Here is a 55,990-nt window from a genome sequence, read left to right as displayed (position 1 = left end):
CCGCTTTCCACCGTCGTGGCGGAGAGCCTGTCCGAGAAGATCCGTTCCGGACAGCTGCTGCCCGGCGCGCAATTGCCGACTGAGGCGGAGCTTTGCGCCGAGTACGATGTCAGCCGCACCGTGGTGCGGGAAGCTGTGGCGCGACTGCGTTCCGAAGGCCTGGTGGTGCCGCAGCAGGGGCGCGGCATGTTCGTCAGCGAGACGCCGGCGCCGCGCAACTTCTCGATACCGGACGAAGCGCTCAGGACCTTGCCGGAAACCATTGCGCTGCTCGAGCTGAGGTTGAGCGTCGAGGTGGAGTCGGCGGGATTGTGCGCGGAACGGCGCACCGATGCGGAAGCCAGCGCGATCCGCACCTTGATGGAACAGGTCGACGCCCAGCAGGCCGATCCCGCCGTCGTCCAGATCCACTACGACTATGATTTCCACCTGGCGATCGCCAAGGCGGCACGAAATGAATTCATCCACGGTTTCCTAAGCTATCTCGGGCCGATGATCGTGCCGCGCTTCCAGCTCGGCTATCTGGTCACGCCCGAACTCAAGGACAGCTACTACGCGCGCATACACAGCGAACATAAGACAATCGTCGACGCCATCGAAAGGCAGGATGGCCGCGCCGCCCGCCAGGCCATGCGCAAACACCTGCACAACAGTCTCGGGCGGGTGCGCGCCCTGGCCCGAGCCTCTGGCGTGGAGGCAATCGAAGCCGAGCAGAAGGCGGCGGCGGCCTCACTTTTCACCGACATGAAAAGGCCTGTCTCGACGGGCGGATGAGGCCTCGCGAATTCGATCGCATCGGCGCGCCTGGGCCGAAAATTAGACATCCATTGCGAAAGCCGTGTTTTTTGTTCCGTCACCGGCTGCGCGGGTTTCCCAAGGGCTGAAGGCGCCAGCTTGCCAGCGTTTCCCTGGGTTTTCGGCTGCTGCGGTTATCCGAACACCCCAAGGGATTTTGGGGGCATCCGAAATTTTCGAAAGTTTATCTTTCCTTTTTGCTGGTTTTCTTGGTTTCGCGGCATCGGCCCGGGCCGCAAACTGAAAACGGACAATCAGGAAAGCCCACGTGACGACAGCCTTCATCACCGGTGCGACGAGCGGCATAGGGCGGGCCATAGCGATCGCGCTGAGCGACGCCGGCTACGACGTCTATGCGGTCGGGCGCAGCCAGGCCGCGCTCAAGGAGCTGCAGGCACAGCGGCCCGGCATCGTGCCGATTGCCGTCGACGTCACCGATCGCGAGGCCCTGGAAGCGGCCCTGGCGGATCTCACCATCGACGTGCTGATCAACAATGCCGGGGTCATGCCGCCGCTCGGCAACTTCGCCGATATGAAGATCGCTGACATCGACACCACGCTCGAGGTGAACCTCAGCGCGGCAATCCTGCTCACGCGCCTCGTCGTCCCGCAAATGCGCGAGCGGCAGTCCGGGCATGTATTGTTCACCGGCTCCACAGCGGGCCACGCGGCATACTCCAACATTGCCGTCTATTCAGCGACCAAGGCGGCGATATCAGGCTTTGCAGCAGCGCTGCGCGCCGACCTCTCCCCATCGGGCGTACGCGTCACCGAGATCGTTGCCGGCCGTGTCGAGACGCAGCTCTACCAGGACATCCTCGACGCCAACGCGCGCGCAGCCATGTACGCCAGCAAAGTGGTGCAGCCGGATGACGTGGCCAGGATGGTCGTCGCTGTGCTTGGGCTCCCCGCGTGGGCCGACGTTACCCGTTTCGACATCATGCCGACTTGGCCAACCTCGCCAAGCGGTACCAAGTAAGGAAAACTGGGATGAAAGATCTTTCCGTTCTGATCGTTGGCGGTGGTGCCGGCCTCGGTGCCCTCTTAGCCGAGATGGCTGTCGAGGCCGGAGCGGCAAAGATCGGCATCATCGACATCAACCAGGAAGCCGCCGAGTCCGCGCTGGCGACCGCGAAGGCCAGCGGACTGCCTACCGCGACCGCCCTTTGCGACATCCAGGTAGGCCCGCAGTGCCACGCCTCATTCGAGGCGATCGTTTCGAAACTCGGGCGCGTCGACACGCTGATCAATTGTGCCGCGATCTACCCTCGCCGCCCGCTCCTCGAAATCACCGACGCCGACTGGGATGCCTCCAACGGCATCAACATCAAGGGCACCTACCACATGATGGTGGCGGCGGTTCGCCACATGCAATCGCAGGAGCCGAAGAGCCACGTCCGCGGGCGGATCGTGAACCTGACCTCGGTCGACGCCTTCAAGGCGCATCCGCAGAACGCTCACTATGCGGCGACCAAGGCCGCCGTCGTCAGCCTTACCCGATCCTTTGCCCATCACGTGGCGAAGGACGGCATTCTGGTGAATTCGGTGGCGCCGGCCGGCATGGCGACGGAGAAGGCGAAAGCGCTCGGCTTCCTGGAGGAACTGGCCAAGGCGAGCCCGCTCGGCCGCGGTGCCGAGCCAAAGGAGATTGCCGAATGGGTGCTGATGACGGGCAGCCCCAAGAACACTTACATGACCGGTGAAAACGTAATTGTTTCAGGTGGTTACATATACGCCTAAGCCTCTTTCGCCGCGGGCGACTGAACTCTGGCAGTGCATGACCGAGGCAGTGCATGACCGACCGGAACACAAGCAGGGAAAGGAACGGAATTTTCGATGACCGGCAAGCTGCGCCTCCCCTCGCTGAATGCTCTGCGCGTGTTCCACGCGGTCGCGCAGCACAAGAGCTTTCGGCAGGCGGCGGATGAATTGCTGGTCACGCCGCAGGCCGTCGGACAGCAGATCAAGCTTCTGGAGGATACGCTCCAGGTAACGCTGTTCGAGCGTAAGGGCCGGTCGATCGAACTGACCGAGTCGGCCATTCTTCTGTCGCACTATGTCAAAGCCGGCTTCAACGAGTTTGCCGAAGGCGTTCGCCGCGTCACCAAGTCGAACTATCGGGACCGCATCAACCTGAATGCGAGCCCATACTTCGCCACGCACTATCTTCTGCCGCGGCTTTCGTTGTTCCGGGAAATCTTGCCGGGCGCGGACCTGCGCCTGACGACCATGGTCGACCTGCCCGATTTCGGGCGCGACGATATCGATATGACGGTCCAGTGGGGCTACGGCAACTGGTCCGACTATGAAACCACGTTGCTGGTGCCGGATCCGAAGATCATCTGCTGCACGCCGGCGATCGGCGAAAGGATCAAGTCGGCACATGATCTGACACAGTTCACGTTGCTCGACACCGTCAAGTCGAAGCGTCTGTGGCCGGACATATTGCGCCACCTTGGCGTGGAACTGACGGATGGCGACCGCAGCATCAGCTTCGACGACGCCGCGACCATGCGCCGGGCGACCTTGCAAGGCATAGGTGTGGGCTTGGTTTCCGTCATCGATGCCGAGGAAGATTTCCGGGCGGGCACGCTGGTCGCGCCGATCGGCCGCGACGCCATTGCCGATATGAAGCCGGAGGAAGTCCCGGGCTTCTATCTTGTCGTCCCGCGCGGACATCTGCGCGTGAAGGCGGTCGCGGCACTTCACCGATGGCTGGCTCAGCAGGATTGGCGCGGCGACCTCACGATTTCCTCGTTACCGAAACCGGCCCCGCTTTCCGACTAGAAGCGGCTTCGAGACCGAGGCCTGAAAGACGCCTTTCGGGCCTCCAACAACAAGAAACCAAACAACCTCAACAGTGGAGACGGAACATGAAAATGATGAAATGGGGGGCTTCGGCCCTGGCGCTTGGCCTCGTGCATTTTGCGGCGCCGGCGGAAGCCGCCGGCGGCAAGACGCTCGAAACCGTCAAGGCACGCGGCATGCTGAACTGCACCGGCCATGACGGCTCCTATCTCGGCTTCGCCGAGGTGGACGACAAGGGCAACTGGAAGGGCATGGACATCGACCTCTGCAAGGCGGTGGCCGCGGCCGTGTTCGGCGACCCTGCGAAGCTGAAAGTAGTTCCTATCAGCTGGGCCCAGCGCTGGCCGGCCCTGCAGTCCGGCGATGTCGACATCATCGTCAAGGCCTCGGGCGGCACGCTCAGCCGCGACACCGAACTTGGGCTGCAGTTCTCCATGTCCTACTATCTCGGGACCACCAAGGTGATGGCGCACAAGGAGCTGAACCTCAAGTCGCTCAAGGATGCCGCCGGCGGCACGATCTGCATTCCCGCCGGCACCTCGCAGGAACAGCAGGTCGCTGCCTATACTGCCAAGCTAGGCATCAAGCTCGAACCGGTGCTCATCGAGAAGACCGAGGAGCTCGAGCAGGCCTATTTCTCGGGACGCTGCGATCTTTATGCGCAGTGGGGTCCGACACTGGCCATTGCGCGCATCGCCAAGAGCAAGGTCGACGACCATGTCATCCTGCCCGACGTGCTCGCCGTCGAGCCTGAAGTCATGATCATGCGGCAAGGCGACGACAACTGGGTCGACATCGCCAACTGGACGCTGAGCACGCTGATCTTTGCCGAGCAGGAAGGCATCACCTCGAAGAACATCGACGAGATAAAGGCCAAGCCGACTTCACCGCAGGTCGCCAAATTCCTCGGCGTCACGCCAGGCATGGGCAAGGGTCTCGGGCTCTCCGACGACTGGGCCTACAAGGTGATCAAGAACGTCGGCAACTACGGCGAAATCTTCGATCGCGATCTCGGCAAGGACTCGCCCTACAAGATGGATCGCGAACTGACCAATTTGTGGAACAATGGCGGTGTCCTGTTCCCGCTGGTTGTTGATTGATCCGTTCTGAACGCATCCCGCTCCAGGTCCCGCCCGGCTCCCGCCGGGCGGGACCGCGCGGCAATTCGGGAAGGATTTCTGAATGGTCAGCCTGCTGAGAAATCAAAAAGTCCGCAACGCACTGTTGCAGATCCTGTATGTCGGCTCGATCGCCGCGATGGTGCTTGCCGGCATTGTGATCGCCAGACAGAACCTGGCGGCGCAGGGGATCACCTCCGGATTCGACTTCCTGTTCAAGTCGACGGGCTGGGACCTGAACTTCTCGCTGCTGCCCGCCACGGCGAACGACCCTTATTGGTGGTACTTCCTCATCGGGATCATCAATACGCTGTTTCTGGGAACCGTCGGCCTGACGCTGGCGACGATCGTCGGAACGATCGTCGGCCTGGCGCGGACATCCTCGAACGAATTGGCCCGGCTGCTCGGCCGCACCTATGTGGACATCTTCCGAAACATCCCGCTGATCCTCCAGGTTTTTTTCTGGTATGCCGTCACCACCCATCTGCCGACGCCGCGCGCCGCGCATGAGGGATGGGGCTTTCTCCTCACCAGCCGGGGGCTTTACATCCCGTTCCCCAATGTCAGCAGCGCCGCGCTCGCTGCGGCGACATTGGCTGTGATTGCCGCCATCGCGCTGCCGATCTGGCTGGGCAGGACATCGCGCCTCAGCCTGCCGGTCGGCCAGCGTGGCGGCATTCAGCTTGCCGGCACGGCGGCGGCACTTGCCTGCGCGGCCATCGTTCTGGTGGCCGGCCGCCTGGCCGACTCGCCGCTACTCGATTTTCCGGCGCTGCAAGGTCTCAATCTGCGAGGCGGCCTGCGCATTCCGCCGGAGTTTGCGACACTGGCCATCGCGATCGCCATCTATGGCGGCTCCTACATCGCCGAGATCGTGCGCGGCGGGTTCAAGGCTGTCGGCAAGGGCCAGGTCGAGGCGGCTCTTTCCCTGGGCCTCGGCCCGTGGCGGGTCTTCATGCTGGTGCGGCTGCCGCTGGCACTACGCGCCATGCTGCCAATCCTCGCCAACCAGTATGTCTGGCTGATGAAGGCGACCACAATGGGCATCGCGGTGGGCTTCACCGATTTCTTCATGATCGTGGCGCTGACGATCAACCATTCCGGCCAGACAATCGAAGCGATCGGCATCCTGATGGCTGGCTTCCTCGTCATCAACCTCAGCCTCGCCGCCATCTTCAACCGCATCAACAAAGCGATCGCCCTCAAGGGCAACCAGTTGAGGGGGTGAGGGATGGAAATGGTCGTTGTCGCCCCTCCTGCCATTGGCAAGATCGAGGATCTGAGGCGGCGCTTCTTTGCGACGCCCCTGCAGGCATTGCTGTCGCTGGCTTCCCTGGCGGTCATGGTCTTCCTGGCCTGGAAGCTCCTGAATTGGGCGGTTTTCTCGGCTGTCTTCACGACGAGCGGCGGACCCGAAGCCTGCCAGGCGGCGGCGGGAGCCTGCTGGTCGGTCATTGCCGCGCGATGGCGCATCATCCTGTTCGGCCTCTATCCCTATGACGAGCAGTGGCGGTCGGCCCTGGCTTGCCTGATCGTCGTGGTCATGACGGTGCTAAGTTGCGTTCCAGCCTTCTGGACGGGTCGCCGCATCGCACTCGTATGGGGAGCCGGAACGGCGCTTTTCTACGTGCTGATGAAGGGCGGCGTGCTTGGTCTGCCCTATGTCGGCGAGGAGGCCTGGGGCGGACTGGCGCTGACCCTGTTCATCTTCGTGACCACCTGCCTGATCGGCTTCCCGCTGGCGATCTGCCTGGCGCTGCTGCGCCGCTCCGGCCTGCCATGGATTTCCCGCACCACCGGCCTCATCATCGACGGGGTGCGTTCATTGCCTCTGATCTCGATCCTGTTCACCTTCGCCATCGTGCTGCCGTTCGCACTGCCGCAATGGCTGGTGGGCGACAAGCTGTACCGGGTGATCCTGGGCTCGGCCCTGTTTTTTTCCGCCTATCAGGCGGAGATCGTCAGGGGTGGGATGCAGGGCGTTCCCAGTGGGCAAGAAGAGGCAGCCATGGCGCTTGGCATGCGCTATTGGCAGCGCGTCGGCCGCATTCTTCTACCGCAGGCCATGCGCAATGCGCTGCCGGCGACGATCAACCAGTTCGTGATCTCGTTCAAGGAAACCTCGCTGGTGATCATCGTCGGCTTCTTCGAGATCCTGGCCTCCGGCAATGCCGCCTACGGCACCGGCGAGTGGCGCTTCGCCTATGTCGAGGTCTATGCCTTCATCGCCTTCATCTACTTCATCTTCGTGTTCAGCCTGTCCCGCTATGGCGCTTTTCTCGAGCGCCGTATGTCGGTCGGCGAACGATAGGGGGCGTTTACGTGATTTCAGGAAACTCGCCCCGATCCAGCGGCCCCGCGGTGCTGATCGAAAATCTCGACAAATATTACGGGACATTCCAGGCGCTGCGAAAGGTGAGCTTGTCCGTGGATCGCGGCGAGAGGATCGTCGTCTGCGGCCCCTCCGGCTCCGGCAAGTCCACCATGATCCGCTGCATCAACCGTCTGGAGCAGCACAATGGCGGCCGGATCACCGTGCTCGGCACCGAGCTCAACGACGATGTCGGCAACATCGACGGGATCAGGCGGGAAGTCGGCATGGTGTTCCAGCACTTCAACCTGTTTCCACACATGACGGTGCTGGAGAACTGCATGCTCGCGCCCATGATCGTACGCAAGGTGCCGCGCGCGGATGCCGAGGCGACCGCCCGGCGCTATCTGGAGAAGGTACGCATTCCCGAACAGGCGATGAAGTATCCCGGTCAGTTGTCCGGCGGCCAGCAACAGCGGGTCGCGATAGCGCGTGCCCTTTGCATGCAGCCCGAGATCATGCTGTTCGATGAGCCGACCTCTGCGCTCGACCCGGAAATGATCGCGGAAGTGCTCGACGTCATAGTCACGCTCGCCTCTGAAGGCATGACAATGATCTGCGTCACGCATGAGATGGGTTTTGCGCGCCGGGTTGCCGACCGGGTGATTTTCATGGATGGAGGCGAGATCGTCGAACAGGCGCCTCCCGATGAATTCTTCACCTCCTCCCGCAACGAGCGCACGCGGCAGTTCCTGTCGCAGGTGCTTGGTCACTGATCGATGCAACGATCCCGCGTCAGGCCGCAGCCATGTCCGTGACTGATCCCGTCACCGCCTTGCGCGAGATGCTCGGACCGAAAGGATGGCTTTCGGGCAGCGATGCCAGGCCCTATCAGCGCGATTGGCTCGATCGCCACGGCGTCGCGGCTCTGGGCGTGGCCAGGCCTGCGGACACCTCCGAAGTGGCCAGTGTCGTAAAGACATGCCACGCGGCCGGTCTGGCGGTCGTGCCGCAAGCCGGCAACACCGGGCTTTGCGGCGGCGCCGTCGCCGATCGGCCGGATGCGGTGATCGTTTCGCTTTCGCGCATGACGGCGATCGGCAAACCGGACTTGGACAGCGGCTCGATCCTCGTCGAGGGGGGAGCCGTGCTTGCCGCGCTGCACGAGGCGCTGGAACCGCACGGCCTGATGTTTCCGATGCATCTCGGCGCGGAAGGCAGCGCCAGGATCGGCGGCCTGGTCGGCACCAATGCCGGCGGCAGCCAGGCATTCCGGTATGGCATGATGCAAGACCTCGTGCTTGGCCTGGAGGTCGTGACCCCTGACGGGGCGATATGGAACGGGCTGCGCGCGGTGCAGAAGGACAATGCCGGCTATCAGTTGCGCAAGCTCTATTGCGGCGCGGAAGGAACGCTTGGCATCGTGACGCGCGCGATCCTGCGGCTCTACCCGATGCCGCGGCGGCAGGCGAGCGCGCTTGTCGTCATGCCCGATTTCGCCGCGGCGGTTTCGTTTGGCACCTTTCTGCGGGGCGAGGTGGGGGAATTCCTGACCGGGCTCGAGTTCTTCTCCGACATCGGGCTGGGACTGGCCCTCAAACACCTGCCCGACCTCGCCTACCAGTTGGAGGCACGCGGCGAGGTCTATGTGCTGGTCGAACTGGCATCGGGCGCCCCCCGCGTTCCGCTCGACGAGATACTGGCTTCGGCGCTGGAGTGGGGCATGGAGCAAGGCCTGGTGCTGGACGGAGCATTGGCGGCGACGGGCGCGCATCGCGCACAATTCTGGCGGCTGCGAGAGGAGCAGCCGGAAGGACAGAGGCTGGAAGGAGAGCAGCTGAAGCACGACATCTCGGTGCCTCCGGGCGCTATCGCCCGTTTCGTCGAGGCCGGCGCAGAGATCTGCGACGACATTCTTCCCGGCGTGCGGATAAACCCGTTCGGGCATCTCGGCGACGGCAACATCCACTACAATCTGTCGCCGCCGGAAGGCCGCGCCGATTTTGACGGCAAGGCCGAGCGGTTCGCCGAGGCGCTATCGTCGCTCGCCACGCAAATGGGCGGCAGTTTCGCGGCCGAGCATGGACTTGGCCGCGCAAAGGTCGCCATGGCCGACCGAAACCGCAGTCCATTGGAACGCGAACTCATGGCGCGGCTCAAGGATGCATTCGATCCACGGGACACGATGAATCCGGGCGTGCTGGTGCGCGCTGCTCGGCAAAGAAAAACTTTCGAATAGACGGCATTTCTTGATTTCGCCCCGAACCGCCTGCGTGCACCTATGAACCGAAGGCAGGCTCGATCGACCTGCCGCCAAAGTGAGGATGTCGAAGCATGATCCGCAATGGCGGCCGCCTTCTCGTCGAGTGCCTGATCGGGCTTGGCGCGACCAGGAGCTTCGGCGTGCCCGGAGAAAGTTATCTGGCCGTCCTGGACGCGCTGCACGACACGCAGGGAAAGCTGGACTACACGCTTTGCCGCAATGAAGGCGGCGCGGCGTTCATGGCCTCGGCCTACGGCAAGTTGACCGGCTCGCCAGGCATCTGTTTCGTGACGCGCGGCCCAGGCGCCACCAACGCCAGCATCGGCGTTCACACGGCCATGCAGGACAGTTCGCCGATGATCCTGTTCGTCGGCCAGGTCGGCACCGACATGAAGGGCCGCGAAGCGTTTCAGGAAATCGACTACCGGTCGGTGTTCGGCACGGTCGCCAAATGGGCGGTCGAGATCGACGATGTCGCGCGCCTGCCCGAGATTGTGGCGCGGGCATGGACGACCGCATTGACCGGACGACCTGGTCCCGTTGTGGTCGCGCTGCCCGAGGACATGCTGACCACCATGACCGAAGCGGCTCCGCTCAGCGCACCGGCGGCCATTTTCGAGCCGGCGCCGGCGCCGGAAGCGATCGCTTCGGCCTTCAAGCTGCTGGCCACAGCCGAGAGGCCGGTCCTGCTCATGGGCGGCGCCAACTGGACCGTGGGCGGACGCGCGGCGCTACAGGCTTTCGCAGAGGCTTCCGACATCCCTGTCGTGGCGGCCTTTCGCTATCAGGACCAGTTCGACAACCATTCGCCGGTCTTTGTCGGCGAGGCCGGCGTCGGCATGGTGGCGCATGTCAAAGCCCTGCTCCGCGAGGCCGACGTGATCCTGGCCGTCAATGTGCGTTTTGGCGAGATGACCACGGATGGCTATACGCTGCTGTCCGTGCCGGTGCCGCGCCAGAAACTGATCCATGTCCATGGCTCCGATCGCGAGATCGGCAAGATCTATGTGCCGGCCATCGGTATCCATGCCGGGCCGAACGCTTTTGCCCGGGCGTTGACGCCCGTCAAAGGCGGCTGGGCGGACTGGCGCGCCGCGGCCCGCAAAGCCTATGAAGGGACATTCGGCGCGCCCGTCCAGCCCGGCCCGGTGGACATGGTGGAGGTCAGCGCCTGGCTGCGCGCAAACCTGCCTGCCGACGTCATTCTCACCAACGGCGCCGGCAATTTCACCGTCTGGCCGAACAAGTTCTTCAAGTTCGGGCCGGACGCACGGCTGCTCGCCCCGCAGTCTGGCGCCATGGGCTACGGCCTGCCGGCGGCAATTGCCGCCAAGGTTGCGTTTCCAGAACGCACGGTCGTCTGCTTTGCCGGCGACGGCGACTTCCAGATGAATTGCCAGGAACTCGGAACCGCCATGCAGGCTCGCGCGCAGCCGATCGTGCTGATCCTCAACAACGGCATCTACGGCACGATCCGCGCCCATCAGGAGCGCCACTATCCGGCGCGCGTTTCGGGCACGTCGCTCGAAAACCCTGATTTCGTGACACTGGCAAAGGCCTATGGCTTCCATGCCGAGCGGGTCGAGGCGACGCGCGATTTCGCGGCGGCGTTCGATCGGGCGCTCGGATCCGTGACGGGAGCGGTCCTCGACATCGCCATATCTCCCGAAGCGCTGACGCCCCGACAGACCCTTTCCCAGATGCGTGACGCCGCGCTCGCTTCCCAGAAGGCCAAGGCATGACCTCCAAAGACGACATCCGTCTCGGCGCGGACATCGGCGGCACGTTCACCGACGTCGCGCTCGACCTCAGGGGAACGATCTTCTCCACCAAGGTGTTGACCAATTATGCGGCGCCCGAGCAGGCGATCCTGGACGGCATTGCCGTCGTCACGCGCGATGCCGGTATCGCGCTTGCCGAGATCGGCATCATCATCCACGGCACGACGCTGGCGACGAATGCGCTCATCGAACGCCGTGGCGCCAAGACCGCACTGGTCACCACCGAAGGGTTCCGCGATGTCATCGAGATGCGGACCGAAAACCGTTTCGAGCAGTATGACCTCGACCTGCAGCTGCCGGCGCCGCTAATCCCGCGCGAGCACCGTTTCACGGTAAAGGGCCGGATCGGTGCGGAAGGCCAGGAGCTTCAACCGCTCGACGAAGCCGCCCTGGAAGGCATTGCCGACCGGATCGCGGCCGGCGGTTTCGGCTCCGTGGCGATCGGCTTCATCCATGCCTACACCAACCCTGATCATGAGCGCCGGGCACGCGCTATCCTGTCCCGCAAGCTTACCATCCCGATTTCGATCAGCGCCGAAGTCTCGCCGCAGATGCGCGAGTTCGAACGCTTCAACACGGTCTGCGCCAACGCCTATGTGCGGCCGCAGATGGCGGACTATCTCGCGCGTTTCCAGACTCGCTTGAAGGAGATGGGCGCCGAGTGCCCGGTCTTCATGATCCATTCGGGGGGCGGTCTGATCTCGGTGGAGACGGCCTCGGAATTTCCCGTGCGCCTCGTTGAGTCCGGCCCGGCCGGCGGCGCCATCTTCGCCGCCGACATCGCCAGGCGATTCGGCCTGGAAAAGGTCGTCTCCTATGACATGGGCGGCACCACTGCAAAGATCTGCCTGATCGAGGATTATGCGCCGCGCACCGCCAGAACCTTCGAAGTGGCGCGTACCTATCGCTTCTGCAAAGGTTCCGGCATGCCGATCTCCATTCCCGTGATCGAGATGATCGAGATCGGCGCCGGCGGCGGCTCGATCGCCTGGGTCGACGCCATGGGCCGCATCCAGACCGGTCCCGAAAGTGCCGGATCGGAACCTGGCCCGGCCTGCTACGGCCGCGGCGGCAGGCGCCCGGCCATCACAGATGCCGACCTCGTGCTCGGCAAGCTCGATCCCGACAATTTCGCTGGCGGCGCCATCAGGCTGGACACGTCCGCATCCGAACAGGCGATCCTGCGCGATGTCGGCGAACGCCTGTCGCTCGATGCCATGGCGACGGCCTTCGGCATCTGCGAGGTGGTGGACGAGAACATGGCCAATGCCGCCCGCGTCCATGCTGTCGAAAACGGCAAAAACATTTCCGACAACGTGATGATCGCCTTCGGTGGCGCGGCCCCGCTTCACGCCGCAAGGCTTTGCGAGAAACTCGGCATCGACCAGTGCATCGTCCCCAAGGGCGCGGGCGTCGGATCGGCGATCGGCTTCCTCAAGGCTCCGTTCGGCTACGAAGCCCTGGCATCCCGGCTGACGCGGCTGTCGCAGTTCAAGCCGGCCGAGGCCAATGCTTTGCTCGACGACCTCAAAGTATCAGCCGAAAGCTTCGTGCGGGCAGGGGCCAACGGTACGATCACATGCGAAATCACCGCCTTCATGCGCTACGCCGGCCAGGGCTGGGAAATCCCCGTGCCGCTGCCGGACAAGCCGTTCGGCAATGATGCCGCAACCACGCTTGAGGATTTGTTCCAGGCGAATTACCAACGCTTCTTCGGCCGCGCCATCGAAGGACTTGGCGGCCTGGAAATCGAGATCGTCACCTGGTCCGTGAAGGCGACGGATGTCCGGCCTGCTGTCGCCAGGCACGAGCTGATCACCGGCAAGCGGACCACTCAGCCGGCAACAAGCCGCGCGGTGTTCGATCCGGCCAGCGGTGCGCCACGGACCTATGGCATCGTCGAACGGGAGGGGCTGTGCACCGGCGATCGGGTGGCGGGCCCGGTCATCATCGTCGAACGCGAGACATCCACCGTCGTCACCACGAGCTTCGACGCCGTCATCCAGAGCGACGGAGCGATCCTTCTGATCCGCAAAGGCAGCCAGGCATGAGCGACATCAGTGAAATCCGCATGCAGGTTATGTGGAACCGGTTGATCTCGGTGGTCGAGGAGCAGGCCCTCACCTTGCTGCGCACGGCTTTCTCGACATCGGTGCGCGAATCCGGCGACCTGTCGGCGGGCGTGTTCGATCCCCGCGGCCAGATGCTGGCACAGGCGGTGACGGGAACGCCCGGCCATGTCAACACCATGGCCGAGGCGGTGCTGCATTTCATGAACGAAATCCCGCGCGAAACCATGTTCGAGGGCGACACCTACGTCACCAATGACCCCTGGTTGGGCACGGGCCACCTGCACGACATAACCATGGTGTCGCCGTCGTTCCTGAACGGCGAATTGGTTGCGTTCTTCGCCTGCACGGCGCATGTGGTCGATGTCGGTGGGCGCGGCTTCGGCGCTGACGGCAAGTCGGTCTACGAGGAAGGCATCCAGATCCCGATCATGAAGTTCGCGGAGAAGGGCAAGGTCAATCTCGATCTCGTCAGGATCCTGCGCGCCAACGTCCGCGAGCCGAACCAGGTCGTCGGCGATTTCTATTCGCTCGCCGCCTGCAACGAAGTCGGCCACCGACGCCTCGTCGACATGATGAAGGAGATCGGCCTGGCATCGCTGGACGGGCTTGGCGAGTTCATCTTCTCGCGCACCCGCGACGCCATGGTCGAACGCATCAAGGCGATGCCCAAAGGCAGCTGGTCGAACGCGCTGGTGACCGACGGCTACGACGAGCCGGTGAAACTCGCGGCGACCGTCACGGTTCGGGACGCCGGCGTCGAGGTCGATTTCACCGGTACCGACCCGATGAGCCGATGGGGCATCAACTGCCCGATCATCTACAGCAAGGCCTATGCCTGCTACGCGTTGAAATGCGTGGTGGCGCCCGATATTCCTAACAATGCCGCGTCGCTCGCCTTCTTCACCGTGTCGTCTCCGGTCAACATCCTGAACGCCGTGCGGCCGGCGCCGGTGGCGCTCAGGCACATCTTCGGCCATATGGTTCCCGATCTGGTGCTCGGCGCGATCGCCAAGGCGATGCCCGGCAAGATCCTTGCCGAGGGCGCCGGCGCACTGTGGAACATCCATATCTCGGTTCGGCCGGTCTCCGGCGGTTCGGGCCGCCGCGCCGAGGTGTTGATGTTCAATTCCGGCGGCATGGGCGCGCGCCCCGGCCTCGACGGATTGTCGGCGACGGCCTTCCCCTCCGGCGTCCATACGATGCCGATCGAGGCAACGGAGCACACCGGCCCGATCGTCATCTGGCGCAAGGAGCTGCGGCCCGATTCCGGCGGCGACGGCGAGTTCCGCGGCGGGCTCGGGCAGGTTATCGAAATCGAGGCGATCGAGGGCCATGAATTCGATTTCTCGGCCATGTTCGACCGCGTCAATCATCCCGCCCACGGGCGCAACGGCGGCGGACCTGGAGTGGCCGGCGTGGTCAGGCTGGACGATGGCACGCAGATGCGACCCAAAGGCTGGCAGCATGTTCCGGCTGGCCGTCGGCTGATCCTCCAATTGCCGGGCGGCGGCGGCTATGGCGATCCGTCCAAGCGCAGCACCGAGGCGCGGGCGAACGACCGCTCCAAGGAATACATTTCGGAGAACGGCAAATGAGCTACATTGCCTCGCGCCTGTCTGCGGTGAAGCCTTCGGCGTCCATGGCTGCTTCGCAGGCAGCCAAGGCCCTGCGCGCCAAGGGCGTCGACGTGATCGATCTTGGCCTGGGCGAGCCGGATTTCCCGACACCGAGCCATATCATCGAAGCGGCGCATTTCGCCGCGAAGGCCGGCCAGACGCTATACACGGGTGCCGCCGGCACGGCCGAGGTGCGCGAAGCCGTGGCCGGCAAGTTCCGCCGCGAAAACGGACTGGACTACACGGCGGACGACGTCGTCGTGGCCAATGGCGCCAAGCAGATCATCTTCAACGCGCTGATGGCGACGCTGGAGTCTGGTGACGAAGCGATCCTGCCGGCGCCCTACTTCGTCTCCTATCCCGAAATGGTGAAGCTGCTCGGCGGCACGCCTGTCCTCATCGAGTGCCCGGAAACTTCGGGCTTCCGGCTGACGCCGGAGTTACTGGAAAAAGCCATCACGCCAAGGACGAAATGGCTGTTCCTCAACATGCCAGGCAATCCCTCCGGCGCCATATATTCGCAATCGGACCTGCGGGCACTCGGAGCGGTTTTGGCAAGGCATCCGCAGGTGCTGGTGCTTTCCGACGAGATTTACGAGCACATCCTGTTCGACGGACGCGACTTCGTCTCCTTCGGCAAGGCTTGCCCGGAACTCAGGGACCGTACCCTGATCGTCAACGGCGTCTCCAAATCCTATGCGATGACCGGGTGGCGTGTCGGCTATGCCGCCGGGCCGGCGCCGCTCACCAGGGCGATGGCGACCATCCAGAGCCAATCCTGCACGTCCGTCTGCTCGATCGCGCAAGCGGCGACGGTGGCCGCGCTCAACGGCCCCCAGGACGAGGTGGCACGCTTTCGGCAGGCGTTCGAGGCGCGCCGCGACCTTGTCGTCGACGGCATCAGGCGGATCAACGGTCTTACGCTTTCGCCACCGGAAGGCGCCTTCTATGCCTATATCGGCTGCGCCAGCCTGATCGGCCGCAGGACCCCAAAAGGCGTCGTGCTCGAGGACGACACGGCAGTGGCGAATTATCTCCTGAACGAAGGGCGCGTGGCCTCGGTGCCGGGCGCCGCCTATGGACTTTCCCCCTATTTCCGCATCTCGACCGCGACCGGCGAAGAGGTGCTGACCGAAGCGATCGCGCGCATCAACGCCGCCGTCGCGCAAGTGGAGTAAATCATGCCGCATTACGAACGCATCCTGATCACCGGCGCGGCCGGCCGCCTCGGTTCGGAACTGCGAAAGGGGCTGGTGCCGCTGGCAAAAACGATCCGCCTGGCCGGCCGCGAACCGTTCGGCGATCTTGCTCCACACGAGGAAGAAGCGGTCTTCGACCTCGCCGATATGGAGGCGACGTTTGCCGCCACCAAGGATTGCGATGCGATCGTGCATTTCGGCGGCGCACCACTCGAATGCGAATGGCAAACCATCCTGGATTCCAGCATCCGCGGCTCCTATCACATCTACGAGGGCGCCCGGAAACACGGGGTGAAACGAGTCATCTATGCCTCCTCCGTGCATGCCGTCGGCTATCACGAGGTCGAGGCGCATATCGGCGTCGACGCGCCGGTGCGTCCCGACAGCCTCTATGGCGTGTCGAAGAACTTCGTCGAGAGCCTGAGCCGGCTTTACTGGGACAAGTTCGGCATCGAGACGGCGTGCCTGCGCATCTTTTCGTCCTTCCCCGAACCGGCGGACCGTCGCATGCTGTGGTCATACCTCTCCTTCGCCGATTGTGTGCGTCTGGTCGAGGCAGCTCTCACCGCGCCGCGCGTCGGCCATACGATCTCCTTCGGCCTTTCCGACAACAAGGTGAAAACGGTCGACAACAGCGGCGCCAACCATCTGGGGTTTTCTCCGCAGGATAGTGCCGAGCCGTTCCGCGCAGCGGTCGAGGCGAAGACGCAGATTCCGGATCCCAAGGCGCCATCGGTGAAGTATCTGGGCGGGTGGTTCTGCGAGCTTGGCCATCCGGACGACAAACAGGCGTAGCTGCCAATCCGCTCGATGGCACAGAGCGGAAGCCGAGATGCGGCAGGCGACGGATTCACGCGTGGTGGCGGAGATCGAGGAGGTTGTCGGCGGCGCCGGCTTCGATGTGCCACGCCGACCACGGTCATGGATCAGATCTGGCAGCGGTACCTGCAGACGATGCCGGACTTCCCCCAAGCGTTCATCCACCTTGGGCGTCGAAGACTTAGGCATTTACGTGCTGAGCGTCTTCTCGTCGCACATGTTTCACGCCGCCCACCAGATGGGCCCCCTGAAATATTGACGGTTGCCGGTCGTCATCGGTTTTGGGATTCTCATCTGATCTGGTAGTGGGATCCAAATCACAGGAGATGGCATGCCGAACGATGTAATCGTGCGCGACAGCAATGGCGCTCAATTGAATGACGGTGATTCCGTAACGCTGATCAAAGACCTCAAAGTCAAAGGCACTTCGGAGACGATCAAGCGCGGCACGTTGGTGAAGGCCATCCGCCTGAACGGCAATCCCGGCGAGATCGAATGCAACACCAAGCAAGTGAAAGGCCTGGTGCTCAAGACCGAGTTCGTGAAGAAGGCGTGAGCCTCAAGGCGGCAAGCGATCTCGATGGCTCCTTCGGGATTTTGGAGAGCCTGCCGTCGCCAAGCGGGCTGCGGAGCCGTTGAGCGTCCGGCACGCGATCGTTGCGCTGCGAATTGATAACTTCGCCGACCAGGCACAATCAAAGTCCCAAGCTGGAACCTCCGGCCTCATTGCGCGTTTCACGGCGTCCCGTTCGCGGACCCGCCCGGATATCTCTCCAACCGCGCGAAAAACCAGGAGCCCGCTTCATGCACGACAAGCTGTTTCATTCACCGGTCGCACTGTCGGTCGGCCTCGGCTTCAAGCGCGAGATTGCCTCGCTGGCCGAAATGCACGATTTCCTCACCAATTGGACGACCTCCCGCCGCGGCCCGCTTTACCGAAACGCGGTGGAGACATGTGATCTGGCCGTTCCAGGTTATGTGAGCGTCGAGCAGGCGCGCCGGGCGTTGCTCGAATTCGCGCAAGCCGCCGGCATCCTGTGGCCGGACCTCGAGCCGGTGGCGGGCGTGCACGCCGTTGCGCGTGGCTATGGCGGCTACGCCGCCTGAAGATTGATGTTCTCCGTGGCGGCTAAAGCCACACCACCATAGAAAGCCCGGCTGGCCCTCAGCCGGGCTTTCGCGTTCCGGCAGCTCGCAAGGAAATCGCAATCCTGTAGCCGTGTGTCTTGGGCGACAATCCCTGCGTGGAGTGTCGGGAAGAGCCCGAGCAAAAATCTTTATGAAATTCCTATTTCTTTCCACTGCGCCCCGTCTCGAACCTTTATGGCGATCGGGTCCATATTCCTTTTAGAAAATACAACCGGCTCCGTCGCCAAAGGTGCGACGGGACACTTTCGAGATATTGCGAACTCTCTTGTCAAATTCGCAAAGTACAAAAGAACAAAAGGAATAAACACAATGGATATGGCCGTTATCGGAATCGGAATTTTGTTCTTTGCCCTTTGTTTCGCCTACATAAAAGCTTGTGACGCGCTCTAGAGCGAGGCTGAAAAAATGATCGTCGACTATATTCTCGGTGGCGGCGTTACGCTGTTCCTGCTCGCCTACCTGACATACGCCCTCGTTCGTCCAGAACGCTTCTGAAGGCACGGAAAGCCACACCCATGACACTGAACGGTTGGATACAGATCCTGGTCTATTGCGGGATCGTCGTTTTGCTGGTGAAGCCGCTCGGCAGCTACATGCACCGCGTCTTCAACGGCGACCGCACGCTGCTTTCGCCGGTCCTTCGCCCGCTTGAGCGTGGGCTTTATCGTATTTGCGGAACCAGCGAACGCGAGGAACAGCACTGGACCACCTACGCGGTCGCCCTGCTGCTCTTCAATCTCGCCGGCTTCCTGGTGCTTTATGCGCTGCAGCGTCTGCAGGGCGGCCTGCCTTACAACCCTGCCGGCATGACAGCGGTTGAACCAGGGTTGGCCTTCAACACCGCCGCCAGCTTCATGACCAACACCAACTGGCAGAACTATGGTGGCGAGAGCACGATGTCCTATCTCGTGCAGATGGCCGGGCTGACGGTGCAGAACTTCGTTTCGGCGGCCACCGGCATTGCCATCGCCATTGCGCTGATCCGCGGCTTTGCCCGGGCGTCCGGCAAGTCGATCGGCAATTTCTGGGTCGATATGACCCGCTCCACACTCTATCTGCTGCTGCCGTTCTGCATCGTGCTGACGCTGGTCTATGTCTGGCTCGGCATGCCGCAGACGCTCGGCGCCTACGTCAACGCCACGACGCTGGAAGGCGCGCAGCAGACCATCGCCGTCGGCCCGGTCGCTTCGCAGGTGGCCATCAAGATGCTCGGCACCAATGGCGGCGGTTTCTTCAACGCCAATGCCGCGCACCCGTTCGAGAACCCCGACGCGATCTCCAACCTGATCCAGATGGTGTCGATCTTCGCCATCGGCGCCGCCTTGACCAATGTCTTCGGCCGCATGATCGGCAACCAACGCCAGGGCTGGGCGATCCTCTCGGCCATGGGCGTCATGTTCATCGCCGGTGTCGCCATCTGCTACTGGGCGGAAGCCGCCGGCAACCCGCTGGTGCATGCGCTGGGCATCGACGGCGGCAACATGGAGGGCAAGGAGAGCCGCTTCGGCATCGCCCTGTCGGCGCTGTTTGCCGTCATCACCACGGCCGCTTCCTGCGGCGCCGTCAACGCCATGCACGGCTCGTTCACCGCGCTCGGCGGCATGATCCCGATCATCAACATGCAGCTTGGCGAAGTTATCGTCGGCGGTGTCGGCGCCGGTCTCTACGGCATCCTGATGTACATCGTCGTCGCCGTCTTCGTCGCCGGCCTGATGGTCGGCCGCACGCCCGAATATCTGGGCAAGAAGATCGAGGCCAAGGAGGTCAAGATGGCTATGCTGGCCATACTGTGCCTGCCGCTGGCGATGCTGATCTTCACGGCCATCGCCGTCGTGCTGCCGACCGGCGTGGCGTCGATGGGCAATGCCGGCCCGCACGGCTTCTCCGAGGTTCTGTATGCCTACACTTCGGCGGCGGCCAACAACGGTTCGGCCTTTGGCGGCCTCAGCGGCAACACGCCCTGGTACAACATCACGATCGGCATCGGCATGCTGATGGGCCGCTTCCTGGTCATCATCCCGGCGCTGGCCATTGCCGGCTCGCTGGTGGCGAAGAAAACGGTTCCGGCTTCCGCCGGCACCTTCCCGACCGATGGCCCTCTGTTCGTCGGGCTGCTGGTCGGCGTCATCCTGATCGTCGGTGGCCTCACCTTCTTCCCGGCGCTCGCCGTCGGGCCGATCATCGAGCACCTGGCGATGGTTCACGGGCAGACCTTCTGAGACCGTCATGTCCTGGTTCAATGCCATGCGCCGCAAGGTCGGCCACAGGGACGATCACCGAAAGGAGGAGAGACCTCCTCCTTTCCCGACCCTGTCGACGTTTCTCGGCCTTGCGGCAGTCATGCTCGTCCTCTGGCTGCTGGCCTACGGGCCGCCGCATTTCCTTTCGGCATCCAATCATCGGGTGCCGTCCAACAACACCGAAGCCGGAGCTTCAAAATGAGCAACTCGAAATCAGCAAGCATCATGGATGCACGCATCCTGGTTCCCGCCCTTGGCGGCGCCTTCCGCAAGCTCGATCCGCGCACGCTGGCCAGGAACCCGGTGATGTTCGTCGTTGCCGTCGTCTCGGCGCTCACCACGGTGCTGTTCGTGAAGGACCTGGTCACCGGAGGCGGCAATCTCGGCTTTACGCTGCAGATCATCATCTGGCTTTGGTTCACCGTGCTGTTCGCCAACTTCGCCGAAGCGGTCGCAGAAGGCCGCGGAAAGGCGCAGGCGGATTCGCTGCGCAAGGCACGCACCGAGACCCAGGCCAAGCTCTTGACCGGTGAGGACCGCACCAAATACAAACTCGTGCCCGGCACCAGCCTCAAGGTCGGCGATGCCGTCCTGGTCGAGGCCGGCGACATCATCCCGTCGGACGGCGAAGTGGTCGAGGGCGTCGCGTCGGTCAATGAGGCGGCGATAACAGGCGAATCGGCGCCGGTCATCCGCGAATCCGGTGGCGACCGTTCGGCGGTCACCGGTGGCACCCAGGTGCTGTCAGACTGGGTCCGCGTCCGCATCACCGCCGCCTCCGGCCATACCTTCCTCGACCGCATGATCTCGCTGGTCGAAGGTGCCGAGCGCCAGAAGACGCCGAACGAGATCGCGCTCAACATCCTGCTCGTCGGCATGACGCTGATCTTCGTGCTGGCCACCGCGACGATCCCGAGTTTTGCCTCCTACTCGGGCGGCTATATCTCGGTGACCGTTCTGGTGGCGCTGTTCGTCACCTTGATCCCGACCACGATCGGCGCGCTGCTTTCGGCCATCGGCATCGCCGGTATGGACCGTCTGGTGCGATTCAACGTGCTGGCCATGTCGGGCCGCGCCGTGGAAGCCGCAGGCGACGTCGACACGCTGCTGCTCGACAAGACCGGCACGATCACACTCGGCAACCGCCAGGCGACGCAGTTTCGCCCGGTCAAGGGCGTCACCGAACAGGAACTGGCCGACGCGGCTCAGCTAGCCTCGCTCGCCGACGAGACGCCGGAAGGCCGCTCCATCGTCGTGCTGGCCAAGGAGAAATACGCCATCCGCGCCCGCGACATGGCAACGCTGCACGCCACTTTCGTGCCCTTCACAGCGCAGACCCGTATGAGCGGCGTCGACATCGATGGTTCGTCGGTGCGCAAGGGCGCCGTCGATTCCGTGCTTGCCCATGTCAACCAGTCGGCAGCTGCCGCCCATGGCACGCGCCCAAGCAGCGAATCCATCCGCGATCTCCAGTCCATCGCCGACGAGATCGCCAAGTCCGGCGGCACGCCGCTGGCGGTCGAACGCGACGGGCGCCTGCTCGGCGTCGTCCACCTCAAGGACATCGTCAAGGGCGGCATCAGCGAGCGTTTCACCGAACTGCGCCGCATGGGCATCCGCACGGTGATGATCACCGGTGACAACCCGATGACGGCGGCGGCGATCGCCGCGGAAGCCGGCGTCGACGACTTCCTCGCGCAGGCCACACCGGAGGACAAGCTGAAGCTGATCCGCGACGAACAGGCCAAGGGCAAGCTGGTGGCCATGTGCGGCGACGGCACCAACGATGCACCCGCCCTTGCACAAGCCGATGTCGGCGTCGCCATGAACACCGGCACGGTTGCCGCCCGCGAGGCCGGCAACATGATCGATCTCGACAGCGATCCGACCAAGCTCATCGAGATCGTCGAGATCGGCAAGGCGCTCTTGATGACGCGGGGTTCGCTGACGACCTTCTCGATCGCCAACGACGTGGCCAAGTATTTCGCCATCATTCCGGCGATGTTCGCCGTCTTCTACGTCGCACCGGGACAGACGACCGGCCCGCTGCAGGCACTCAACGTCATGCATCTGGCGACGCCGCAAAGCGCCATCCTGTCGGCCATCATCTTCAACGCACTGATCATCATCGCGCTGATCCCGCTGTCGCTGAAGGGCGTCAAATATCGCGCCATCGGCGCCGGCGCGCTGCTCAGCCGCAATCTTCTCGTCTACGGCCTCGGCGGCCTCATCGTGCCTTTCGTAGGCATCAAGGCGATCGACATGATCGTCACCGCGCTTGGCCTTGCTTAAGGAATTACGCTCATGTTCAAACAGATAAGACCCGCGATCATCATGATCGTCTTCTTCACGGTCCTGACCGGCCTGATCTATCCCTTGGGCATGACCGGCATCGCCCAGGCGATCTTCCCGCGCCAGGCCAATGGCAGCCTGATCGAGAAGGATGGCAAGGTTATCGGCTCCGAGCTGATCGGCCAGGGCTTTGCCAGCGACAAGTATTTCCATGGCCGCCCCTCGGCCGCCGGCGACGGCTACAACGCCGCCGCCTCGAGCGGCAGCAATCTCGGCCCGACCAATCCCAAGCTGATCGACCGCATCAAGGGCGACGCGGAAAGACTGAAGGCGGAGAATCCGAACCAGCCCGTCCCGATGGACCTGGTGACGACGTCCGGCAGTGGCCTCGATCCCGATATCAGTCCCGAAGCAGCCTACTTCCAGGCCGCCAGGGTGGCCAAGGCCAGGGGGATCGATGAAGCCAAGGTCAAGGCGCTTGTCGATGCCCAAGTCGAGGGCAGGGAGCTTGGCTTCATGGGCGAACCGGTGGTCAATGTGCTCGGTCTCAACCTTGCGCTGGACGCCGCGAAACAGTGAATGGTGCGGGCCGGGGATCGACAGTATCCCCGGCGCCATCCATGATCGATCCCGATGCCGGACGACAGAAGCAACGACGCCAGACCTTCTCCCGACGCACTGCTTGACCATGCCGAGCGGGAAGGTCGCGGCCGGCTGCGGATATTCCTGGGTGCCGCTCCCGGCGTAGGCAAGACCTACGAGATGCTGATGTCGGGCCGCGCCAGGCTGACCGACGGCGTGGATGTGGTGATCGGTGTCGTCGAGACGCATGGGCGCAAGGAGACACTGGCCCTGGTCGAGGGTTATGAGGTCATTCCCCGCCGCAAGGTCGACTACAAGGGGCGCATCCTCGACGAGATGGATATCGACGCCATCCTCGCCCGGCGCCCGGCGCTGGTTCTCGTCGACGAACTCGCCCACACAAATGCGCCTGGCAGCCGGCACCCCAAGCGCTATCTCGATGTCCAGGAAATCCTGACGCACGGTATCGACGTCTACACGACGCTCAACATCCAGCATGTCGAAAGCCTGAACGACGTCGTCGCCCAGATCACCAAGGTCAGGGTTCGCGAGACAGTCCCCGATTCCATCATCGACCAGGCCGACGATGTCGAGATCATCGATCTCACCCCCGACGACCTGATCAAGCGGCTTGAGGAAGGCAAGGTCTATTTCCCCAACACCGCGCAGCGCGCGATCGAGAACTATTTCTCGCCGGGCAATCTGACGGCGCTCAGGGAACTGGCGCTGCGGCGCACCGCGCAGCGCGTCGACGACCAGTTGCTGATCCATATGCAGGCCCACGCCATTCCCGGACCGTGGGCCGCGGGGGAAAGGGTTCTCGTCTGCGTTGACGCGCGTCCGGGCGGGGCGGCGCGTATTCGCTATGCGCGCAGGCTGGCAGACCGGCTCCGTGCCCCGTGGACGGCGCTGCATGTCGACAGCCCTCGCTCGGCCAGCATGCCCGAAGCGGACAAGGATCGGCTGGCTACGAACCTGCGGCTTGCCGAACAGCTCGGCGCCGAGGTGACCACCATTCCCGGTCAGAACATCGCGCAGGACATTGTTCGCCATGCGACGGCGAACAATTTCACCCATATCGTGGTCGGCAGGCCGACCCGGTCGCGCTGGCGGGAATTGATCGAAGGCTCGCTCACCTACGATCTCATCCGCAATGCCGGCGACATCAGCGTCCATGTCATTTCAGGAACCGAACGCAATGCCGAGGTGACGTCGAGGAGCGTCAAGGCGGCGGACGAGCAGTGGCAGTTCGAGATCTGGCCCTATCTCAGGGCCACGGCCTTTGTCATCGGTTCGCTCGCCTTCGCCGTCGTTCTCGACCAGTTTCTCGACGTTCGCAACCTGGCGATCATTCTTCTCATCGGCGTACTGGCATCGGCGGTAACCGGCGGTCTGTGGCCGGCTCTGTACGCTTGTTTCGCCAGCGCCCTTGCTTTCAATTATTTCTTCCTGGAGCCTCGCTATACGCTGACGATCCGGGATCCGGAGAGCATCGTCGCGCTCGGAGTCTTTCTCGTCGTTGCGGTCATCGCCAGCAATCTGACGGCGCGCGTGCAGCGCCAGGCCGTCGCCGCCCGCTCGCGGGCGCGGGCCACGGAAGACATCTACCTCTTTTCAAAGAAGCTCGCCGGCGCCGGCACGCTCGACGACGTCCTTTGGGCCACGGCCTTCCAGATCGCCTCGATGCTGAAGCTGCGGGTGGTGCTGCTTTTGCCGGAAGACGGGACCATCACCGTCAAGGCCGGCTATCCGCCCGACGACACGCTGGCCGAGGCCGACATCGCCGCCGCCCGCTGGGCCTGGGAGCACAATCGTGCCGCGGGTCGCGGCGCCGACACGCTTCCGGGCGCCAAGCGCCTCTATTTGCCCTTGCGGACGGGGCGCACGGCCATCGGGGTCGTCGGCCTGGACAACGACAAGCAGGGTCCGCTGCTGACGCCCGAGCAGCAGCGGCTGCTTGACGCACTGGCCGACCAGGCGGCGGTCGCCATCGAGCGTATTCAGTTGGTTGCCGACGTCGACCGCGCCAAGCTCGCGGCCGAGGCGGACAGGCTGCGCTCGGCGCTGCTCACCTCCATTTCCCATGACCTGAAAACGCCGCTCGCCGCCATCATGGGCGCGGCCGGCACGCTGCGGGATTTTTCAGCAGCGCTTCCCGAACCGGACCGGGCCGAACTGCTGTCGACGGTGCTCGACGAATCCGAGCGGTTGAACCGCTTCATCGCCAATCTGCTCGACATGACCAAGATCGAGTCCGGCGCGATGGAGCCGAACTACGCCTTTCACTATGTCGGCGACATCGTCGGCTCCGCCTTGCAAAGGGCCAGGAAAATCATTGGCGAGCACAAGATCGAGACCGACATCCCCAGGGATTTGCCGATGTTGAAGGTCGACCCGGTGCTGTTCGAGCAAGCGTTGTTCAATCTTCTCGACAATGCGGCGAAATATGCCCCGGCAAGCTCGACGATTCGCATGCAGGGTTGGACCGACAATGGCTCCGTCCTGCTGCAAATCATGGATGAAGGGCCAGGCATTCCTCCCGGCGATCTGGAACGGATTTTCGACACGTTCTATCGAGTGCGCAAGGGCGACCAGATCCGCGCCGGTACGGGGCTCGGCCTGTCGATCTGCCGCGGCTTCGTCGAAGCGATGGGTGGCACCATCATGGCGGCAAACCGGACCGACGGTTCGGGCGCGGTGTTCACCATCAAAATGCCCAGGCCGGCAAATCCGCCCAATTTCGACACTTCGAATACCGACGACCACGACGTGGGTGACCTGGCATGACAAACTCGAACGTCAGGATATTGGTTGTCGATGACGAGCCGCCGATCCGCAAGCTGCTGCGCGTCGGGCTCGGCAGCCAAGGTTATGCGGTCAGCGAGGCGCCGAACGCGAAGGTGGCGATCGAGCTGATGGAGGCGGAGAAGCCGGACCTCGTCCTGCTCGACCTTGGGCTGCCCCGCATGAGCGGTCATGAGTTGCTGCGCAAATGGCGCGACGATGGTCTCGACATTCCAGTGGTCATCCTGTCCAGCCGAACCGACGAGGCCGGCATCGTCCAGGCCCTGGAACTCGGCGCCGACGACTATGTCACCAAACCTTTCGGCATGAACGAGCTGGTGGCGCGCATTCGCGTGGCGCTCCGCCACAAGTTCCAGCAACAGGGCGAGAAGCCGATTTTCCAGACCGGCGATCTCAGCGTCGACCTGGTCAAGCGCATCGTCAAGGTCGAGGGCAAGGAGGTAAAGCTGTCGCCGAAGGAATACGACATCCTGCGCATGCTGGTGCAGCACGCCGGCAAGGTGCTGACCCATCATTTCCTTTTGAAGCAGGTCTGGGGCGATTCGACCGATGTGCAGTATCTCAGGGTCTATGTCCGGCAGCTCAGGCAAAAGATCGAGAAGAGCCCCGACCAGCCGCGCTACATCACCACCGAGACCGGCGTCGGCTACCGCCTGCGCGAGGCCGAATGAGCAGGCCAGGTTTTAGCCGATAGCTTCCCGTGGCTGGCCAAGCGGTCTGGAAATCCGCAAAGCCGCGAGGCAGCCGACAATGCCGAGCGGCACGAAGGCAAGAAACAGCCACGACGCTACGTTCGCCGCCGCGTCGTGGTTCAGACCCTGCGAAAAGCCGCTGGCGTTGGCGACGATGCCGGCAAGGGCGGCGCCCACGGCATAGCCGATGCGCTGCATGGTCGGTACCGCCGCCGAGGCGATGGTCTGCTCGCCCTCCGGGGCGGAGGCGACGATGACGCGCGTCAGGAACGGCCAGGCGATGCCGAAGCCGCCGCCCTGCAACAGGGCACATATCAGGATCAGCGGGATGGAGCCCAGGGGTATCGCATACGCAAAGCCGGCGATGCCGGCCGCGATCATCACCGCGCCGCCGACGATGATCAGCCGCTCGCGCTGCGGCGGCGCGTTGGCGACCAGGATCGACAGGATCGACCAGGCTATCGATTCGGCGGCGATGATGTAGCCGGTCGTCAATAGCGGAATGTCGTGAAGGCTGGTCAGCAACAGCGGTCCGTAGACGCCGAAGGAACAGGTCGCCACCGAAAAGGCGGCAACCATGGTCATGCCGGCGCCGACCGGCGTGCGCCATGAGAACAGCCGCGCCGGGAACAGCCGCGAACGCGGCTTCAGCGCGTCGATGGTGAAGAACAGCACCAGGCCGATGAGTCCGAGGGCCATCAGCAGCGAAGAGCGCAGCAAGGCGATGTCGACGCCGGCCGAGGCGATCAGCACCACGGCGACGGCAAGGCAGCCAAGGGCCGCGAACGGGAAGGGCGGCGCCTTGCCCGTGCTCGTCTTGGGTTTCGTCGCCTGCGGCGTGTCGAGCACGAGGAAGCTTGCCAGCGCCATGGCGGCGCCGCCGAGTGTGAAGATGCCGAAGGCCCAGCGCCATGACAACAGCTCGGTCATGATCGCGCCGAGCAATGGTCCGCTGAAGGCGGCGACGCCCCAGATCGCCGACATGATGCCGAAAAGCTGCGGCCAGATGGCGCGCGAGAACAGTCGTTCGACCGAGACGAAGGCCAGCGACACCAGCGCACCGCCGCCAAGTCCTTCGATCAGGCGGCCGGCGAGGAACAGTTGCATGGAAGGCGAGGTGGCGCATATTAGCGCGCCTGTTGCGTAGAGCAGCGCGGCGACCACCATGTTGGTGCGCAAGGGGACATAACTCACCAGTCGTCCGGCGGCCGCGCCGGCAACGATGGCGCCGAGTTCGTAGATCGCCAGCGACCAGCCGACGAGCTGTACGCCCGCCAGTTCGCCGACCATGGCCGGCATCACTGTTGCCACCATCGTTTCGTTGGTGGCGTGCAGCAGGATGCCGAGGCTGATGAAGCAGAAGCGCGCCAGGTCGCCGCTTGCCCACAGTACGCGCCAGTCGACCCTGTTTGTGCTGATCCCGGTCATTTCCCCCCCGTCTTGCATATCTCGACGCCAGCGCAGGACGCCAGAAGCCAGTACGGGTTTCCGGCAGGACCATGCGAATCGACAGCGCTGGATCGAGGCGTTGTTGCGCTCGGGGCAGGCTTGTAAAACCTCAACCGGGGTTGAGCTCAAGCGGTTTTTTGAGGGCCGTTCGCGCGGATGCCCCTTCCGTTGGCGGGCTTCGTTGCGCGATCAATTCTCGGTGCTGCGCAGCTGGAATTGGCTGACGCCGATCGCGAGGTTCATGCCGGTCTGCGTCTGCAAGCTGAGCGGCTGCAAGGTGAAGGCCTGAGAGGAGCCGCCGACCAGCAGATTGGCGCCGGCGCCGACGGCGGCCGTCACCTCCGCGCTGGCGCCGATATAGTCGCCGGCCAGCGCACCCGGCGCATAGATGTTCTTCAGCGGCGTCAGCACGATCCACTGCATGACCGTCTGCTTCGTCGTGCCGATGTCGAGGCCGTATTTGTTGACGGCGCCGAAATAGGCTTCCGGCGCGAAGCTTTTGTCGGCGGGGTTGAAGGTGCAGCTCAGATGCTTGCTCGAGCCGAAGATGAAGCCGGTGCCGCCGCCTATGGCGCAGTCAAGCGTACCGACTTCCATGCCTCGGTCCTGCGCCTGCACCGCTCCGGATAGCGTGGTGAACATGGCGGCAGCTATGGCTGTCTTCAGCATGATGGTTCCTCCCCCAAATCAAACGGCGCGAAACCATCCTATCTGGTTCCGCGCCGCGGGGTGAGGGGTCATGGAGCGCACGGCTCCATGCAATCACTTGAATGAGTGGATCAGCTGGAGCGAGGTCACGGCCACGGCAAGGTTGACGCCGGTCTGCGCCTGGACGCTGAGCGGCTCCAGCATGACGGCGCTGTCCAGGCCGCCAACCAGCAGATTGGCGCCGCCGCCGGTCACCACGCTCGCCTCGGCGTTGACACCGTAGTAGCTGCCGGCGAGATCGCCTCCGTCACGATCCCGGGTCGCGGCCAGCACGGCCCAGACGAGCTGGCCCTGATGCGTCTGGCCGACATCGAGGCCGATCTTGGAGATGACGCCTGTGTAAATCTCGGACGGCCCGTGATGATGAGGCCGGAAGACACAGGACACGCCCTTGTTGGAAGCGACGATATAAGCGGTGCCGCCGTCGATGGTGCAATCGAGCGTGCCGAGTTGCAGCTTGCCGGCGCTGGCCGGAGCCACCGCGAACATCGTCGTGGCGAGGGCAGCGGCGCAGGCGAGTTTCTTGATCATGGGAGGGTCCTTTCGCAAAATACTTTCAACAACGGCTTGGGTGGGTAGACCGTTCCGCTGAAAACTTGGCGCGATCAAGGCAGGGGCCGAAAGCCTCCTGCCTGAGTTAATGCCAGGTTGCGAAGTGCGTCCTTTAGGACACGCAAAGGATCCCGCGGCACTTGGATGTCACGCGGATTTGTATGGGAAGCCGAAACCGAGATCAGCTGACGCGGGCGAGGCCATCCTTGGCCGGCTGGTAGGTAGGGTCGAGGCGAACGGCTTCCTTATAGGATTTCGCGGCCTTCGCCTTGTCGCCCCGCCGCTCATAGATCAGCGCCTGGTTGGACCAGGCCTCGGCATTCCTGCCGTCGAGCTTGATCGCCATGTTGAAATCGGAAAAGGCGTTGTCCTCGTCGTTGGTCGCCAGATAGGAGAGGCCGCGGCCGTTGTAGGGCTCGGCGGCGTCCGGCGCCAGCGAGATGGCGGTCGAGAAGTCCTCGATGGCGAATCTGTGCTGGCCCTGGCTCTGATAGATCAGGCCTCGATTGTGGTAGGCGCGCGCGTCGGTCGTATCGAGCTGGATTGCCTTCTGGAAGTCGTTGAAGGCGTCCTGGGTGCGACCCGCCTTGCGGTAGAGATTGCCGCGGCCGATATAGGCGGCGTCGTAGTTGCCGTTGATCTGGATCGAACGGTTGTAGTCCGCGAGCGCGGCTTCCTGATTGCCGAGGAAGCGCTGGATGAGCGCGCGGTTCGAATAGGCCTGGAAGAAATTCGGGTTGAGCTGGATGGCTTGATTGAAATCCTTGAGCGCCGCCTGGTACTGACCGCCACGGCCATAGGCCGAGCCGCGCACATTGTAGCCTTCGGGATCCTGGGGATTGCGCTGGATGACCGCCGACAGCGAGGAAATGTTCTCGCTCGACCCTTGCGCCTTGTCGATGTTGTTGAATTCACCGGTCGGGCCCGCCGTTTGGCAGCCGGCAAGCGCCAGTCCGGAGAGCAGGGCCGCTGTCAGGGCGAAACCACGCAATGCGGTCCCGCGCTCCACGCTTGTTGCGTTCATGTCTGCCCTGTCCTCACTTCAAGCCGCGTCGCTCAGGTCCGGCTCCCCTTCCGGACCGGTCACATCAAAACAAAAAGGTGGCGGCGATTCTACATCGCGCCACCTCTGATATCCTTCGAAAAGGACGAAAAATTGGCGTTAGAACCGCGGCGGACGCGGAGCGCCACCTGCACCGCCGGCGGCGCCAGCAGCGACCGGGCGCGGCGTCATCGGCAGCAGGCCTTCGCGCTGGGCGCGCTTGCGGGCCAGCTTGCGGGCGCGGCGGACGGCTTCAGCCTTTTCACGGGCGCGCTTCTCGGACGGCTTTTCGTAGTGACCGCGCATCTTCATTTCGCGGAAAATGCCTTCGCGCTGCATCTTCTTCTTGAGAGCGCGAAGCGCCTGATCAACGTTATTGTCGCGGACGAGTACCTGCACGGGCAATCCTGTCTTTCGGGTTTGATATCAACAGGCAAGCGGCCATAGCCACTAGCCTCCGCGGCAGTTTACACCACGAATTGGGGCGGCTGATAGCAGAATCATGCCGCGCTGTCCACAGCGGAAATGATTTTGCGGGGCCAGCCGCCGTCTGTTTGCCCTGGGACAAGTGTGCCACTTGCCCATGAGATAAGGAGCCGACTAGGCCGTCGCGAGGTGCAGCAGCTCGAAATCCTCGAAGAACTCGCCGTAGTCGCAGGTGATCTCCTCGCCCACGGCGATGTCGCGGGTCGCGGTGGCTCCGCCATATTGCGAAAAATCCGTATTCGGATTGCTGGAATGGTTCATGAAGCGGCCATTGTCGACTTCATAGACCATGAAACCCGGCCGGTCCGGGCTCGGATAGGCATAGCGGTCGAGCAGTTCCCTGAGATGCGGGGGTGCCGTCTGGTATTTGTCCATGGGGATCAGCCGGTCGAAATCCGGATCGAGCCGCCAGATCGAAGCGCCTTTCCCGATCGGCTCCGCGGCGAACACGCCGACGCCTTCGATCGCGCTCGCAGTCACATAGGTTCTGATCAGCATCATGGTTCCAGACCCGCTTTTAGACAGGAACGGAATCGCCAAATCGCGGCGAAAAATCAAGAGCGGCCGTTTGCCTGGCGGCTATGAACATGCATCCCGCCGCTGGAATCTTCACGTCCGGTTGATCGACACGCCGCCATCGGCAAACAGAGCCGCTCCGGTGGTGAAGCCCGAGGCGTCGGAGGCGAGATAGAGTGCCGAGCGGGCGATCTCCTCCGGCATCGCGATACGCTTCAAAGCATGCAGGCCTTCGACGAAGGCTCGTGATTCCGGGGTCTTGAAAGTTGCCGCCGGCGTGTCTGTGCCGCCGGGCAGCAGCGCGTTGACCCGCACGCCTTTCGGGCCGTATTCGGCGGCAAGCACCTGTGTCAGTCCGATCAGGCCGGCCTTGCTTGCGGCATAGCTGGTCATGCCTGGCATGCCCACGGTGTGGCCGACGAAGCTGGAGGTGAAGATCAGCGAACCACCGCCACGCTCGATCATTGCCGGCACCTGGTATTTGGCGCCGAGAAACGCGCTGGTGAGATTGGTGTCGAGCGTCTCGCGCCAGCCTTCCAGCGGCAGGTCCGAAATCGGTCCCATCCGGCCGACGGCGCCGGCATTGTTGAAGGCGATGTCGAGCCCACCGAACTTTTCGACCGCCAGATCGACAAGGGCCTTTGCATAGGCTTCGTCCCTGACATCGCCGGCAAGCGCGATGGCCGCGCCATCATTGTCTTCTATCTCGGCGACAAGCGCATCGAGCTCGGCCTGGCGGCGGGCGGCGACGATGACCTTGGCGCCTTCCTCGGCAAAGAGTTTTGCCGAAGCCCGGCCGATGCCGGAACTGGCGCCGGTGACGATGGCGATCTTGTTGGCGAGTGCGAACATTTTTGCATCCTTTCTTCGCGCCGGCCTGACCGGCAGTTGGGATGCTTGGTCGCAGATCGAGGCAAGGCGAGCCACCCGATACGTGCCAAGATGCTGGAAAGCGCCGACGCACCGGATGCGTCTTTTCCGCCACGGCGCAAAACGGCAAGCGCCGTCGCAAACAGCGCAAGGGTGGAAGCGCTGTTTCGCTAGTGATACACCTCGCGCGCCGGGACCGAATGAACGCCGGCCGCCATTCGCGAAGCCTTTTTGGGGCGAGGTTGGGACGTTGAAGAAATATTCGGTATTCGCCATCGCCCGTGAAGCCATGCGCGGTCACAAGGGCTGGGAGGAACAGTGGTCCTCGCCTGAGCCCAGGAAAGAATACGACGTCATCATCGTCGGCGCCGGCGGCCATGGGCTGGCCACCGCCTATTACCTCGCCACCGTGCACGGCATCACCAATGTCGCGGTGCTGGAAAAGGGCTGGCTCGGCGGCGGCAACACCGGCCGCAACACCACCATCATCCGTTCCAACTATCTCTATGACGAGAGCGCCGGCATCTACGACCACGCGCTGAAGCTGTGGGATGGCTTGAGCCAGGAACTCAACTACAACGTCATGTATTCGGCGCGCGGCGTCATGATGCTCGCCCACAATGTGCACGACGTCCAGGTGCTGAAGCGCCACGTGCACGCCAACCGGCTGAACGGCATCGACAATGAATGGCTGACGCCGGAGCAGGCGAAGGAATTCTGCCCACCGCTCAACACCTCCAAGGATGCGCGCTATCCGGTGGTCGGTGCGTCGCTGCAGCGGCGCGGCGGCACGGCCCGTCATGATGCCGTTGCCTGGGGCTATGCGCGCGGCGCCTCGGCGCGCGGCGTCCACATCATCCAGAATTGCGAGGTCACCGGGGTCAAGCGGGCGGCCAATGGCGCGGTGATGGGCGTTGACACGACGCGCGGCTTCATCGGCGCCAAGAAGGTCGGCGTCGTTGCCGCCGGCCATTCCTCCGTCATCATGAACATGGCAGGCGTGCGCATGCCGCTGGAAAGTTATCCGCTGCAGGCGCTGGTGTCGGAACCGGTCAAGCCGGTGGTGCCCTGCGTGGTGATGTCGAACACGGTGCACGCCTATATCTCGCAGTCCGACAAGGGCGAGCTGGTGATCGGCGCCGGCACCGACCAGTATGTCTCCTATTCGCAGACCGGCGGCTTGCACATATTGCAGCATACGCTCGACGCCATCTGCGAGATGTTCCCGATCTTCACGCGCATGAAGATGCTGCGCTCGTGGGGCGGCATTGTCGACGTCACGCCCGACCGCTCGCCGATCCTGGCCAAGACGCCGGTGCCGGGCCTCTATGTCAATTGCGGTTGGGGCACGGGCGGCTTCAAGGCGACGCCGGGTTCGGGCCATGTCTTTGCCCACACCATCGCCAAAGACGATCCGCATCCGATCAACGCGCCCTTCACCATCGAACGCTTCCGCACCGGACGGCTCATCGACGAGGCGGCGGCGGCGGCGGTGGCGCACTGATGATGGCTGAGATGGCTGTCGCGATGCCGCTGATGCTGGCGGGGGAGCAAGTGCTGGCGGGAGAACGGGGCATGTTCCATTTTCCCTCGCCGGATGACGTGCGCACGCAGCCGATCAGCCGTGCCGGCAACGAAGCCGGCTGGCCGTTTTCGGTCGATGACGGCACGTTGGCCTGCGTCTGGAGCGGCGGCCAGAGGGTGGTGATGTTCTTCGAGGGACGACCCGAAGGGCTCGAAGAAGACGAGACATTCCAGCCGCGTCAAGTCATCGTCACAACCGATCCGATGCAGCTCACCCTCGGCAACATGGCGTCCCGCGATCTGTTTCGTCCCGCTGCAAGCGTGGAAGAGCGCATCCGGCTCGTCGCACCGTTCGCGACCCTGGGACAGAAGCTTTGCGATCAACCGGCGGGCGCCCGCGTCGGCCACGGCGAATTGTAGGAACGAACCAAATGCTTCTCATCCGCTGCCCCTATTGCGAGGAAGAGCGTCCGGAACTCGAGTTCCGCAACGCCGGCGAGGCCCACATCGCGCGCTCGGCCAATATGGCCGGCGAGAGCGACGACGATTTTGAAAAGTTCTTCTTCATCCGCTCCAACCCCAAGGGCATCATTTATGAGCGCTGGCGGCACATGCATGGCTGTGCGCGCTTCTTCAATGCCGTACGCGACACCGTCACCGACAAATTCGTCATGACCTACAAGGCCGGCGAGCCGAAGCCGTCGAAGCTGCCGGGAGTTGCCAAATGAGCGGCGCGTTCCGCATTCCCGGCGCTGGCCGCTTCAGCCAAGCCAAGACCGCGCGGTTCAGCTTCGATGGCCGGTCCTATGCCGGCATCGAGGGCGACACGCTGGCCTCGGCGCTGCTCGCCAATGGCGTCCATCTCGTCGGCCGTTCGTTCAAGTACCACCGTCCGCGCGGCATCCTGTCGGCGGGCGCCGAGGAGCCGAACGCCCTGGTCGAAATCAAGCGCGACGCGGCACGCAAGACGCCGAACGTGCGGGCGACCGTGCAGGAGCTCTATGACGGGCTTGATGGGCAGTCGCAGAACCGCTGGCCGTCACTGTCCTTCGACCTCGGTGCGGTCAGCGATATCGCCTCGCCGCTGCTTTCGGCCGGCTTCTACTACAAGACCTTCATGTGGCCGAAAGCGGCGTGGAAGAGGCTCTACGAGCCAAAGATCCGCGCCGCAGCCGGTCTTGGCGTTTCCCCGGACCAGCCGGATCCCGACCATTATTCATCGCGCTATGCGCATTGCGACGTGCTGGTGCTGGGCGGCGGTGCGGCAGGCATCGCGGCAGCGCTTGCGGCGGCTGAGACCGGCGTGCGCGTCATCCTCGCCGACGAGCAGGCCGAGTTCGGCGGCAGCCTGCGTTTCGAGAGCGGCGCGAAAATCGACGGCCAGGACGGTTTTGCCTGGGCGCAAGCTGCCGTGGCGAAGCTCGCCGCAATGGACAATGTCCGCGTGCTGTCGCGAACGACGGCGTTCGGCTACTATGCGCAGAATTTTGTGGGGCTGGTCGAGCGTGTCAGCGAGCATCTGAGGACCCCCGGCCACGATCTGGCGCGCGAGCGGCTGTGGCAGGTCCGGGCCAAGCGCGTGGTGCTGGCCTCGGGCGCGATCGAGCGTCACATGGTGTTTGCCGACAATGACCGGCCGGGCATCATGCTGGCGGGTGCCGCGCGCACCTATCTCAACCACTATGGCGTCGCGGTCGGCAGGAATGTCGGCGTCTACACCGCCAATGATTCTGCTTACGCGGCGGCGATCGACCTGAAGAAGGCCGGCGTCAACGTGGCGGCGATCGTCGATCTGCGCGAAAATCCGACCGGACCGGTGATCGACGAGGCGAGGGCGCTCGGCATCGAGATCAATTTCGGCCGCGCGGTGCTCCGCGCTGGCGGTAAGCTCAGGGTGTCGTCGATGACCGTGCAGCCGAAGAATGGCGGCGGCGAACGCACCATCGCGGTCGATGCGATCCTGATGTCGGCCGGCTGGACGCCGTCGGTGCATCTGTTCTCGCAGTCGCGCGGCAAGGTCGCCTTCAACGACGAGACCAAGCGCTTCGTGCCGGGCACCTATGCGCAGGACTGCGTCTCGGTGGGCGCCTGCAACGGCACCGACGGGCTGTCGGCGACGGTGGACGAGGCCTATGCGGCGGGTGCCAAGGCGGCCAAGGATGCTGGTGCCAAAACTGCCAAGGGCAACAAGCCGAAAGTCGATGCGTCGGAGAGCTGGTCGCGCGGTATGTTGGGCGCGGCGCCCGGCGCCGGGCCGGACACGACGGTGAAGGCGTTTGTCGATTTCCAGAACGACGTCACCGCCAAGGATATCCGCCAGGCGGTGCACGAAGGCATGCGCTCGATCGAGCACGTCAAGCGCTTCACCACCAACGGCATGGCGACCGACCAGGGCAAGACCTCCAACATGCACGGCCTGGCGATTGCCGCCGAGACGCTGGGAAAGCCGATCCCGGAGGTCGGCCTGACCACGTTCCGTGCGCCCTATACGCCGGTCACCTTCGGCGCGATCGTCAGCCATGCGCGCGGTCCGCTGTTCGACCCGACGCGCAGAACCGCGATCCATCCCTGGGCCGAGGCGCAAGGTGCCGTGTTCGAGGATGTCGGCCAGTGGAAGCGCGCCTGGTATTTCCCCAAGGCGGGCGAGGACATGCATGCCGCGGTCGACCGCGAATGCGTCGCGGTGCGCAAGACGGCGGGCCTATTCGATGCCTCTACGCTGGGCAAGATCGAGGTGGTTGGGCCGGATGCGGCCAAGTTCATGGAACTGCTCTACACCAACCCATGGGAGAAGCTGGAACCCGGCCGCTGCCGCTACGGCATCATGCTGCGCGAGGACGGCTTCATCTATGACGACGGCGTCGTCGGCAGGCTGGCCCCCGACCGTTTCCACGTGACGACGACGACCGGCGGCGCGCCGCGCGTCATGAACCACATGGAGGATTATCTCCAGACCGAGTTCCCGCATCTCAATGTCTGGCTGACCTCGATCACCGAGCAGTGGGCTGTTATCGCCGTGCAGGGGCCCAAGTCGCGCGACATCATCGCGCCACTGGTCGAAGGCATCGACATGTCCGACGAGGCGCTGCCGCATATGTCGGTGCGTGAAGGCAAGATCTGCGGCGTGCCGACGCGGTTGTTTCGCATGTCGTTCACCGGCGAGCGCGGCTTCGAGGTCAATGTGCCGGCCGACTATGGCCAGGCGGTCTGGGAAGCCCTGTGGGCCGAGGGCCAGAAGCATGGTGCGGCCGCCTACGGCACCGAGGCGATGCACGTGCTGCGCGCCGAAAAAGGCTACATCATCGTCGGCCAGGACACGGATGGCACGGTAACGCCGAACGACGCCGGGCTCGACTGGGCGGTCGGCAAGAAGAAGACCGACTTCGTCGGTATCCGCGGCCTGACGCGGCCGGATCTGGTCGCCAAGGGCCGCAAGCAGCTGGTCGGCCTCAAGACCAGGGATCCCAAAGTGGTGCTGGAAGAAGGCGCGCAGATCGTCGAGGATCCGAAGCAGGCGATCCCGATGAAGATGATCGGTCATGTCAGCTCGAGCTATTGGTCGGAAAATTGCGGCCGCTCGATCGCATTGGCGCTGGTCGCCGGCGGCCGCGACCGGATGGGCGAGACCCTCTATGTGCCGATGCCGAATGGGGTGATCGAAGTGGAGGTTACCGGCATGGTATTCTTCGACGAGACGGGAGGGCGCCTCAATGGCTAAGGCCGCTGCAAGGAAGACGGCTCCGGCCGCATCGCCTTCGGTCGAACGCCGTCCGGCGCTGGCTGGGCGCAGCACCACTGCCGCCGCCGTCAAGGTCGAGGTGCTGCCGTCGGCCGAGCGCGTTTCACTGCGTGCGCCGGAGGCTTCGGCCGCAGCGCTTTCGAAGGCGCTCGGCGTGACCTTGCCGAACAAGCCGAAAACCTCTGCCGCGAAGGGCGGGCGCACCGTCTTGTGGCTCGGTCCCGACGAATGGCTTGTGATCGATGAGGCCGGCAACGATCCGCTCGCCGATTGCGCCAAAGTATCCGCGCTGCATTCGGCGGTCGGCGTCTCGCATCGCAACATCGCGATATCGGTGACGGGCACTGGGGCAGCGGCGACGATCAATGCTGGCTGCCCGCAGGACCTGTCGCTCGACGCCTTCCCGGTGGGCGCAGCGTCGCGCACCATCTTGGGCAAGACCGAGATCGTGCTGCTGCGCACAGCCGCCGATGCCTTCCGGGTCGAATGCTGGCGTTCCTTCTCGGACTATGTCTTTACTTTCCTGTCCGAGGGATCGCGCGACGCGGCGGTCTGAACTCGGAACGTTTTGCAGGGCACGCTCGTTCTGCATCCGCACGCCGAGGGAGAATGCCGATGCCGTCGAATTCCCCACCGAAGTCGCCGGTCATAAAGACATCGGCCGTCCGCTCGCTCGAACATGAGCGGCATGAAGCCCCGAGCGCCGAAGAGGAACTCGAGGAAGGCCTCGAAGACACGTTCCCGGCCAGTGATCCGATATCCATTACCGGAACCGCTATCCCCGGCGCACCGGCGAAACCGGGCAAGGCCAAGACCGTGCCGGGACGCAAGAAGCGCAAGACGTAGTATTCCATCGGGCCAGGCGGCATCGGCACCTTCTCAATCCCTTTTGACATGCTATTTAAAGCGCTTTGGGAGATGAAAATGCCGACAAAAGCGATCGTTTGGGGCGAGAATGTCCACGAGCAGACCAATGAAGCCGTGCGCGACCTCTATCCCTTGGGCATGCATGGCACCATTGCCGCCGCCCTCAACCAGGACAAGGGCATCGAGGCGACCACCGCCACCTTGCAGGAGCCCGAGCACGGCCTGAGCGAAAAGCGCCTGGCGGCCACCGACGTGCTTTTGTGGTGGGGCCACGCGGCGCATGGCGAGGTCAAGGACGAGATCGTCGAGCGGGTGCAGAAGCGGGTGTGGGAAGGGATGGGCTTGATCGTGCTTCATTCCGGCCACTACTCGAAGATATTCAAGCGGCTGATGGGCACGCCCTGTTCGCTGAAATGGCGCGAGGCGGGCGAGCGCGAGCGCGTCTGGGCGATCAACCGCGGCCACCCGATCGCGCAAGGCATCGGCGAGTGCCTGGAGATCGGCGAGACCGAAATGTATGGCGAGCCCTTCGCCGTGCCGGAGCCGCTGGAGACGGTGTTCGTCTCCTGGTACGAGGGTGGCGAGGTGTTCCGGTCCGGGCTGACCTACCAGCGCGGCGCGGGACGGATCTTCTACTTCTCGCCCGGCCACGAGACCTATCCGATCTATCACAATGAGGGCGTGCAGCAGGTGCTGCGCAACGCCGTGCACTGGGCGCACAACCCGGCGCCGGCATGGTCCGGCATCACCAATGCGCCGAACGTGCCGACGGATGCGGCCAAGGAGAAGATCGTGCAGAAGGGGCTGCGCCTGCATGCCGACGGCGACAAGGGCCTGAGTTGATTCGGGCCTGAGCTGATTGGGGTGTGAGGTGGCTGGGGGCCTGAACTGATGCATCGAATTCTTCTGCTCGGCACCGGCGGTATCGCCGGGCATCATGTCGAGGAGTTTGCCGGGATCCCGGGCTGCAGCATCGTCGCTTGCGTCGACCAGGTGCCTGGCCGCGCGGCGGCGTTTGCCGCCGTCAGCAAGATCGGCGAATCTTTCGAGAGCCTGGAGGCGGCGATCGCCTGGGGTCAGTTCGATGCCGCCATCAACGCGACGCCGGATGGTGCGCATATGGCAACGACGCTGGCGCTGCTTGCCCAGGGAAAGCATGTGTTTTGCGAAAAGCCGCTGGCGCCGAACCACGCCGACGCGCTTGATATGACCGAAGCGGCCGAGGCTGCAGGGGTGGTCAACATGGTCAACCTGACCTATCGCAACTCACCGGCGATCCATGAAGCGCGGCGCATGGTGCTGGCCGGCGAGATCGGCGTGTTGCGCCATGTCGAGGCAAGCTACCGGCAAAGCTGGCTGGTCAGCCAGTCGTGGGGCGACTGGCGGGTCGAGGACAAATGGCTCTGGCGCTTGTCGAGCCGGCACGGTTCGACCGGTGTGCTGGGCGATGTCGGCATCCATATCCTGGACTTCGCTACCTATGGCGCCGGCCAGGATATCGTCAGCCTGCATGCCGATCTGGTGACGTTTCCGAAGGCCGAGGGCGAGCGCATCGGCGACTATGTGCTGGACGCCAATGACAGCGTGGCAATGACGGCGCGGCTCAGTTCCGGTGCGCTCGCTACGATCGTGGCGAGCCGCTACATGACCGGCCACGCCAACGATCTGTCGCTGGCCCTGCACGGCACCAAGGGCGCCATCAGGGTCGAAACCGACGGCAAGGCATCGAACCTGTCGGCCTGTCTCGGCGGCGATGTCGATCTTCAGCGCTGGCAGATCTTGGCGCTGCCCAGTGTCAAGCGCAATGCGCGACGCTTTGCCGATGCGCTGGATACAGGCCGGAATGGCGATCCGTCGTTCCGGCGTGCCGCGGACATGCAAAAGCTGATCGACGCGGCCTTCGAGAGTTCAGCGGCGAAGCTGCCGGTTTCGGTCGGCTGAAGCTGGCCGGCTTGTGCCGGCCAGACGCGATCTTTGCTGATGTCAAAATGCGCTTGGTACAATCCACGGATTGATGCTGATGCCGAGCCGCGGGCCCTTGCCTTCAGCGGTATTTTGCGTGGCACCCTTCTTCTCGACCGAACCGGTCGAAGCGCAATCGAGCTTCACGTTGGTCCTGGTGTCAACGCAGGCCGCCACCGGCGCATGCTTGACGGGATGGGTGGTGTTGGCGGCGAAGGCCGAGCCCGAAAGTGCCAGCACGGCGGCGAGGGTGAGGAGTGTCTTTTTCATTGTCAGTCTCCGGTTTCCGGGTCGAATTCAATTCGTACCGACGGGTGAATTTCTCTCGTACATGTACGATGCGCTGTACATATACGCCCGTCGATCGCGAAGTTCAAGGAAAACCGTACGCGTACAATAAATTTTTTGTTAACCAAGACCCCCCAGGTCTGGAGGAGAATACACAAACCAAAGGAAACGACGCTCAGCAGTTGACCGGTGTCTCGGTCAGCGGCGGGACGTTTTGCGTGCTGAGCGTGGCGAGCGTGAAATCGCACATCCGCTTCACGAAGGCCTGCGGATCGCCGAAGGGGTAGAACGGAAAGGTGATGAGCAGCGAGATCGTGCCGTGGCCGACCGCCCACAGCATGGTGGCGATGGCGCGCGGATCGCCCTGCAATTTGCCGGCGGCGACGCAGGCCTCGACCCTGCTGATCAGCACCTTCATAGCAGGGTTGCTCTCCTCCATTTCATTGTAGCCTTCCGGCAGCTTGGTCTTTTCGGTCATGAACACGGTGCGGTATTCGTTGGGATTGCCGAGTCCGAAAGCGGCATATTCGGTCATCACCGCCTGCAAGGCCTCGATTGGATCATCGGATGGATGCTCCTCGATGCGGCGGGCCAGCGTCTCGAACGCATCCTCGGCCAGAGCGAACAGGATGTCCTGCTTGTCGGCGAAGTAGGAATAGACAGACATCGGGGCGTAGCCGACCCGCTTGGCCAATTTGCGGATGGTCAGGCCTTCATAGCCTTCTTCCTGGACGAGCTTGTGCGCGGCCTCGACCAGTTCGGAGCGCAGTTCGGCCTTTTGTTTCTCGCGGCGTGTCTGGACGCTCTGCGGCAAGATCTGGTGCCTTTGGTTGGTTGGTGGCTGGCTAAATTATATACGCTGTACGGAAACGGACAAGGGCACGGGAAGTTCCCAGGCGGTATGCTTCGGATCGTGCCGACGCTTGTCGAGGTTGGCGGCACCCGTGATCAGCACCTTTGCTCCGTCAAAGCGGCCCATCACGCTTCCTTGTCGATCAGCTTCGCGGCAAGACGCGAAAGCAGCTTTACCGCCTCGCCATAGGTCCGGGCCTTTTCCGGATTGGAGGCGTTGCCGTCCAGCGCCCGCTTGTAGACGCCCTGGCAAATCGCGGCCAGCCGGAAGAAGGAAAAGGCGAGATAGAACGTCCAGTTGCCGATACCGGTGAGCCCGCGCCGCCGGCAGTAGGCGGCGACGTAGTCCTCCTCGGAGGGCAGGCCGAGTGCGGAACGGTCGACACCGCCCAGGCCGCGAAAGCCGGAAGCGTGCGGCAGCCGCCATTGCATGCATTGATAGGCGATATCGGCGAAGGGGTGGCCTGATGTCGACAATTCCCAGTCGAGCACCGCCAGCACCTTCGGCCGGTCCGGCGCGAAGATCAGATTGTCCAGCCGGTAGTCGCCATGCACCAACGAGATCCGGCCATCATCGGCGGGCATATGCGTTTCCAACCAGGCAATCAGCCCGTCCATGTCGGCGACTGCGTCAGTCTCCGAGGCGCGGTACTGGCTGGTCCAGCGCGCCAGCTGCCGCTCGAAATAATTTCCCGGCCGCCCGAAATCGCCGAGCCCCACTGTCCCGACATCGATCTCGTGCAGCGCCGCGAGGGTTTCGTTCATGGCATCGTATATAGCGGCGCGTTCTTCGTTGTCGCGAGCCTCCGGCAGCGCCGGATCCCAGAAAATGCGGCCGTCCAGGAAATCCATCACGTAAAACATGCGGCCGATGGGCGAGTCTTCCGCCGACAGATGCAGCATGGCAGGCACGGGCACGGCGGTGCCGGCAAGCGCGCTCATCACCCTGAATTCGCGGTCGACCTGATGCGCCGATTTCAGCAATTGCCCCGGCGGCTTGGCGCGCAGCACGTAACGGCCGCTTGCCGCCGTCAAAAGGTAAGTCGGGTTCGATTGGCCGGATTTGAACTTCTCGACTGCTGCAAGCTCGGAAAAGCCCGGTATGTTCGCCTCGAGGTAAGGCGCAAGCGCTGCCTGGTCGAGTACGGGATCACTCATGCCGTCTCGGGCTGGCGTTCGATCAAGGTCAGCGTCAACCAGCGCGCGGTCAGTGCCGGCTTCTTCGAACCTTCGATTTCGATCGTCACGTCATGCGCGGTCTGCACCCAGCCCGACGGCCGAACCTTGACGTCGGCCAGCACGAAACGCGTGCGGATGCGCGCGCCCGTTTTCACCGGCGCCAGGAAGCGCAGCGAATCGAAGCCGTGGTTGACGCCCATCTTGCCGTTTTCCAGCGGCGGCATGGTCTCGAAGGTCATCGCCGACAACAGCGACAGCGATAGGAAGCCGTGCGCGATGGTGCCGCCGAACGGCGTTTCGCGCATGGCCCGCTCCGGATCGCAGTGGATGAACTGGTGGTCGTCGGTGGCGTCGGCGAACTGGTCGATCATGCGTTGCGTGACCGCCCGCCATGGCGACACGCCAACCTCCTTGCCGACACTGGCCAGAAGCACATCGAGACTGATCGGTTCCACGCTCATGTCCTCCAGTTCACCCCCGGCTTCTGTGGCCGGAAAATGTCATTCCTTGAACAGGGTCAGCCCATGCTGCACCGACTGTCCGCCGTCGATCGGCAGGATGGCGCCGGTGACATAGCTGCCTGCACGGCTGCACAAATAGAGCGTTGCGCCGGCAATGTCATCCGGTGCGCCGATACGGCCGATCGGAACATGGCTGCCGACGTGCCTGGCCTGCTCATCCGTACTGGTGGCGAATGCCGTCATCCGGCTCTGGAAGGGGCCGGGAGCGAAGGCATTGACGGTGATGCGGCGGCCGGCGAACTCGAGCGCAAGGGTGCGGGTCAGATGATGCACGGCTGCCTTGGACGCCGTGTAGGAATAGGCGTCGTCGGCCAGCGGCTGCGTGCCCATCACCGAACCGAGATTGATCACCCTGGCCGGATCGGCGTCGCTGGCGGCGGCATCAAGCAGCGGCAGCAATTCGCGGGTCAGATGGAAGACCGCGGTGACGTTGACGCCAAACACCTTGGCCCATGCCGAATAGGGGAAGCTTTCCAGCGGCGCGCCCCAGGAGACGCCGGCGTTGTTGACCAGAATATGCAGTTTCCCGGTCCGCGCTTTGACCTCGGCGACGAGTGCGGCAATGCCGGTTTCGCTGGAGACATCGCCGGCGAAGCCTTCGGCCCGGCCGGATGCGCCAAGCTCGTTCAACTCTTCGGCGACCTTGACGCAGTCATCGCCCTTGCGCGACGCGATCATCACGTTGGCGCCGGCCTGCACCAGCGCGGTCGCCGCCATGCGCCCTATGCCGGTCGCGGCACCCGTCACCAGCGCGGTCTTGCCGGCCACCGAAAACAGCTCGTCCAGATAGCTCATCACAATCCTCTGCGCTCGGCATGCGGGCAAACAGTTCGCGTTGACAAGGCTATCCGAAGTACGGTCATCCTTGCCACTGACAAAATGCCTGGCATGCATGAAGGGTTAGCGACTGATGACGGAGATGAATCTCGGCATGACCGAGCGGTTGAAGCCGATCCACGCGCGCGTCGCGGCCATGGTGCGCGACGAGATCATGCCGCTCGACCATGAATTCCTCAGCGAAGTGGGCAAGGCAGGCAACCGCTGGGTCTACAGTGCGCGCCAGAGCGAGATCCTCGAAGGGCTGAAGAAAACCGCAAGGGAGCGCGGCCTGTGGAACTTCTGGCTGACCGGCTCGGAACGCGGCTACGGCCTTTCCACCGTCGAATACGCCTATCTGGCCGAAGAGATGGGCAAGGCGCATCTCGGCGCCGAGACCTTCAACTGCTCGGCGCCCGACACCGGCAATATGGAGGTGCTGGAACGGTACGGCTCGGCCGACCACAAGAAAGAATGGCTGGAACCGCTGCTCGAGGGAAAGATCCGCTCGGCCTATCTGATGACCGAGCCGGATGTCGCCTCGTCCGATGCCACCAACATTGCCATGCGCTGCGAGCGTCAGGGCGACGACTATGTGCTCAACGGCGAGAAATGGTGGGCTTCGGGCGCAGGCGATCCGCGCTGCGCCATCTACATCGTCATGGTCAGGACCGGCGGCGATGACGAGCCGCAGCACCGCCGTCATTCGATGGTCCTGGTGCCATCGGACACAAAAGGCGTGACCAAGGTGCGGGCCATGCAGGTTTATGGCGATGACGACGCGCCGCACGGCCACATGCATCTTCGCTTCGACAATGTGCGGGTACCGGCATCGAACCTGATCCTCGGCGAGGGCAGGGGGTTCGAGATCGCGCAAGGGCGGCTCGGCCCCGGCCGCATCCATCACTGCATGCGCGCCATCGGACAGGCCGAGATGGCGCTCGAGATGCTGTGCCAGCGTTCCTTGCGCCGCGAAGCCTTCGGCCAGAAGCTGGCAAAGCTCGGCGCCAATTTCGACATCATCGCCGAATGCCGCATGGAGATCGAAATGGCCCGGCTGCTCTGCCTCAAGGCGGCGTGGATGATCGATCAGGGCGACGCCCGCGCCGCGGCCCCCTGGATCAGCCAGATCAAGGTGGTGGCACCCCGCGTCGCGCTCAAGGTCACCGACGAAGCGGTGCAGATGTTCGGCGCGCAAGGCATCAGCCAGGACACGCCGCTGGCGCGGTCGTGGACGCATCTGCGGACCTTGCGCCTTGCCGACGGGCCGGACGCCGTGCATCGCCGTCAGGTGGCGCGCACCGAGCTGAAGAAATACACGCAGGAAAAGGTCTGAGCGCCGGCATCGTCATCCGGCGATGCCGACAGCCCAAGCACGGAGTGTTCCAATGGCCGTCCCCTCCGAAATGAAGGCGCTGCTGCTGGTCGGCGACGGCTACACCAGGACGCCGAGCGGCAGTGTGCTGGAGTCGACGGAGCCGTATCTCGAGCCGGGCAACATCGCGGTGCCGACACCCGGACCGACGCAGGTGCTGATCAAGGTCAACCTCGCCTCGATCAACCCCTCCGACATCGCCTTCATCAAGGGCCAGTACGGCCAGCCGCGCGCCAAGGGCCAGCCGGCCGGCTTCGAGGGCGTCGGGATTGTCGTCGCCAGCGGGGACGAGCCCTATCCCAAAAGCCTGATCGGCAAGCGCGTCGCCTTTGCCACCGGTGTCAGCAACTGGGGCTCATGGGCCGATTATGCCGCTGCCGAGGCAGTGGCGTGTATCCCACTTCTCGACACGGTCCGCGACGAGGATGGCGCGGCGATGATCGTCAACCCGCTCACCGCGCTTGCCATGTTCGACATCGTCAAGCAGGAAGGCGAAAAGGCCTTCGTCATGACCGCCGGCGCCAGCCAGCTCTGCAAGCTGATCATCGGCCTGGCCAGGGAGGCAGGTTTCCGACCGATCGTCACCGTGCGGCGTGACGATCAGATCGCTTTGCTGAAAGCGCTTGGCGCGGCGCACGTGCTCAATGAAAAGGCGCCGGATTTCAAGGCGGCTCTGCGCGAGGTGATGAAGGCCGAACAGCCGCGCATTTTCCTGGACGCGGTGACCGGGCCGCTTGCCTCCGCCATCTTCGACGTCATGCCGAAGCGGTCGCGCTGGATCATCTATGGGCGGCTCGATCCCGAAGCCACCGTTATCCGCGAGCCCGGTCAACTGATCTTCCAGCATAAGCATATCGAAGGTTTTTGGCTGAGCGAGTGGATGCGCCAGTTCCGCGACCGCCGCGGCCCGGCGATCCTGGAAGCGCAGAAGCGTTTTTCCGATGGGCGCTGGTCGACCGACGTGACGGCGGTGGTGCCGCTTGCCGAGGCGATGGCGCGGGTGCCAGCGGAACTGGCTAAGCCGAACGGCAAGGTGTTCATCCGGCCTTAGCCTCGGAGTGCTTTGCGTCAGAGATCGCCGGTTATCCGCCGCCTCGGGACCGTCAGGCCGATACCCGCGTCCATCAAGCCCCCTATGCCATGCCGCTGCGTCCGTGATATGCCGCCGCCATCGAATGCCGGGACAGGCTGGACTGAGCTTGTTCCGGGATTGTGTGGGGTGCCTTGATGACGATTTCCAAGCCGGTTTTCGACCGTTTGGGGTTTGGCCTGTGGATCGGAGCGTTCCTGGTCGTTCTTGCCATGGTCCTGCGGTCGCCGTACACGCGGACGGTATGGAAGGCCTATATAGACGGCAGCGAGGCGCTTCTGGCCGGTCTGCCGCTCTACGACACCCAATCCGAGATGGGGTATCTCTACGCGCCGGCCTTCGCCGCGCTCTACACTCCGATAGTCAAGCTCGGTCCGCATCTGGGCGGCGTGGTGTGGCACTCCCTCGGGTTTGCGGTGCTGACCTATGCCGCGATGCGGCAGGTGCGCAAGCTCGGTGGTGGCGAGTTGATGTGGCTGCTTTCTTTCGGCCTCTTCCTCGCTTTGCCGATGGCGCTCGGCGCGATCCGCAACGGCCAGGCGACGATCCTTTTGACCGCCGCTTGCTGGCTTCTCACATTGTCGGCGCTGGAAGGGCGACGGGCGGAGACATTCTTCTGGGCTTCGCTTGCCATCATCGCCAAGCCGACCGCGATCATAATGCTGTTGTTGGTAGGAGCCCTTCGGCTTCGGTTGATACCGGTGCTGGTGCTGGCGGTGCTGTTCGTGCTCGCACTGCCTTACGCTTTTGCTCCCGCCGGCTATCTCAACGATCAGTATCGTGTTTTCGCCCAGATGCTGACCTCCATGGCCGTCGACAATACCAGCCATTTCGTGTCCACCGATTTCACGGCACCGTTCACCACGATAGGGCTGCCGATACCGGAATTCGGCGCAACGATCGTGCGCATGGTCATGGCCCTCCTTACGCTTTCAGCCGTCATCTGGTTCGACCGCAGGCTCGAAGGGGGAAAGGCAGCGCTGGCGATCTTCCTGACGGCCACTTTCTACATGTGCGTCTTCAACCCGCGCGTCGAGCCCAACACCTTTGCCATGATCGCGGTACCAGCCGGTCTTGCCATCGCCCTGTTGTGGCGCGAAGAACGAGGCGGCGTCCTCGCCTCGGTGCTGTCGATGACGCTGTTCGTGACCGGGCTGAGCGGCGTCGAGCGCCATGTGCACGATTTCCTCTTCCCCTGGTTCCGGCCGGTGGCCGTCACTTTCATCGCCGGTTCGCTGATCTGGTGGTTCTGGGCCAAGGCACGGGAAAAGGTGGTGAATGCGGGAGTCGCGAATGGCTGAGTTGCGACAGAGCCTCGATATCGTTGCGCCATTCTTCAACGAGGCGGCTTCGGCATCGGCCTTCGCGCGCCTGCTCGGCGAGCTCGAAGCGGCCGTGGCACAGCGCTTCGGCATGACCGTGCACAAGATCCTGGTCGATGACGGCAGCCGTGACGACGGCGCCGGACGATTTTCGCAAGCGCTGACGGGATCGTGGGAGATCGTCCGCCTCAGCCGCAATTTCGGCAAGGAAGTCGCTGTACTCGCCGGCCTCGACCAGTCGCGCGGCGACATGGTGCTGATCATGGACGCCGACCTCCAGCATTCCCTGGATATCAGCCTGAAGCTGATCGCCGAGTTGGTGAACCATCCCGACATCGATGTCGTCTATGCCCAGAACGACCGCCGCGAGGCGAGCTGGCGGCGCAGCCAGCTTGCACGGCTTTTCTACAGCCTGATCAACAGCAGCCAGCGTTTCGACATTCCCGAAAATGCCGGCGACTTTCGCGTCATGCGCGGCGCCGTGGCGCGCGCACTGACCAGCCTGCGTGACAAGCGTCGCTTCAACAAGGGCCTGTTTGCCTGGGCGGGCTTTCGCCAGAAAGCATTGCCCTATTCGCCGGAAGGCCGCGCCAGCGGCACATCGAAATGGAGCCGGCTCAACCTGATCGCCTTCTCGCTCGAAGGGTTCACCTCGTTCTCCGTCATTCCGCTGCGCCTGATCAGTCTTAGCGGGCTGCTCGCGGCGTTGGCCGGCGCGCTCTATGGTGCAAAGGTGTTCTTCGAGGTGATCTTCTACGGCATTGCCGTTCCGGGCTACCCCAGCCTGCTGGTTGCCGTCGTTCTGCTCGGCGGCCTCAACCTGACCCTGCTTGGCCTGATCGGCGAATATGTCTGGGTGACGCTCAGCGAGAGCAAGGATCGGCCGGTCTATCTCGTGCGCGATGTCGTGCGCAGCGATGCCCCCGCCGACCGGCCGGAGCCGGGCTCTTCGAACAGATGACGCGGCGCATTCGCCTGATCGCCGACGATTACGGCCTGGCGCCTGGCGTTTCCGCCGGGATTCTCGATCTTCTCGATCGGGGGCGCCTGACCGGCACCAGTTGCATGACCGGCTTTCCCGAGTGGGCAAAGGAGGCAGAGCGCATAAAACCGCTGTGCGGCCGGGCCGCGGTTGGGCTGCACCTCACCTTGACCGACCAGTTGGCCGTCACCGGCCGGTCGGCCCTGGCGCCGGAAGGCCGGCTGCCACCGCTCCGCGCACTGGCCTTGCCTGTTCTGCGCGGCCGCATCGGCGCCCGCCATGTCCATGCCGAGCTTGACGCCCAGTACAGCCGCTTCGTCGAGGCGCTTGGCCGCCGCCCCGATTTCGTCGACGGGCATCAGCATGTGCATTTCCTTCCTGTCGTGCGCACATGGCTGTGCGCACGGTTTCCAGAAGGCGCCGACAGGCCGGCCCTGCGCGGCGCCCCGGCGCTGGCCGCGGGAGCGAAAGTCGCTGCGATTGCCGCGCTCGCCGCCGGGTTCAACCGCTCGATGCAGCGCGCGGGCTTCACCGTTTTCCAGCCGCTCGCCGGCATCTATGACTGGCGGCAACCGGAAAAGTTCGCTGCGGTTCTGCAGGCCGCCGTCGAAGGGTTGCCGGAGCGAGGGCTGTTCATGTGTCATCCCGGCCATGTCGACGAGACGCTGCGCGCGCGCGACATGATGCAAGGTGTGCGCGAGGTCGAATTCGCGGCCCTCGCATCGGACCCGTTCGGAGCCAGCCTGGCCCGCGCCGGCGTCGAGATCTTGGACGGCAAGAGATGAGCGACGCCGATCGGCCCCAGCGTTCGGCCGGCAGCAAGATCGTCCGCTTCGCCATTGTCGGACTGGCGAACACGGCCATCGACCTTGCCAGCTTTTTCCTGCTGCTCAAGCTCGAGGTTCCGCCGGTGCCGGCCAACATCGCTGCCTGGTTCGTCGCCGTCACCTTTTCCTTCGCGGCGAACGGCTTGTGGTCGTTTGAGCGCAATCGAGCCATCCGGCTGCATGACGCGTTCCTTCGTTTCGCCACGCTTGGAGCGCTGATTTCGCTCGGTGTCTCCAGCCTCTCGATCGCGCTGTTCGCCGGCATCATCGGGGTGTGGCCGGCGAAAATCGGCGGCGTCGTGGTGGCGGCGGTGCTGAATTTCCTCGCCGCGCGCTGGTCGATCGAAGGCCGGTTCTTGAGATAGGCGGAATTATTTTTCTTACGAAATTCCGGACGAAAACCCGCTACACACTTTTCCTGGAATTTCTATTCAGCCGGCTCCACATTGGTGTAGGCGGCTTCCTCCAACTCGCGCTTCAGTCGGGCTTCCTCGTGGGTCTTCGGCGTGACGAAGCGGCCAAGCAGGAGATAGGCGACCGGCGTCAGGAACAGCGTCGAGACCGTGGCCAGCCCCAGGCCGCCGACGATGACCCAGCCGAGCGCGACGCGCGCCTCGGCACCGGCGCCGCTCGCCAGCACCAGCGGCAGGCCGCCGAGCACGGTGCAGATCATCGTCATCATCACCGGCCGCACGCGGATGATCGAGGCCTGTTCGATCGCCTCGCGCACGCCAAGCCCGCGGTCGCGCAACTGGTTGGCGAATTCGACGATCAGGATGCCGTTCTTGGCCATGACGCCGACCAAAAGCACCAGGCCAATCTGGCTGTAGGCGTTGAGACTGGTGCCCGAGAGGAGAAGCGCGAAAATTGCACAGGCCAGCCCGAGCGGCACCGTCGCCATGATGATGACGGCGCTGACAAAACTTTCGAACTGGGCGGCCAGCACCAAAAGGATGATGACCAGCGCGAAGCCGAAAATGGTGACCATGGCGCTGTTGGTCTCGCCCAGCGTCGCCGCCTCGGCCAGCGGCAGGATGCGGCTGCCTGGCGGCAGCAGCGGCGTGGCGATTTGCTCGGCGCGGGTGAGCGCATCGCCAAGCGCGAAGTCGCCGCTGAGGTTGGACGTGATCGCCACAGAGGGCTGCTGCTGTTCGCGCGACAGCGACGGCGGCACGGCGCGTTCGGTCAGCGTGGCGATGGTCGACATCGGCACGAAACGTCCGTCGGCTGTTTTCAGGAAGATGTTCTCCAGATCCGTCGGATCGTTGATCGGATTTGTGGTCGAGACCAGCTTCACGCCGTAGCTGCGGTCGGCGATGTAGACGTCGACGACGTCGTTGCCGTCGAGCATGGCCTGCAAGGTGTTGGCCAGTCCTGATATGTCGATGCCGAGGTCGGAGGCGCGCTCACGGTCGATGGCCACGGCGAGCTGCGGCTGCGTCGGGTCGATGGACAGGCGCGGTGTCTGGAAGCGCGGGTCCTTCTGCATCTCGGCGATGATCTTCACGGCGGCATCGCCGAGCGCCTTGCGGTCGTTGCCGACCAGCGCGAACTGCAGGCCGTTGCCGGCGCCACGGATACCCAGGCTGTTGGGCTGCACCGGGAAGATGCGCACGCTCGGCACCTGCCTGGTCAGCTGGCTGATCTCGGCCATGATCTCCTGCTGGCTGCGGCTGCGCTCGTTCCACGGCGCCAGCGTCATCACCATGAAGCCGGAGTTGTAGGAGCCGTTCTGGCCGGCATTTTCGAAAGTGCTGCGGATCTCGCCGGAATCGCGCATCGGCTGGATCAGTCTCTCGATCTTCTGCATCTGCTGCGTGGTGTAGTCGAGGCTGACGCCTTGCGGGGCGCTGATGCGCAGAAGTACGGCGGCGCGGTCCTCGGTCGGCGTCAGCTCCTGGCGGATGGTGCCGAACAGCGTGAAGGCGGTGCCGGCGAACAGCACCGCGACCAGGAGTACGATCCATGGCGCGTCGAGGCAGGCGTGCAGGCTGCGCTTGTAGGCCGTATTGAGCGCGCCGCCGATGCGGGCGCCGATGCCATGGTCACCTTCGTGGTGGAGCGATGCGCCGGTCAGCATGCGCGAGGCGAGCATCGGGCACAGCGTCAACGCCACCACGCAGGACAAGAGCACCGACATGGCAAGCACGAAGCCGAATTCGCGGAACAAGCCGCCGGTCTGGCCGGGCAGGAACGAAATCGGCACGAAGACGGCGACCAGCGTCAAGGTGGTGGCAATAACGGCAAAGAACACTTCCTGCGCGCCAAGCACAGCGGCCGCACGCGGTCCCATGCCTTCGTTGCGTCGTCGCACGATGTTTTCGAGCACGACGATGGCGTCGTCGACGACCAGGCCGGTCGCCAGCACCAGCGCGAGCAGGGTCAGGATGTTGACCGAGAAGCCGGCCAGATAGATGGCGGCGATGGTGCCGATCATGGCGACCGGCATCGCCAGGCCGGGGATAAGCGTCGCGCGCCAGTCGAGGAGAAACACATAGATGACGATCAGCACCATGGTGACGGACAGGCCGAGCGCGATCTCGACCTCGTGCACCGCGCCCTTGACGAAGACCGCGTCGTCGCTGGTGATCTTGATCGACATGCCCTTGGGCAGGTTTTCCTGCAACTTGGCGACGGCGGACTGGACGCCGGTCGAGATGTCCAACGTGTTCGATTCCGCCTGGCGGATGACGCCGATGCCGATGCCGGTCTTGCCATCCGAACGCAATGTGGTCTGGCCGACATCGGGGCCGAGTGTGACGGTGGCGACATCGCGGATGCGCGTCGTGCCGCCGATGATGATGTTCTCGAACTCTCCCGGCGTGGTGACGTCGGCAGTCGTGCGGACGATCAGGTCCTGGTTGGTCGTGGTGATCGAACCGGCGGGGGAATCGAAGGCGACCGAGGCAAGGGCGGCCCTGAGATCGGCAACCGTGAAGCCGAGGCTGGCCAGCTTGTTCTGATCGACATCGATGCGGAAGATCTTGTCGCGGTCGCCATAGACCTGGACGTCGGCAACGCCGGGCACGGCGGCCAACTCGTCCTCGATCTGGTCCTGGACCACCACGGTCATGTCCTGGATCGACATGTTGTCCGAGGTCACCGCCAGCCGCATCACCGGGTCGGAATTGGCGTCGGCCTTGACGATGCGCGGCGGATCGGCGGTGTCCGGCATCTGGTTGGCGACGCGGCCGACAGCATCACGCACGTCCGAGGCGGCGACATTCAGATCGACGCCATCGTTGAACTCGATGGTGACGCGGCTTGAGCCGAATGAGGAAGACGACGAGATCGACTTGACGCCGGAGACGCGGGCGACGGCGCCCTCGATGGTGTCGGTCAGCTCGCGATCGACGGTCTCGGCCGCCGCGCCCTCGAAGGTGGTGGAAACGGTGACGACCGCGCGATCGACATCAGGCAGTTCGCGGATCTCGACGCCGTAGAAGGCGGCCAGGCCGGCGACCGCAATCAGTGTGTTCAGCACGAAGGCCATCACCGGCCTGCGGATGAACAGGGCGGTGAAGCCGGTCTCGCTGGCAGTGTTGGCGGGGCTGGTCATGTGCCTGCGGCGGCGTCCGCGGCGCGCTGCTCTTCACCTGCAAGGCGGACCGCGCCGCCCTCGCTGACGCTCTGGGTGCCCTCTGTGACCACCATGTCGCCATTGTCGATCTCGGCGTCGATCAGCACGGTCTCGGTGTTGCGCTGTATGATGCGCACCGGGACCCGCCTGGCCTTGCCATCCTCGATCTGCCAGACATAGGCGCCGTCCGACCCCCACAGGATCGCCAGCGGGCTGACGGCCGGATAGATTTGCCCCGGAAATTTCATGGTGATGCCGAACGACATGCCGGCGCGCAACGAATCCGCAGGGTTGGCGATCTTGGCCTTGACCAGCAGGGTGCGGCTCTTTTCATCGATGTGGTTGTCGATGGCCGAAACGGTGCCGCTATAAGCGTTGCTGGGATTGGCGATCGGCGTCGCCGTCAATTGTGCGCCGACCTTGACGGCGGCAGCGAAGCGCTCGGGCACTAGGAAATCGACCAGGATTGAGGACCGGTCGTCGAGCGTGGCGATGGCCGACTGGTTGGTGACATAATTGCCGGCCGAGATCGGCAGGATGCCGACGGTGCCAGCGATCGGTGCCAGTATCGACCGGCGCTGCAGCGCCAGTTCCGCATCCTGAAGCGCCAGCTTGGCGCCGGCCAAGACCACTTCGGCATCGGCCACTGCGACTGGTGTCGCGGCATTGGAGGCACGAAGCGACCTGACGCGGTCGAGTTTGGCCTGCGCATCCTGCAAGGCGAGCTTGGCGCGGTCCTGAGAGATCACTTCGGTCTCGGAATCCAGGGTGGCGAGGATCTGTCCCTTATCGACATGGCTGCCGGATTCGACCAGCAGTTCGGCGAGGCGGCCGGAGCTGTAGGGATTGACGGTCACCGAGGCGTTGGCACGGCCGGTGCCGATTGCCTGCAGGCGGTCGTTGATAACAGCCGAAGTGGCCGCAAGGGCGACCACGTTCACCCGCTGGTTGCCGCCATTACGGCCGTTTGCCTGCTTCGCGTTGGCGGTGCCGGTCTCAGCCGGGGGCGTTGCCGCGGAGGCCCAGTCGATGCCCCAGCGTGCCAGCACGTCCGGCGCGCCGGGATAAAAGCGCAGCCAGACGGCTGCCGCCACCACCAGCACCACAAGTGCAAAAAGTATCTGTTTCCAGGCGGCCATCGGCACTCCGGTTGGTAAAACAATCCTTCCGTCTACCGGTTTCCCGAATGAAGCAGACGCAGCGAGGCTATTGTAAGGCAAAGAAGCCGCCTCGATATCGCGTCTTTATGACAATTCTCCGGGGGCTGCGCACATTAAATATATGTAACCTTTGAGAAAATATGCGTAACGCTTTGGATCGTCGCACAGGCACTAACGCAGACTTTCCATCTCGCGAATGCGTTTGGCGCCTTCTGCTTCCAGTTGCCTGGTGACGGCGCCGATCAGCGTTTCGGCGACAACGAAAAGGGCAGCCGAAGAGTCCCATGCCGACGGCACCGCGGTTCGTCCGGCGATAACATGACGAGCAAAGCGGGCGATCGGCGACAGCCACTGGTCGGTGAACAGCACGATCTGGACGCCACGCTGATGCGCCTTCTCGGCGAAGCGGACGAGGCTGTCCTGGTAGCGCCTGATGTCGAAGATCACCAGCACGTCGCGCTTGCCCATGTCGATCAGCCGGTCGCGCCACATGCTCTCCTGCCCGGCGAGGTGAAAGACATCCGGCTGGATGACGGCGAGGTGGGCGGCCATGTAGCGCGCCAGCGGATCGGTGAAGCGACCGCCGATCAGGAATGTCTTGCCGCGCCGGTCGGCGAGCCGGGCGGCGATGTCGGCAAGCTGCCTGTCGGAGAGGTGCCTGAACGTCTCGCGCATATTGTCGAGCGTCGCTTCCAGCATCGGCGACGCCGTGCCGCCGCCGGGCGAGGGCGGGTTGAGCGTCCTTGTTGCCGGCGATTGCAGTTGCGCCGCCAGTTCGTCCTGCAGGCTCGACTGGAATTCCGGATAGTTCTGAAAACCCAGCCGGGCGACGAAACGCAGGATCGTCGGCGAGGAGACGCCCGCCGCGGCCGAGAATTCAGCGACCGTTTTCAGGCCGATCATCGGATAGTTGGCGATCAGTGTCTGGGCCGCGCGCCGTTCGCCGGCCGGCATCGTGCCGAGGCGATCGGCGATCAGTTCGGCAATGCTGGAAATCATGTTTTCCCCACCTCTGGCTCGGCCGAAGGCCTTTTCCGAGATCGCATTTGACAAAGCCGGACAAACTGTATGAAATCATCCACAGGGACGCAATGAGGCAAAATACGTAACATACGATACAGCGCTCCCCGGGGACGGCAGAGTATGGAGAAAGCACGGCCCGCCAGCCTTGCATCGTCTGATACCGTGAGGGTGACGAACCCCGCCGGATCGAGCCCATTCGTGCTGACCTGCGATCACGCCTCGAACTACCTGCCGGCCGAATTCGGCACGCTCGGCCTTGCCGCCGAGGACCTGTCGCGCCACATCGCCTGGGATCCCGGCGCGCTGCCTGTTGCCCGCCGCATGGCGCAGGCGCTTGACGCGACTCTGGTCGAGACCCGCATTTCGCGCCTTGTCATCGACTGCAACCGGCCGCTCGACGCGCCCGACCTGGTGCCGCCGGTCAGTGAGACAACGGTCATACCGGGCAATGCCGGCCTGTCGGAAAACGAGCGGGCGGCACGTGTTGCCCTGTCATGGCAGCCTTTCCACGACACGATTGCCGGTATCATCGACAACAGGCTGTCACATGGTCAGGAAACGCGGCTGGTTTCGGTCCACTCCTTCACGCCGGTCTACAAATCCAAAAACCGGCCCTGGCATATCGGCATCATCCACGACGAGGATCGCCGGCTGGCGGCGCCGCTGATATCGGCGCTGAAGCGGCTTGCCGGCGTCACCGTCGGCGTCAACGAGCCGT

The 55,990-nt window shown here is 63.8% G+C and carries 54 protein-coding genes (2 of these 54 cut by a window edge); 38 read left to right on the top strand and 16 right to left on the bottom strand.

The genetic code is table 11. The features are described 5' to 3' along the window. Window positions 1-774: the 3' portion of a FadR/GntR family transcriptional regulator gene (locus EOB80_RS21050; protein WP_164761873.1), read on the top strand. Its footprint begins 15 nt before the window's first position; only the last 774 of its 789 coding nucleotides appear in the window; its start codon lies off the left edge, out of view; its stop codon occupies window positions 772-774. A 42-nt stretch (window positions 775-816) separates the two neighbouring features. Here the strand turns inward: EOB80_RS21050 and EOB80_RS21045 are convergent, their stop codons facing one another. Then, on the bottom strand, window positions 817-1,080 hold the full coding sequence (locus EOB80_RS21045) for a hypothetical protein (protein WP_127321704.1): 264 nt from the start codon (window positions 1,078-1,080) through the stop codon (window positions 817-819). On the opposite strand from EOB80_RS21045, the gene EOB80_RS21040 reads away from it, so the two are divergent. From EOB80_RS21040 to EOB80_RS20930, 22 genes are all read left to right on the top strand, one after another. Beyond that, the gene (locus tag EOB80_RS21040; RefSeq protein WP_127321703.1) at window positions 1,064-1,774 is read left to right on the top strand and encodes an SDR family oxidoreductase; all 711 of its coding nucleotides are present in this window, start codon (window positions 1,064-1,066) and stop codon (window positions 1,772-1,774) included. The genes EOB80_RS21045 and EOB80_RS21040 overlap by 17 nt on opposite strands. Window positions 1,775-1,785: 11 nt before the next feature. Beyond that, on the top strand, window positions 1,786-2,535 hold the full coding sequence (locus EOB80_RS21035; protein ID WP_127329461.1) for an SDR family oxidoreductase: 750 nt from the start codon (window positions 1,786-1,788) through the stop codon (window positions 2,533-2,535). Between the two features lie 96 nt (window positions 2,536-2,631). Then, on the top strand, window positions 2,632-3,582 hold the full coding sequence (locus EOB80_RS21030) for a LysR substrate-binding domain-containing protein (protein ID WP_023810154.1): 951 nt from the start codon (window positions 2,632-2,634) through the stop codon (window positions 3,580-3,582). Window positions 3,583-3,668: 86 nt separating this feature from the next. Beyond that, a complete protein-coding gene (locus EOB80_RS21025; protein WP_127329459.1) occupies window positions 3,669-4,703 on the top strand; it encodes an amino acid ABC transporter substrate-binding protein in 1,035 nt (344 codons plus the stop codon). A gap of 82 nt (window positions 4,704-4,785) precedes the next feature. Continuing rightward, on the top strand, window positions 4,786-5,949 hold the full coding sequence (locus tag EOB80_RS21020) for an ABC transporter permease subunit (RefSeq protein WP_127329457.1): 1,164 nt from the start codon (window positions 4,786-4,788) through the stop codon (window positions 5,947-5,949). Window positions 5,950-5,952: 3 nt separating this feature from the next. Continuing rightward, window positions 5,953-7,032 carry an amino acid ABC transporter permease gene (locus EOB80_RS21015; RefSeq protein ID WP_127267663.1) on the top strand — a complete coding sequence of 360 codons (1,080 nt, stop codon included), beginning with the start codon at window positions 5,953-5,955 and terminating at the stop codon, window positions 7,030-7,032. An 11-nt stretch (window positions 7,033-7,043) separates the two neighbouring features. Then, on the top strand, window positions 7,044-7,808 hold the full coding sequence (locus tag EOB80_RS21010; RefSeq protein ID WP_127267664.1) for an amino acid ABC transporter ATP-binding protein: 765 nt from the start codon (window positions 7,044-7,046) through the stop codon (window positions 7,806-7,808). Window positions 7,809-7,840: 32 nt separating this feature from the next. Further along, window positions 7,841-9,271 carry an FAD-binding oxidoreductase gene (locus tag EOB80_RS21005; RefSeq protein WP_245466408.1) on the top strand — a complete coding sequence of 477 codons (1,431 nt, stop codon included), beginning with the start codon at window positions 7,841-7,843 and terminating at the stop codon, window positions 9,269-9,271. A 95-nt stretch (window positions 9,272-9,366) separates the two neighbouring features. Further along, window positions 9,367-11,037 carry a thiamine pyrophosphate-binding protein gene (locus EOB80_RS21000; RefSeq protein WP_127320507.1) on the top strand — a complete coding sequence of 557 codons (1,671 nt, stop codon included), beginning with the start codon at window positions 9,367-9,369 and terminating at the stop codon, window positions 11,035-11,037. Continuing rightward, window positions 11,034-13,127, top strand: a complete 2,094-nt coding sequence (locus EOB80_RS20995) for a hydantoinase/oxoprolinase family protein (RefSeq protein WP_127329455.1) — start codon at window positions 11,034-11,036, stop codon at window positions 13,125-13,127. The genes EOB80_RS21000 and EOB80_RS20995 overlap by 4 nt, the downstream gene beginning before the upstream one ends. Next, window positions 13,124-14,743 (top strand): hydantoinase B/oxoprolinase family protein, encoded by a 1,620-nt coding sequence (locus EOB80_RS20990; protein WP_127320509.1) that lies wholly within the window; start codon window positions 13,124-13,126, stop codon window positions 14,741-14,743. Before EOB80_RS20995 ends, EOB80_RS20990 begins: the two co-directional genes overlap by 4 nt. After that, window positions 14,740-15,942: a pyridoxal phosphate-dependent aminotransferase gene (locus tag EOB80_RS20985; protein ID WP_127329453.1), complete on the top strand. Its 1,203-nt coding sequence runs from the start codon at window positions 14,740-14,742 to the stop codon at window positions 15,940-15,942. Before EOB80_RS20990 ends, EOB80_RS20985 begins: the two co-directional genes overlap by 4 nt. A gap of 3 nt (window positions 15,943-15,945) precedes the next feature. Next, window positions 15,946-16,758, top strand: a complete 813-nt coding sequence (locus tag EOB80_RS20980) for an NAD(P)-dependent oxidoreductase (RefSeq protein WP_127329451.1) — start codon at window positions 15,946-15,948, stop codon at window positions 16,756-16,758. A 355-nt stretch (window positions 16,759-17,113) separates the two neighbouring features. Further along, the gene (locus tag EOB80_RS20975) at window positions 17,114-17,338 is read left to right on the top strand and encodes an alkylphosphonate utilization protein (protein WP_013529641.1); all 225 of its coding nucleotides are present in this window, start codon (window positions 17,114-17,116) and stop codon (window positions 17,336-17,338) included. A 248-nt stretch (window positions 17,339-17,586) separates the two neighbouring features. After that, window positions 17,587-17,889, top strand: a complete 303-nt coding sequence (locus EOB80_RS20970; RefSeq protein WP_127269540.1) for a DUF982 domain-containing protein — start codon at window positions 17,587-17,589, stop codon at window positions 17,887-17,889. Window positions 17,890-18,336: 447 nt separating this feature from the next. Continuing rightward, window positions 18,337-18,426 carry a K(+)-transporting ATPase subunit F gene (locus EOB80_RS20960; protein WP_032808122.1) on the top strand — a complete coding sequence of 30 codons (90 nt, stop codon included), beginning with the start codon at window positions 18,337-18,339 and terminating at the stop codon, window positions 18,424-18,426. 20 nt (window positions 18,427-18,446) lie between these two features. Continuing rightward, complete coding sequence (gene kdpA / locus EOB80_RS20955; protein WP_127329449.1) at window positions 18,447-20,150, top strand: potassium-transporting ATPase subunit KdpA; 1,704 nt, start codon at window positions 18,447-18,449, stop codon at window positions 20,148-20,150. 25 nt (window positions 20,151-20,175) lie between these two features. Further along, the gene (locus EOB80_RS20950) at window positions 20,176-20,373 is read left to right on the top strand and encodes a hypothetical protein (RefSeq protein ID WP_245466407.1); all 198 of its coding nucleotides are present in this window, start codon (window positions 20,176-20,178) and stop codon (window positions 20,371-20,373) included. After that, complete coding sequence (gene kdpB / locus EOB80_RS20945; protein ID WP_127329447.1) at window positions 20,370-22,463, top strand: potassium-transporting ATPase subunit KdpB; 2,094 nt, start codon at window positions 20,370-20,372, stop codon at window positions 22,461-22,463. The genes EOB80_RS20950 and kdpB overlap by 4 nt, the downstream gene beginning before the upstream one ends. Before the next feature lie 12 nt (window positions 22,464-22,475). Beyond that, complete coding sequence (kdpC, locus tag EOB80_RS20940; RefSeq protein ID WP_127321033.1) at window positions 22,476-23,042, top strand: potassium-transporting ATPase subunit KdpC; 567 nt, start codon at window positions 22,476-22,478, stop codon at window positions 23,040-23,042. Between the two features lie 54 nt (window positions 23,043-23,096). Next, entirely contained in the window at window positions 23,097-25,832 is a 2,736-nt protein-coding gene (locus EOB80_RS20935; protein WP_127329445.1) for a sensor histidine kinase KdpD, read from the top strand. Then, window positions 25,829-26,521: a response regulator transcription factor gene (locus EOB80_RS20930; protein WP_127329443.1), complete on the top strand. Its 693-nt coding sequence runs from the start codon at window positions 25,829-25,831 to the stop codon at window positions 26,519-26,521. The genes EOB80_RS20935 and EOB80_RS20930 overlap by 4 nt, the downstream gene beginning before the upstream one ends. 12 nt (window positions 26,522-26,533) lie before the next feature. Here the strand turns inward: EOB80_RS20930 and EOB80_RS20925 are convergent, their stop codons facing one another. From EOB80_RS20925 to EOB80_RS20895, 7 genes are all read right to left on the bottom strand, one after another. Next, window positions 26,534-27,970 carry an MFS transporter gene (locus EOB80_RS20925; protein ID WP_127329441.1) on the bottom strand — a complete coding sequence of 479 codons (1,437 nt, stop codon included), beginning with the start codon at window positions 27,968-27,970 and terminating at the stop codon, window positions 26,534-26,536. 210 nt (window positions 27,971-28,180) lie between these two features. After that, complete coding sequence (locus tag EOB80_RS20920) at window positions 28,181-28,660, bottom strand: DUF992 domain-containing protein (protein ID WP_127329439.1); 480 nt, start codon at window positions 28,658-28,660, stop codon at window positions 28,181-28,183. Between the two features lie 93 nt (window positions 28,661-28,753). Further along, window positions 28,754-29,230, bottom strand: coding sequence for a DUF992 domain-containing protein (locus EOB80_RS20915; protein ID WP_127290636.1), 477 nt, complete (start codon window positions 29,228-29,230; stop codon window positions 28,754-28,756). 202 nt (window positions 29,231-29,432) lie between these two features. Beyond that, on the bottom strand, window positions 29,433-30,275 hold the full coding sequence (locus tag EOB80_RS20910) for a tetratricopeptide repeat protein (RefSeq protein WP_127329437.1): 843 nt from the start codon (window positions 30,273-30,275) through the stop codon (window positions 29,433-29,435). A 138-nt stretch (window positions 30,276-30,413) separates the two neighbouring features. Then, window positions 30,414-30,692: a 30S ribosomal protein S21 gene (gene rpsU / locus EOB80_RS20905; RefSeq protein WP_023810129.1), complete on the bottom strand. Its 279-nt coding sequence runs from the start codon at window positions 30,690-30,692 to the stop codon at window positions 30,414-30,416. Between the two features lie 201 nt (window positions 30,693-30,893). Continuing rightward, a complete protein-coding gene (locus EOB80_RS20900) occupies window positions 30,894-31,280 on the bottom strand; it encodes an SET domain-containing protein-lysine N-methyltransferase (RefSeq protein WP_127329435.1) in 387 nt (128 codons plus the stop codon). Window positions 31,281-31,388: 108 nt separating this feature from the next. Next, window positions 31,389-32,147 carry an SDR family oxidoreductase gene (locus tag EOB80_RS20895; RefSeq protein ID WP_127329433.1) on the bottom strand — a complete coding sequence of 253 codons (759 nt, stop codon included), beginning with the start codon at window positions 32,145-32,147 and terminating at the stop codon, window positions 31,389-31,391. Window positions 32,148-32,415: 268 nt separating this feature from the next. On the opposite strand from EOB80_RS20895, the gene EOB80_RS20890 reads away from it, so the two are divergent. The 8 genes from EOB80_RS20890 to EOB80_RS20855 all read left to right on the top strand — a co-directional run bounded on the left by EOB80_RS20890 (window position 32,416) and on the right by EOB80_RS20855 (window position 40,236). Continuing rightward, window positions 32,416-33,669 carry a sarcosine oxidase subunit beta gene (locus EOB80_RS20890; RefSeq protein WP_127321970.1) on the top strand — a complete coding sequence of 418 codons (1,254 nt, stop codon included), beginning with the start codon at window positions 32,416-32,418 and terminating at the stop codon, window positions 33,667-33,669. Continuing rightward, on the top strand, window positions 33,669-34,109 hold the full coding sequence (locus tag EOB80_RS20885) for a hypothetical protein (RefSeq protein ID WP_127329431.1): 441 nt from the start codon (window positions 33,669-33,671) through the stop codon (window positions 34,107-34,109). Before EOB80_RS20890 ends, EOB80_RS20885 begins: the two co-directional genes overlap by 1 nt. 11 nt (window positions 34,110-34,120) lie before the next feature. Then, window positions 34,121-34,417, top strand: a complete 297-nt coding sequence (locus EOB80_RS20880; protein ID WP_023770558.1) for a sarcosine oxidase subunit delta — start codon at window positions 34,121-34,123, stop codon at window positions 34,415-34,417. After that, window positions 34,414-37,407 carry a sarcosine oxidase subunit alpha gene (locus tag EOB80_RS20875; protein WP_127329429.1) on the top strand — a complete coding sequence of 998 codons (2,994 nt, stop codon included), beginning with the start codon at window positions 34,414-34,416 and terminating at the stop codon, window positions 37,405-37,407. The genes EOB80_RS20880 and EOB80_RS20875 overlap by 4 nt, the downstream gene beginning before the upstream one ends. Beyond that, the gene (locus tag EOB80_RS20870; protein ID WP_127329427.1) at window positions 37,400-37,984 is read left to right on the top strand and encodes a sarcosine oxidase subunit gamma; all 585 of its coding nucleotides are present in this window, start codon (window positions 37,400-37,402) and stop codon (window positions 37,982-37,984) included. Before EOB80_RS20875 ends, EOB80_RS20870 begins: the two co-directional genes overlap by 8 nt. Before the next feature lie 59 nt (window positions 37,985-38,043). Further along, on the top strand, window positions 38,044-38,274 hold the full coding sequence (locus EOB80_RS20865) for a hypothetical protein (protein ID WP_127329425.1): 231 nt from the start codon (window positions 38,044-38,046) through the stop codon (window positions 38,272-38,274). Between the two features lie 78 nt (window positions 38,275-38,352). After that, entirely contained in the window at window positions 38,353-39,138 is a 786-nt protein-coding gene (locus EOB80_RS20860; protein WP_127329423.1) for a ThuA domain-containing protein, read from the top strand. Window positions 39,139-39,186: 48 nt separating this feature from the next. After that, window positions 39,187-40,236 (top strand): Gfo/Idh/MocA family oxidoreductase, encoded by a 1,050-nt coding sequence (locus EOB80_RS20855; RefSeq protein ID WP_127329421.1) that lies wholly within the window; start codon window positions 39,187-39,189, stop codon window positions 40,234-40,236. Between the two features lie 42 nt (window positions 40,237-40,278). On the opposite strand, the gene EOB80_RS20850 is transcribed toward EOB80_RS20855, so the two are convergent. From EOB80_RS20850 to EOB80_RS20825, 5 genes are all read right to left on the bottom strand, one after another. Then, window positions 40,279-40,527, bottom strand: a complete 249-nt coding sequence (locus EOB80_RS20850) for a DUF680 domain-containing protein (RefSeq protein ID WP_127268964.1) — start codon at window positions 40,525-40,527, stop codon at window positions 40,279-40,281. Between the two features lie 193 nt (window positions 40,528-40,720). Beyond that, complete coding sequence (locus tag EOB80_RS20845) at window positions 40,721-41,359, bottom strand: TetR/AcrR family transcriptional regulator (RefSeq protein WP_127268963.1); 639 nt, start codon at window positions 41,357-41,359, stop codon at window positions 40,721-40,723. A 164-nt stretch (window positions 41,360-41,523) separates the two neighbouring features. Further along, window positions 41,524-42,555 carry a phosphotransferase gene (locus EOB80_RS20835; RefSeq protein ID WP_127329419.1) on the bottom strand — a complete coding sequence of 344 codons (1,032 nt, stop codon included), beginning with the start codon at window positions 42,553-42,555 and terminating at the stop codon, window positions 41,524-41,526. Continuing rightward, window positions 42,552-43,037, bottom strand: coding sequence for a MaoC family dehydratase (locus tag EOB80_RS20830; RefSeq protein ID WP_023810115.1), 486 nt, complete (start codon window positions 43,035-43,037; stop codon window positions 42,552-42,554). Before EOB80_RS20830 ends, EOB80_RS20835 begins: the two co-directional genes overlap by 4 nt. 39 nt (window positions 43,038-43,076) lie before the next feature. Next, complete coding sequence (locus tag EOB80_RS20825; protein ID WP_127329417.1) at window positions 43,077-43,892, bottom strand: SDR family oxidoreductase; 816 nt, start codon at window positions 43,890-43,892, stop codon at window positions 43,077-43,079. A 115-nt stretch (window positions 43,893-44,007) separates the two neighbouring features. Between EOB80_RS20825 and EOB80_RS20820 the strand changes: the two genes are divergently transcribed. The 6 genes from EOB80_RS20820 to EOB80_RS20795 all read left to right on the top strand — a co-directional run bounded on the left by EOB80_RS20820 (window position 44,008) and on the right by EOB80_RS20795 (window position 49,874). Next, window positions 44,008-45,249 carry an acyl-CoA dehydrogenase family protein gene (locus tag EOB80_RS20820; RefSeq protein WP_127329415.1) on the top strand — a complete coding sequence of 414 codons (1,242 nt, stop codon included), beginning with the start codon at window positions 44,008-44,010 and terminating at the stop codon, window positions 45,247-45,249. Window positions 45,250-45,301: 52 nt separating this feature from the next. Next, window positions 45,302-46,339, top strand: a complete 1,038-nt coding sequence (locus tag EOB80_RS20815; protein WP_127329413.1) for a zinc-binding dehydrogenase — start codon at window positions 45,302-45,304, stop codon at window positions 46,337-46,339. Between the two features lie 176 nt (window positions 46,340-46,515). Next, the gene (locus EOB80_RS20810; protein WP_127269057.1) at window positions 46,516-47,679 is read left to right on the top strand and encodes a glycosyltransferase 87 family protein; all 1,164 of its coding nucleotides are present in this window, start codon (window positions 46,516-46,518) and stop codon (window positions 47,677-47,679) included. Further along, window positions 47,672-48,661 (top strand): glycosyltransferase family 2 protein, encoded by a 990-nt coding sequence (locus EOB80_RS20805; protein WP_127329411.1) that lies wholly within the window; start codon window positions 47,672-47,674, stop codon window positions 48,659-48,661. Before EOB80_RS20810 ends, EOB80_RS20805 begins: the two co-directional genes overlap by 8 nt. Continuing rightward, complete coding sequence (locus EOB80_RS20800; RefSeq protein WP_127329409.1) at window positions 48,658-49,467, top strand: ChbG/HpnK family deacetylase; 810 nt, start codon at window positions 48,658-48,660, stop codon at window positions 49,465-49,467. Before EOB80_RS20805 ends, EOB80_RS20800 begins: the two co-directional genes overlap by 4 nt. Next, window positions 49,464-49,874 carry a GtrA family protein gene (locus tag EOB80_RS20795; protein WP_127329407.1) on the top strand — a complete coding sequence of 137 codons (411 nt, stop codon included), beginning with the start codon at window positions 49,464-49,466 and terminating at the stop codon, window positions 49,872-49,874. The genes EOB80_RS20800 and EOB80_RS20795 overlap by 4 nt, the downstream gene beginning before the upstream one ends. 62 nt (window positions 49,875-49,936) lie before the next feature. Here EOB80_RS20795 and EOB80_RS20790 read toward each other — a convergent pair whose 3' ends face one another. The 3 genes from EOB80_RS20790 to EOB80_RS20780 all read right to left on the bottom strand — a co-directional run bounded on the left by EOB80_RS20790 (window position 49,937) and on the right by EOB80_RS20780 (window position 55,248). Next, a complete protein-coding gene (locus EOB80_RS20790; RefSeq protein ID WP_127329405.1) occupies window positions 49,937-53,068 on the bottom strand; it encodes an efflux RND transporter permease subunit in 3,132 nt (1,043 codons plus the stop codon). Further along, window positions 53,065-54,228, bottom strand: a complete 1,164-nt coding sequence (locus EOB80_RS20785; protein ID WP_127329403.1) for an efflux RND transporter periplasmic adaptor subunit — start codon at window positions 54,226-54,228, stop codon at window positions 53,065-53,067. The genes EOB80_RS20790 and EOB80_RS20785 overlap by 4 nt, the downstream gene beginning before the upstream one ends. Before the next feature lie 192 nt (window positions 54,229-54,420). Beyond that, window positions 54,421-55,248, bottom strand: a complete 828-nt coding sequence (locus EOB80_RS20780; protein WP_127318706.1) for a MurR/RpiR family transcriptional regulator — start codon at window positions 55,246-55,248, stop codon at window positions 54,421-54,423. 144 nt (window positions 55,249-55,392) lie between these two features. Here EOB80_RS20780 and EOB80_RS20775 point away from each other — a divergent pair, with 144 nt between their 5' ends. After that, on the top strand, window positions 55,393-55,990 hold the 5' portion of the coding sequence (locus tag EOB80_RS20775) for an N-formylglutamate amidohydrolase (RefSeq protein ID WP_127329401.1). It continues 176 nt past the right edge of the window; 598 of the gene's 774 nt are visible here — the first part of the coding sequence; the start codon lies at window positions 55,393-55,395; its stop codon lies off the right edge, out of view.

It is taken from the genome of Mesorhizobium sp. M7A.F.Ca.MR.245.00.0.0, from assembly GCF_003997415.1.
GTDB lineage: Bacteria > Pseudomonadota > Alphaproteobacteria > Rhizobiales > Rhizobiaceae > Mesorhizobium.
Note: the sequence above shows the minus strand (reverse complement) of the source record. Positions and strands in the feature narration are given on the sequence as shown.

Excerpts from the sequence above, each read along its gene's own strand:
- EOB80_RS20935 (WP_127329445.1), top strand. The coding sequence starts at position 23,097 with ATGCCGGACGACAGAAGCAACGACGCCAGACCTTCTCCCGACGCACTG.
- EOB80_RS20855 (WP_127329421.1), top strand. The coding sequence starts at position 39,187 with ATGCATCGAATTCTTCTGCTCGGCACCGGCGGTATCGCCGGGCATCAT.
- EOB80_RS20985 (WP_127329453.1), top strand. The coding sequence starts at position 14,740 with ATGAGCTACATTGCCTCGCGCCTGTCTGCGGTGAAGCCTTCGGCGTCC.
- EOB80_RS20910 (WP_127329437.1), bottom strand. The coding sequence starts at position 30,275 with ATGAACGCAACAAGCGTGGAGCGCGGGACCGCATTGCGTGGTTTCGCC.
- EOB80_RS20875 (WP_127329429.1), top strand. The coding sequence starts at position 34,414 with ATGAGCGGCGCGTTCCGCATTCCCGGCGCTGGCCGCTTCAGCCAAGCC.
- EOB80_RS20960 (WP_032808122.1), top strand. The coding sequence starts at position 18,337 with ATGATCGTCGACTATATTCTCGGTGGCGGCGTTACGCTGTTCCTGCTC.
- EOB80_RS20930 (WP_127329443.1), top strand. The coding sequence starts at position 25,829 with ATGACAAACTCGAACGTCAGGATATTGGTTGTCGATGACGAGCCGCCG.
- EOB80_RS20975 (WP_013529641.1), top strand. The coding sequence starts at position 17,114 with ATGCCGAACGATGTAATCGTGCGCGACAGCAATGGCGCTCAATTGAAT.
- EOB80_RS20790 (WP_127329405.1), bottom strand. The coding sequence starts at position 53,068 with ATGACCAGCCCCGCCAACACTGCCAGCGAGACCGGCTTCACCGCCCTG.
- EOB80_RS20900 (WP_127329435.1), bottom strand. The coding sequence starts at position 31,280 with ATGATGCTGATCAGAACCTATGTGACTGCGAGCGCGATCGAAGGCGTC.
- EOB80_RS20835 (WP_127329419.1), bottom strand. The coding sequence starts at position 42,555 with ATGAGTGATCCCGTACTCGACCAGGCAGCGCTTGCGCCTTACCTCGAG.
- EOB80_RS21020 (WP_127329457.1), top strand. The coding sequence starts at position 4,786 with ATGGTCAGCCTGCTGAGAAATCAAAAAGTCCGCAACGCACTGTTGCAG.
- EOB80_RS20915 (WP_127290636.1), bottom strand. The coding sequence starts at position 29,230 with ATGATCAAGAAACTCGCCTGCGCCGCTGCCCTCGCCACGACGATGTTC.
- EOB80_RS21000 (WP_127320507.1), top strand. The coding sequence starts at position 9,367 with ATGATCCGCAATGGCGGCCGCCTTCTCGTCGAGTGCCTGATCGGGCTT.
- EOB80_RS20865 (WP_127329425.1), top strand. The coding sequence starts at position 38,044 with ATGCCGTCGAATTCCCCACCGAAGTCGCCGGTCATAAAGACATCGGCC.
- EOB80_RS20800 (WP_127329409.1), top strand. The coding sequence starts at position 48,658 with ATGACGCGGCGCATTCGCCTGATCGCCGACGATTACGGCCTGGCGCCT.
- EOB80_RS20970 (WP_127269540.1), top strand. The coding sequence starts at position 17,587 with ATGCACGACAAGCTGTTTCATTCACCGGTCGCACTGTCGGTCGGCCTC.
- EOB80_RS20950 (WP_245466407.1), top strand. The coding sequence starts at position 20,176 with ATGCGCCGCAAGGTCGGCCACAGGGACGATCACCGAAAGGAGGAGAGA.
- EOB80_RS20920 (WP_127329439.1), bottom strand. The coding sequence starts at position 28,660 with ATGCTGAAGACAGCCATAGCTGCCGCCATGTTCACCACGCTATCCGGA.
- EOB80_RS20870 (WP_127329427.1), top strand. The coding sequence starts at position 37,400 with ATGGCTAAGGCCGCTGCAAGGAAGACGGCTCCGGCCGCATCGCCTTCG.
- EOB80_RS20795 (WP_127329407.1), top strand. The coding sequence starts at position 49,464 with ATGAGCGACGCCGATCGGCCCCAGCGTTCGGCCGGCAGCAAGATCGTC.
- EOB80_RS20980 (WP_127329451.1), top strand. The coding sequence starts at position 15,946 with ATGCCGCATTACGAACGCATCCTGATCACCGGCGCGGCCGGCCGCCTC.
- EOB80_RS20785 (WP_127329403.1), bottom strand. The coding sequence starts at position 54,228 with ATGGCCGCCTGGAAACAGATACTTTTTGCACTTGTGGTGCTGGTGGTG.
- EOB80_RS20810 (WP_127269057.1), top strand. The coding sequence starts at position 46,516 with ATGACGATTTCCAAGCCGGTTTTCGACCGTTTGGGGTTTGGCCTGTGG.
- kdpA (WP_127329449.1), top strand. The coding sequence starts at position 18,447 with ATGACACTGAACGGTTGGATACAGATCCTGGTCTATTGCGGGATCGTC.
- EOB80_RS20850 (WP_127268964.1), bottom strand. The coding sequence starts at position 40,527 with ATGAAAAAGACACTCCTCACCCTCGCCGCCGTGCTGGCACTTTCGGGC.
- EOB80_RS20885 (WP_127329431.1), top strand. The coding sequence starts at position 33,669 with ATGATGGCTGAGATGGCTGTCGCGATGCCGCTGATGCTGGCGGGGGAG.
- EOB80_RS21035 (WP_127329461.1), top strand. The coding sequence starts at position 1,786 with ATGAAAGATCTTTCCGTTCTGATCGTTGGCGGTGGTGCCGGCCTCGGT.
- EOB80_RS20825 (WP_127329417.1), bottom strand. The coding sequence starts at position 43,892 with ATGAGCTATCTGGACGAGCTGTTTTCGGTGGCCGGCAAGACCGCGCTG.
- EOB80_RS20805 (WP_127329411.1), top strand. The coding sequence starts at position 47,672 with ATGGCTGAGTTGCGACAGAGCCTCGATATCGTTGCGCCATTCTTCAAC.
- EOB80_RS21005 (WP_245466408.1), top strand. The coding sequence starts at position 7,841 with ATGTCCGTGACTGATCCCGTCACCGCCTTGCGCGAGATGCTCGGACCG.
- EOB80_RS20860 (WP_127329423.1), top strand. The coding sequence starts at position 38,353 with ATGCCGACAAAAGCGATCGTTTGGGGCGAGAATGTCCACGAGCAGACC.
- EOB80_RS21045 (WP_127321704.1), bottom strand. The coding sequence starts at position 1,080 with ATGAAGGCTGTCGTCACGTGGGCTTTCCTGATTGTCCGTTTTCAGTTT.
- EOB80_RS20820 (WP_127329415.1), top strand. The coding sequence starts at position 44,008 with ATGACGGAGATGAATCTCGGCATGACCGAGCGGTTGAAGCCGATCCAC.
- EOB80_RS21025 (WP_127329459.1), top strand. The coding sequence starts at position 3,669 with ATGAAAATGATGAAATGGGGGGCTTCGGCCCTGGCGCTTGGCCTCGTG.
- kdpC (WP_127321033.1), top strand. The coding sequence starts at position 22,476 with ATGTTCAAACAGATAAGACCCGCGATCATCATGATCGTCTTCTTCACG.
- EOB80_RS20880 (WP_023770558.1), top strand. The coding sequence starts at position 34,121 with ATGCTTCTCATCCGCTGCCCCTATTGCGAGGAAGAGCGTCCGGAACTC.
- EOB80_RS20815 (WP_127329413.1), top strand. The coding sequence starts at position 45,302 with ATGGCCGTCCCCTCCGAAATGAAGGCGCTGCTGCTGGTCGGCGACGGC.
- EOB80_RS21030 (WP_023810154.1), top strand. The coding sequence starts at position 2,632 with ATGACCGGCAAGCTGCGCCTCCCCTCGCTGAATGCTCTGCGCGTGTTC.
- EOB80_RS20925 (WP_127329441.1), bottom strand. The coding sequence starts at position 27,970 with ATGACCGGGATCAGCACAAACAGGGTCGACTGGCGCGTACTGTGGGCA.
- kdpB (WP_127329447.1), top strand. The coding sequence starts at position 20,370 with ATGAGCAACTCGAAATCAGCAAGCATCATGGATGCACGCATCCTGGTT.
- EOB80_RS20780 (WP_127318706.1), bottom strand. The coding sequence starts at position 55,248 with ATGATTTCCAGCATTGCCGAACTGATCGCCGATCGCCTCGGCACGATG.
- EOB80_RS21015 (WP_127267663.1), top strand. The coding sequence starts at position 5,953 with ATGGAAATGGTCGTTGTCGCCCCTCCTGCCATTGGCAAGATCGAGGAT.
- EOB80_RS20990 (WP_127320509.1), top strand. The coding sequence starts at position 13,124 with ATGAGCGACATCAGTGAAATCCGCATGCAGGTTATGTGGAACCGGTTG.
- EOB80_RS20830 (WP_023810115.1), bottom strand. The coding sequence starts at position 43,037 with ATGAGCGTGGAACCGATCAGTCTCGATGTGCTTCTGGCCAGTGTCGGC.
- EOB80_RS20895 (WP_127329433.1), bottom strand. The coding sequence starts at position 32,147 with ATGTTCGCACTCGCCAACAAGATCGCCATCGTCACCGGCGCCAGTTCC.
- EOB80_RS20995 (WP_127329455.1), top strand. The coding sequence starts at position 11,034 with ATGACCTCCAAAGACGACATCCGTCTCGGCGCGGACATCGGCGGCACG.